The following is a 57,399-nucleotide window of genomic DNA, read 5'->3' on the forward strand; positions in this document are numbered from 1 at the left end:
TCCCGCAAGCGGGAGGGGGGAGTCCGAAATGACCACCGATACTGCCACCGCCACGCGCCCCACCGGCTCCTCTTTCGTCAACGTCGGCGAACGCACCAACGTCACCGGTTCCGCCGCGTTCAAGAAGCTGATCCTCGCCGGTGACTACGCCAAGGCGGTCGAAGTCGCGCGCCAGCAGGTCGAAAACGGCGCGCAGATCATCGACGTCAACATGGACGAAGGCCTGCTCGATGCGGTCCATGCCATGACGACCTTCCTCAAGCTGATCGCTGCCGAGCCCGATATCGCCCGCGTCCCGGTGATGATCGACAGCTCGAAGTGGGAGGTGATCGAGGCCGGGCTCAAGTGCGTTTCGGGCAAGCCTATCGTCAATTCGATCTCGATGAAGGAAGGCGAGGAAGCCTTCCTAGTGCACGCCCGCAAGTGCATGGACTATGGCGCCGCAGTTGTTGTCATGGCCTTCGACGAGAAGGGCCAGGCGGACACGAAACAGCGCAAGGTCGAGATCTGCGAGCGAGCATACAAGCTGCTGCTGGGCATCGGTTTCCCGGCGGAAGACATCATCTTCGATCCCAACGTGTTCGCCGTCGCCACCGGCATCGAGGAGCATGATCGCTACGCGCTCGATTTCATCGAAGCCGCGCGCGAGATCCGTGCCCGCTGCCCGCACGTCCACATCTCGGGCGGCCTCTCCAACCTCTCGTTTTCGTTCCGCGGCAACGAAACCGTCCGCCGCGCGATGCACTCGGTGTTCCTCTACCACGCGATCCCGGCGGGCATGGACATGGCCATCGTCAACGCGGGGCAGCTCGATATCTACGACCAGATCGACCCGGTTCTGCGCGAGGCCTGCGAGGACGTGCTCCTCATGCGCCATCCTGACGCAACCGAGCGTTTGATCACGCTGGCCGAGAGTTTCAAGGGCAAGGACGCTGTCGCCGAAAAGGCCGCCGAGGAATGGCGCGGCTGGGACGTCGTCCGCCGCCTCGAACACGCGCTCGTCAAGGGCATCGACCTCTATGTCGTCGAGGACACCGAGGAAGCCCGCGCGGAAATCTTCGCTCGCGGCGGCCGCCCGATCGAAGTGATCGAAGGCCCCCTGATGCAGGGCATGAACACGGTGGGAGACCTGTTCGGCTCGGGCAAGATGTTCCTGCCGCAGGTCGTCAAATCCGCGCGCGTGATGAAGAAGGCGGTCGCCCACCTCATCCCCTACATCGAGGCGGAAAAGCTGCCCGGCGCGCGCCCCAAGGGCCGCATGATCATGGCCACCGTCAAGGGCGACGTCCACGATATCGGCAAGAACATCGTCGGCGTCGTGCTCCAGTGCAACGGTTACGAAGTGATCGATCTCGGCGTCATGGTGCCGTGGTCGAAGATCCTCGAAGTGGCGAAGGCAGAGGATGTCGACATGATCGGCCTCTCCGGCCTCATCACCCCCTCGCTCGACGAAATGGTGACCGTGGCGGAGGAAATGCAGCGCGCCGGGTTCACCATTCCGCTGCTGATCGGCGGGGCGACCACCAGCAAGGTCCACACCGCGCTGCGCATCGATCCGGCCTATGAAGGCCCGGTCGTCCACGTCCTCGATGCCAGCCGCGCTGTCGGTGTCGCCAGCCAGTTGCTCTCCGATACCCAGCGCGACGGCTTCGTCGAAGCGACGGCGGGCGAATACCAGCACGTGCGCGATCTGCGTGCGGGCAAGGAGCCTTCCGTCCTCCTCAGCCTCGCCGATGCCCGCGCCAATGCCTATGCGCCGGACCTTTCGGAGAAGGCCCCGCCGCCCGAACAGCCCGGTCTCCACGTCTTCCCCGAATGGGATCTCGCGGATCTGGCCGAATGCATCGACTGGACCCCGTTCTTCCGCGCCTGGGAACTCGCCGGAAACTACCCGGCCATCCTTGATGACGAGATCGTCGGCGAAAGCGCGCGCAGCCTGTTCGCCGATGCGCAGGCGATGCTTAAAGCAATTATCGCCGAAAAGTGGTTCACCGCGAAAGGCGTTGCCGGGTTCTGGCCCTGCCACCGCGAGGAGGATGACGTCGTGCTCTACCTCCCTGAGGAAGAGCGCCACGTCCGCATTCCCTTCCTGCGCCAGCAGATCCGCAAGAGCCGCGACCGGAAGAACATGTGCCTTGCCGATTTTATCGATCCGCAGGGCGATTGGCTCGGCGGCTTCGCGGTGGGCATCCACGGGATCGAACCGCACCTCGAACGCTTCAAGGCCGCGCATGACGATTACAACGATATCCTGCTGAAGGCCCTCGCAGACCGCTTCGCCGAGGCTTATGCCGAACGCCTGCACCAGCATGTGCGCACCACGCTCTGGGCCTATGCGCCGGGCGAGCAACTCACCAACGAGGCCCTGATCCGCGAGCAGTATCGCGGCATCCGCCCAGCACCGGGCTATCCGGCCTGCCCGGACCACAGCCTCAAGCCGATCCTGTTCGATCTCCTCAAGGCGCAGGACAACGCCGGGATCACGCTGACCGAATCGCAGGCGATGCTCCCCACCGCCGCCGTCTCGGGCTTCTACTTCGCGCACCCGGAAAGCGAGTACTTCGGCGTCGCGCGGATCGGCCGCGATCAGGTGGAAGACTACGCGGTGCGCCGCGGTTTCGATCTGCCGACGACCGAGCGCTGGCTGCGACCCAATCTGGACTGAATTTGCATGACAGGGCTGGGGATCGGCGGTGCAAGGGCAGTGGCTCTTGCACCGCGGAGGCACTAAACAACCGCAAATGCCCGCCATGAGCACCTCCGAAATCTTCCTGATCGCACTGACGATCATCCTCGCCGTGCCCTATGCGTTCTGGCGCCTGCTGCGCACCGATCACTACGCCCCGCTCGTGGTGGTGCAGATCGTTGGCGGCATCATTCTCGGCCCCGGCGTGCTTGGCGCAGTATTCCCCGGTTACTACGCCTTCGTGTTCAACCCGCAGGTCATCGGCGCGCTCAATGGTGTCGCGTGGTGGGCGGTGATGATGTTCGTCTTTGCGGCGGGCCTCGAACTCGATCTCAGCGACGCGCTGGAAAACTGGCGCGAGACGGCGATCACCGCTGGCTGCGCGCTGCTGTTCCCGCTGCTGCTTGGTGCGGCTGCGGCGGCGATGCTGCTGCTGCAGCCCGGCTGGATCGGGCCGAAGGGCAACTATGGTCAGGCCGTACTCGGCATCGGCATGGCCTGCGCGGTCACCGCGCTGCCCATCCTCGTGCTGCTGATGGAAAAGCTGGAGATTTTTCGCACCCCCTTCGGCCAGCGCCTGCTGCGCTACGCCAGCCTCGATGATGTGCTGATCTGGGGCGTGCTGGCGCTGATCCTGCTCGATTGGGAGCGGGTTGGCCGGCAGGGGCTGTTCCTCGTGGGCTTCGCGGGGGCGGCATGGGCGGTGCGTCAACTCGTCGCGCGCATCGGCGAGAATGACCGCTGGTATGTCAGCCTCGTCTGGCTTTCCGCCTGCGGTTTCGCGGCAGACTGGTCGGGCCTTCACTTCATGGTCGGCGCGTTCCTCGCGGGCGCGGTGCTCGATGCGAAGTGGTTCTCGCGCGAAAGGCTCGATGGCTTCCGCAGCTTCCTCCTCCTCGCGGTCATGCCGGTGTTCTTCCTGTCTACCGGGCTGCGGACCAACTGGGGCGTCGGCGGGGCAGCCGTGTTCGGCGCGGCGGCGCTGTTTCTTGGCGCAACGGTCATCGGCAAGCTGGCCGGCGTTCAGGTTGCCGGCCGCATTCTCGGCTGGTCTAAGGGCGAAGCGGCTGTCATTGGCTGGATGCTCCAGACCAAGGCGCTCATCATGATAATCTTCGTCAACGTCTTGCTCGACAAGCAGATCATCACTGCGGAAACCTTCACCGCGATGCTGCTGATGGCCGTCGCCAGCACCATGTTGACCGTGCCCAATGTGCGCCCGCGCCTTGCAAGATTGGGCCTTGGGGCGGTGCAAGGGTGAGGGGCTGGCTCTGCCTCGTCGCCGCGTTGCTGTTCGTTCCGGGAACGGCGGTTCGCGCGCAGGCGCAGGGGATGCATTCCGTTACGGTTGCGGTCAATTTCGATCGCCAGTCGATCCGCCCCGCCGTGATCGAGGGAACCGCGGACGCCACCTCCGGTCGCCCCGTATCGACTGATGATCCGGTGCGGATTGCCTCGATCTCCAAGCTCGTCACCACGCTCGGCGTGCTGCGGCTGGTCGATGCCGGCGTGCTCGATCTCGATCGCGATGTGTCGGACTATCTCCACTGGCAACTGCGCCACCCGCAGTTCCCGGATCGGCCGATCACGCTGCGCCTCCTGCTTTCGCACCGCTCTGGCCTGACGGACGGTGCGGACTACATCATCCCGCTCGGCGAAACGATCCGCCAACGTCTCGCCGATCCGCGCGCGTGGGATGCGGCGCATGGGCCCGGCGAAGACTGGTTTCACTATACCAACCTCAATTTCCCGGTGGTCGCGTCGGTCATGGAAGCTGCCACCGGCGAACGGTTCGACCGCCTGATGCAGCGCATCGTGCTCAAACCGCTCGGGCTTTCCGCGTGCTACAACTGGTCCGGCTGCACCGGCGTCGCGGCGATGAGTGCGGTCGTGCTCTACCGTGCCGATGGCACCGTGGCGCGCGATGATCTGCGCGGAGCACTGCCCGCCTGTCCCGTTGTGGTGAAGGACGGTCAGCCCTGCAATCTCGATGACTACACGCCCGGCTGGAACGGCGCGCTGTTTTCGCCGCAGGGCGGCCTGCGCATTTCGATGAACGACCTCGCCCGCGTGGGCCAGATGCTCGCGCGCGGTGGACACGGGTTCCTCACGCCCGCCAGCTACGCCGCGCTCACCACGCCTGAATGGCGCTTCAACGGCCACAATGGCGTCGGCGAAAATGGCGATCCGGACGGTTTCTTCTGCGCCTATGGCCTCGGCCTCCAGCTGATCGGGAACCGCAGCGAGGGCTGCCACGATGATCCCTTCGGGGATGGCGTGCCCCGGATCGGCCATCCTGGCGAGGCCTATGCCTTGCGCTCGGGCCTCTGGCTCGATCCGAGGACAGGGCGAGGGGTTGCCTTCTTCACCACCGCGGTTCCCGATGATGCAGCGAAGGGCGCCAGTGCTTTCACCGCGGCTGAGGAAGGGGTGCTCGTGCGGGCGCGCCATCCCTAGGCGGCAGCCATGTCCTGTCCCGCTCGTGGTCGCTCTTCAGGGCCACCGGATGGCTGCTGGGTTCAATTGATCGGGGATAATCCGGCGCGGAGCCAATAGGGCTTTTCCTTAGGCGCCGCGATCTGCCATGGCATCGCCGTGAGCACGATCAGCCCTGAGACCCGTGAAGACGCACTCTCCGCGCTGGCCCGCGTGTTCGGCTTCGCGCGGTTCCGCGGGGTGCAGGATCAGGTTGTCAGCCGCGTCCTCGCGGGGCAATCTACGCTCGCCGTCATGCCCACCGGCGCCGGCAAATCGCTGACCTACCAGCTTCCCGCCGCGATGCTCCCCGGCACCTGCGTCGTCGTCTCCCCGCTCATCGCGCTGATGCACGATCAGCTTCGCGCCGCCAATGCCAATGGCCTTGCCGCTGCGGCGCTGACCAGTGTCGACATGGACCGGGAGCAGACGATCGAGCGCTTCCGCAATGGCCAGCTGGATCTGCTCTACATTGCGCCCGAACGCGCCAGCCAGCCGCATTTCCGCGAACTGCTGACCCGCGCGCCCATCGCGCTGTTCGCCATCGACGAGGCGCATTGCGTCTCTGAATGGGGCCACGATTTCCGGCCCGACTACCGCCTGCTGCGCCCGCTGCTCGATAGCTTCCCTGAGGTGCCCCGCCTTGCGCTCACCGCCACGGCAGACAGGCACACTCGCGCCGATATCCTCGCCCAGCTTGGCATTGCCGAAGATGGGCTGATCATCGCCGGGTTTGATCGGCCCAACATCCGCTACCGCATCACCCCGCGCGACAATGCGCTGCGCCAGCTGAAGGCGCTGCTGGCAGAGCAGCCCGGCCCCGGCATCGTCTATGCGCCCACGCGCAACGGTGTCGAAAAGCTCGCTGGGCAACTCGCCGAAGGGGGGCGCCGCGTCCTCCCCTATCACGCCGGCCTCCCGCCCGAAGTGCGCGCCGCCAATCAGGCTGCCTTCGTCGCAAGCGAGGACATGGTGATGGTGGCCACGGTCGCCTTCGGCATGGGCATCGACAAGCCCGATGTGCGCTTCGTTGCCCACGCGGGCCTGCCCAAGTCGATCGAGGGCTACTACCAGGAAACCGGCCGCGCCGGCCGGGATGGGGACGATGCGGTCGCCTTGATGCTCTGGGGCGCAGATGATTTCGCCCGCGCGCGCATGCGCATCAGCGAGGTCGAGGAGCACCGCCAGCCCAGCGAACGCGCGCGGCTCGATGCCCTCGCCAATCTTGTCGAAACGCCCACCTGCCGCCGGGCCGTGCTCTTGCGCCACTTTGGCGAGCACCCGCCCGAAACTTGCGGCAATTGCGACAATTGCCTCCACGCGCCGGGGGTGACGGACGCAACCCAACTGGCGCGCAAGCTGTTGTCTGCCGTCTACCGCACCGGGCAGATGTTCGGCCTCGGCTACCTCGAAAAGGTGCTCACCGGCGCGGCGGACGAGCGGGTGACGGATCGCGGGCACGACCAGCTTTCCGTCTTCGGGATCGTGCCGGGCGAAGAAGCAGCGCTCCTGCGGCCCGTCGCCCGTGCCCTGCAGGCCCGCGGCACGCTCATCACTAACGAGCACGGAGGCTTCATGCTCGGCGGCGATGCGCGTGCGCTGCTCAAGGGTGAGGGCCGCCTCGATCTCGTCGTCGCGCCCAAGGCCGAGCGCACCTCGCGCCGCCGCCGCGGGGCTGAGGGCGAGCCGAACCCCATCGGCGACCCGCTGTTCGAGGCTTTGCGCGGATTGCGCCGCGAACTCGCGCAGGAAGCCGGGGTGCCGCCCTACGTGATCTTCCACGATTCCGTGCTGCGCGACATGGCGGCGCGGCGGCCAGCGACGTTGCAGGATCTGGGCGCCATCGGCGGCGTCGGCGCGCGCAAGCTGGAGGCTTATGGGGATCGGTTCCTGCAGGAGATACGGGGGTATTGAGCCGGACTAGAACGGTATTCGCGCCCCATCCCAAGCATAGAGCCCGCCGCTGTCCGCCGGGGTCAGCCCACCCAGCACCCCCAGCAGCGCCTGTGCCGAAAACGTGGGCGTGAACAGCTTCCCCTCGGTCACCCCGCGCTGGAACGGGGCTGATAGCGCAGTGTCCACCGTCCCCGGATGCAGCGTCACGGCCACGGCCTGCGGGTGCGTCCGCGCCAGTTCGAGCGCGAGGTTCTTCACCACCATGTTGAGCGCGGCCTTGCTGGCACGGTAGGCGTGCCAGCCGCCCAGCCGATTGTCCGAGATCGAGCCGACCCGCGCCGATATCGCTGCGAACACTGCGCGGCCATCCCGCCGCAGCAAGGGCAGCGCGTGCTTGGCGATCAGCGCCGGGCCGATCGTATTCATCGCTAAGAGTTCCGCCATGCCTTCGCCGCTTAGCGCGCGGTACGATTTTTCGGGGCCTGTCCCATCCGCCCGCGTCAGCCTGCCGGTCGCGATCAGCACCATGTCGAGCGGTGCGCCGATCCTCGTGCAGGCCGCCGCGATGCTGCCTTCATCGGCCAGATCGAACGCGAAAGGCCGCATCTTGCCGCCGCTTGGAGCCTGCCCTCCGCGCGATCCGACGTGCACTTCGGCAACGTCGCCACGCGCGGCGAGCGCTTCTGCCAGCGCGCGGCCAATGCCGCCCGACGCGCCGAACACGGCGCAGCGCAGGAGGAGGAGGGGCTCGGCCATGTCCCGGCTTGGCCTTCCCGCCCGCTCCTGTCGAGCAGGCCCAAAAGGCAGATAGGCAGGCATGTGCTGTATTATCTTGCCAATACAGCTTGCGAACCGGCCCTTGGCACGCCACATTGTCGGTCCATACGCCCCACACGGGAATGAGACGTCACGCCATGGCCAGCAACTCGACCGACACCGTTTCCCCGATCACCCTGACCCCGCCCGATCCCGTGCCCGTGGTTGCACCCACGCAGGCTGCCGGCCTCGTGCCCGTCGCGGATGAGACCAAGTCCAAGCTCGAAGCCCGCGCCGAAGCCTTTGTGGCGGACCTTGTCGCGCAGGATGCGGCCAGCCCTGAATTCGGCAAGCGCGTCGATCAGCTGTCCAACATGGGCCGCAAGGAAATCGCGCAGGCGGCGGGCATGTCGAACCGTTTTCTCGATCGGCCGGTCCGCGCGATGGATAAGGATTCGGGCGTTGGCGCCGATCTTGCCGCGCTCCGCCGCACGGTGGAAGAGCTTGATCCCGGCCGTCAGGGCAAGCTTTCCGGCCCGCGCAAGATCCTCGGTATCATCCCCTTCGGCAACAAGCTGAAGACCTATTTCGACAGCTACCAATCCTCGCAGGGGCACATCAAGGCCATCCTCGACCGCCTCGCTTCGGGCAAGGACGAGCTGCTGATGGACAACGCCGCGATCGACGTGGAGCGCGGCAAGCTGTGGGAAGCGATGGGCAATCTCGAGCAGATGATCCACATCTCCAAGGTGCTCGATCAGAAGCTGGAAGATGCGGCGAACGATCTCGATCACACCGATCCCGCCAAGGCCAAGGCGATCCGCGAAACCGCGCTGTTCTACACCCGCCAGCGCACGCAGGATCTGCTGACGCAGATGGCCGTCACGGTGCAGGGCTACCTCGCGCTCGATCTGGTCAAGAAGAACAATGTCGAGCTGGTGAAGGGCGTCGACCGCGCGGGTACGACCACCGTCGCCGCGCTGCGCACCGCCGTCACTGTCGCGCAGGCGATGACCAACCAGCGCCTCGTCCTCTCGCAGATCACCGCGCTCAACACGACGACCGCGAACATCATCGATTCCACCGGAAAGCTGCTGCGCGAACAAACCGGCAAGATCCACGAGATGGCCGCCTCGTCCACGATCCCGCTCGAGACGCTGCAGCGCGCATTCCAGAACATCTACGAGACGATGGACACCATCGACACGTTCAAATTGAAGGCGCTCGACGCGATGAAGCAGACGGTCGACACGCTTTCGGGCGAGGTCGAGAAGTCCAAGGGTTACATCGCCCGCGCCGAGGGCCAGGCACAGGCCAAGCTGGAAGGCGGCGCGACTTCGCCGCTGCTGAGCCTCGAAGGCTGAGGCACCGATGGCAGAGAGCGCGAGCGACAGCAGCCGCATCCTTGCCGAAGCGCGCGCCAGCCTGCAGCGCCAGCAGGCGGGTGGGCGCCGGGTGGGCGGCAAATCCATCGGGCGGCGCTCGGCCGAACTGAAGCGGCTGCACATGGCACGCAAGGCCGCGCGCATGGCTTTCGCGGTGATGGGCATCCTGTTCACCGCGCTCGTCACCGGCCTCGTGATCGACGGCATCGGCTTCACCGGCATCATGGTCACGTTCTTCGCGATCGTCGCCGCGCTTGCGCTGCTCGGCACGTTTCCCCGCATGAAAGTGCCCGAACTGGGCATGCTCAACCGGGGCGATGTCCGCTCGATGGTCGCGCGCACCGAACTGTGGCTGGAAGCGCAGCGCCCCGCGCTGCCCGCGCCAGCGGTGAACCTGATCGACCAGATCGGCGTTCAGCTCGATGGCCTTGGCCTGCAACTCGAAGGCGTCGATCAGGCGGAACCCGCCGTCTCCGAAGTGCGCAAGCTGGTGGGTGAGCATCTTCCCGGCATGGTCGAAAGCTATCGCCGGATCCCCGCGAACCTGCGCCGCGAGGAGCGCGACGGACGCTCGGCCGATCAGCAGCTCACCGACGGCCTCGGCAAGATCAGCGCCGAGATCGACGCCGTAACCCGGCAGCTGGCGGCTGGTGATCTCGATGCCCTCGCCGTGCGCGGCCGGTTCCTCGATTACAAGTACGGGGACGGGCTGGAACAGTCCGCACCCCAATTGACCGCTCCGAAGACGGACGCCTGATGCGCATCTCTATCCCCCACACCCTCGGCAAGGATGAACTGCGCCGCCGCATCACCGCGCGGCTGGGGCAGGCGGAAGACAAGGCCAAGGGCATGCTCGGCAGCCTTGCCACGGTCGAAACCAGCTGGGCCGATGAGGATACGCTGAGCGTTGTTGTCAGCGCGATGGGCTATACGATCCCCTGCAGCGCGACGGTCACCGAGGCTTCGCTCGATTTCGAGGTCGAGATCCCCGCAGGCGCTGGCTTCGCACGGCGGATGATCGAAAGCGCGGTGCGCGAAAAGGGCGAGAAGCTGGTCGGATAGGCCAGCATCTCACGGCCTTCCAACTCCCGCTCATGCTGAGCTTGTCGAAGCATCAGACGCGGCTGTTGCTCCAGCACCCTTCGACAAGCTCAGGGTGAGCGGGTCTTGGAAACTGCTGCAAGGAGTGGCCGGAGTGGGGGTGGCCGGAGTGCGAATCCGGCGCGCCCTCAAGCCGCGAGGCTGTAAGGCTCGATCTCGCCCGCCAAATAAAGCTTCTTCGCCTTCGCGCGGCTCAGCTTGCCCGAGCTGGTGCGCGGCAGCGTGCGCGGGGGCACGAGTTCGATCACGCAATTCATGCCGGTGATCGCGCGCACCTTGTCGCGGATCGCGTCGCGCAGCTTCACGCGCTCTTCGGGGTCGGAAACGCGGCAGTGGACGAGGACCGCCGGGGTCTCCTCACCGCTCTCCGTCTCTACCGAGAAGGCAGCGATATCGCCCTGGTGGAAGCCGGGCAGCTGCTCGACCGCCCATTCGATATCCTGCGGCCAGTGGTTCTTGCCGTTGATGATGATCATGTCCTTCGCCCGGCCAACGATGAACAGGTAGCCCTCTTCGTTGAGGTAACCCATGTCGCCGGTATCGAGCCAGCCATCCACCATGCAGGCCTCGGTCGCTTCCGGATCGCGGAAGTAGGAATGCATGACCGAGGAGCCGCGGCACCACACCTTGCCGATGTGGTGGTGGGCAAGCGGCTCGCCATGTTCGCCGCGCACTTCCACTTCCATGCCGCGCACGGCCTTGCCGCAATTGACGATGGCGCGGTAGCGGGCCGGGCGCGAGAGATCGCGCGGCGTGCCGGAAAGGCGTTCTTCCTCGACCAGCTCGACGCGGATGCCTTCGCCCGGCGGCATCAGGGTCACCGCGAGGGTCGCTTCGGCAAGCCCGTAGCTCGGCAGGAACGCGCTCGCCTTGAAGCCGGCGTCGGCGAAGGCGTTGACGAAGCTCTGCATCACGTCGGGACGGATCATGTCCGCGCCGTTGCCTGCCACGCGCCAGCGCGAGAGGTCGAAGCGATCGGCAACGCTGCTCTGGCTCGAAATGCGGCGGGCGCAGATGTCGTAGCCAAAGGTCGGCGAATAGGAGAGCGAGGTGCCCTTGTTGCGGCTGATGAGGTCGAGCCACGCCAGCGGACGGCGGGCGAAGTCCTCGGTCTTCAGATAGTCGGCGGAAACCTGGTTGGCGATCAACGAGAGGAAGCAGCCGACGAGGCCCATATCATGGTACCACGGCAGCCAGCTGATCGCGCGGTCACCCGGCTGGAACTTCATGCCGGTCGAATGGCCCGCAAGGTTCGCCAGCAGCGCGCGGTGCGTGACCGCGACGCCGTGCGGAAAGCGGGTCGAGCCGCTGGAGTACTGAAGATAGGAAATCGCGTCCGGGTCGGGCGTTGGCAGCGCGGTATCGGCAGGTTCGGCTGCGGCGGCGAATTCCAGCCAGGTCAGCCCCTTGCAGCCGCAGCGCTCGGCAGCGGCGGCGCAAATCGCGGCGATCTCGTCGGGATAGATCAGCATCGCGGGATCGGAGCTGGTGATCTGCACCGCCAGCTGATCGATGTAGTTCTCCTTGCCGCCGAAGCTGGTCGGCAGCGGAAGCGGCACCGGCCAGGCGCCGGCATACATCGCGCCGCAGAACAGCGCGGCGAAATCGGGCCCGGTCTCTGCGATCAGGGCAATGCGGTCGCCCGCCTGCACACCCATCGCGAGCAGGCGGCGTGCGGCGACCAGCGCATCCGTGCGCAGCTCGGCGTAAGGATAAACGCGCGAGAGCGTGCCGCGTGCGTCGTGAAAGTTGAGGCCGCAGGGGCCTTCTGCGGCGAAATCGAGCGCCTCGCAGAAAGTTTCGAAATCGGCAAATCGACGCGGACGCCCATCATCGTTGGGCGTGGGAACCAGAGCGGCCTTGGTGGCGGCGTCCAGGACAGTCATGCGTTACCCCGTTTATTGGTCTGGTTGATTGCGTAAGGGGCCCAAACGGCCTGTTCTGTCCCCGCAGCAAAGTACGGGATGTTCCCATTTACGCGGGACTGTGGCACGAATGTGGCATGGCGCCACGAACGACTGACACCAGTTCCACACGCGCGCCGAGCCGAGCCGGCGGCGCGCGGCAAAAAGCCCTGCCGCCACCGCTCGACAAGGCTGCGCTTGATGCGCTGGCGCTGACTTATGTGGCGCGATTTGCGACCAGTTCGGGGCGGCTTTCCACCTATCTCAAGCGCAAGCTGCGCGAGCGCGGCTGGGCGGAGGAAACCCCGCCGGATGTTCCCGCAATCGTGGCGCGGATGGCGGAGCGTCGATATGTTGATGATGCCGCGTTCTCCGCTGCAAAGGGCGAAAGCCTTCGGCGCCGCGGCTATGGCGCGCGGCGGATCGACACCGCGCTCAACCACGACGGGATTGCCGAACCCTTGCGCGCCGCTGCGCGCGGCAGCGAAACCGAGCGCCGTCATGCCGTCATGGCTTTCGCGCGGCGCAAGCGGTTCTGGCCTTATTCAGGTGAACCCTGCCTTGATCCGGCGATGCGCCGCAAGCACCTCGCGGCCTACCTTCGCGCGGGGCACGGGCTTGACCACGTGCGCCGGGTGATGGAAGCGCGGGACCTTGATGACCTCGAAGAATGGGCTGACGAATATGCCGAAGACGATCTGGAATAGGGCCGCCAGCCTCGCGCTGCTGATCGCTGCGGTCGGCTGCTCGCCGCTCGGCGCAGGCTCGACGAGCGCGCAGGGTGCGGCCACCACGGCGCCTGCCGCTCAGCCCGCCATGCAGTCCGGGGTTCATCCGGTCTCCGGCCTCACCGTCGTGCCGCTCACGGTGACGACCGCCAATGGCCCCCATACGTTCAAGGTAGAAGTCGCCGCCAGCCCTGCCGAGCAGGAGCGCGGCCTCATGTTTCGCACCACGATGGGCGCGGACGAGGGGATGATCTTCCCGATGGACCCGCCCCGGCCCGCCGCGTTCTGGATGAAGAACACGGTGATCCCGCTCGACATCATCTTCGTCGGCGCGGACCACAAAGTGCTCAACATCGCGGCCAATGCCGTGCCTTATGATCTTTCGCCGCTCCCCTCGTTCGGCAATGCGGCAGGCGTGCTGGAACTCAATGGCGGGCGCGCGGCGCAGATCGGCCTGAAGCCCGGCGATACCGTTAGCTGGTAGGCTTTTTTGTCCGCTGCCGCCCTGTTTCGGCTAGGCCGAAACAGCGTCAAAAGGCAGCAGCACGACTTTCCCGCCCAGCCCGCCCTTGTCGATTCGCCGGTGCACATCGGCGGCTGCGGAGAGCGGCAGGCGGTCCGCCACGACCGGCTTGATGCGGCCTTCCTTCAGGCAGTTCAGCAGCTTGGCCATGTCCTCGGCGAACTGTGCAGGGTACGTCTTGCGCCGGTCGGTGATCGAGTACCACACCGCTCGCCGACCGCGCAGCAGCGGGCTCAGCAGGGACCACAGCTTGAGGCGGAGCAGGCCGAGCCCTGCCGCGATCAGGCTTTCCCCGCCCGTCGCCATCGTCTGCGAACCATAGCCGACCAGCACGCCGCCCTTCGCAAGCGCGGCGAACGAGCGCTTGAAATGTGCGCCGCCGATCGCATCGAACGCGGCGTCCACCCCGCGCCCGCCGGTTGCCTGCAACACGGCGGCGGTGAAATCGCCCGCGCGGTAGTCGATCGCCTGCGCGCCATAGCTTTCGACCACGCCCATGTTGGCGGCCGAGCAGGTGCCGATCGCCTGGAGCCCCATCGCGCGCGCCAGATCGAGCAGCGCCGTGCCCACCGATCCCGACGCACCGATGACGAGGATCGTCGCGCCAGACTGGATCGCGGCGGCGCGGGCCAGCATCTGGTACGCGGTCATGTAGGCAAGCGGCAGGCACACAGCCTCTGCCGGATCGATGCCCTTGGGCACCGGCACCAGCGAAGCGGCAGGCCGCAGCGCATATTGGGTGTAGCCGCCCACCACGCTCATGTCCGCCACCATGGTGCCCGGCGCCGGCTGCGTCACGCCTTCGCCCAGTTCGTCGACCGTGCCGACGAGGTCATAGCCCGGCGTGAACGGCAGCGGTCCCTTGAATTCGGGGTAGCGGCCCATGCGGATGAATGTGTCGGTAAAGCCCGTCCCTGCCGCGAGTACCTTCACGCGTACCTCGCCTGGCCCGGGCACCGGCAGCGCGTCCTCGGTCATCAGTTCCAGAACCTCTGGCCCGCCGAACCGGGCTATCCTGATATGCTCCCACGCCACGCGACCATCCTGTTGCAAGGGGCTATGGCGGCCAGAGTATGGAGGCAGGGCCGCAATGCAACCACTTATGCAGCGCGATCGTGCCGGAACGATGCATCCTGAGCTTGCCCAACCCCCCTCTCAGACGCTAAGCGCGCATGCCATGAGCATCCTCGGCAAGATCTTCACCTGGTGGGACGGCGCCACCTTCGGCACCATGGTTGACAGCGCACGCAACGGCGTGAAGGTCGGTCAGGACGCGCAGGGCAACACCTACTACCGCGCGCGCAAGCCCTATCCGAAGGGCCACCCCTTCGCCGGACGCGAGCGCCGCTGGGTGATCTACAACGGCGCCAATGATGCGAGCCGCGTGCCCGCCGAATGGCACGGCTGGCTCCACGGCAACTTCGACGGTACGCCGGAAAGCAACTTGCCGCCGCCGCGCATCTGGGAAGTGGAATTTACCCCCAACGCCACTGGCACTTCTGCCGCCTACCGCCCGCAGGGTGCACTTGAACGCGGCGGCAAGCGTGCGCGTGCGACGGGTGACTACGAAGCCTGGTCGCCCGAAGGCTGATGCGCTCCATCGCACCGCTGCTGCTTGCGGCCAGCCTGCTGGCCCTGTCTGCATGCGGCGGCAACAAGAACGCCGAAGCCCCGCCGCCGAGCGAGGCAACGCAAGGGGCGGGCCCGGCCGCGAATGCCTCGGGCGCGGTGGAAAGCGAGTTCGGAACGCCGGTCAAGGACCGCGTCGCCACGCTCGGCTTTCTCAACAAGCGCAACAACATCACCCAGATCGTTCAACTGAAAACCGGCGAATCGCGCCGCATCGGCAACGCGATCATCAAGCTCGCCACCTGCGAGCGCACCGCCCCGTGGGAGGATCCGCCAGAGACCGGAGCCTTCGTCCAGCTCTTCGTTGAAGAGCGCGCGACCACGCGCGAAAAGCTGGCGTGGCACAAGGTTTTCTCCGGCTGGCTGTTCAAGAACTCGCCCGCGCTCAATGTGGTCGAGCACCCGGTCTATGACGTGTGGGTCAAGGACTGCGCGATGAAGTTCCCCGGCGAGGAGGAAAGCCCCGCCGCCGCCGCATCGACAAGCAGCGCCGCAAAGCCGGTCGGCAAGCAGCCGGTCGCCCCCACGACGGCGGCGCCAGCCGGTGCCCCGGCAGACGATTCGCCGCCCGCCTGAAGGCCTGAACCCGGCCAAAGTGCGTCCTGCAGCAGATCGAGGTAGCGCGCCTGGGTGATTTCCACCGCGCCGAGCGAGGCAAGGTGCGGTGTGCTGAACTGGCAATCGAGCAGTTCCGCACCAGCCCGCCGCAAGGCCGCCACCAGCCACGCCAGCGCGACTTTCGAGGCATCGCTCGCCCGGCTGAACATGCTTTCGCCGCAGAACACCCGGTCGAACCCCACGCCATAGAGCCCGCCGACAAGCACTTCGGGCGCGTCAGGGCCATCCTGCCCCGGGATTTTCTGCCAGCACTCGATCGAATGCGCGTGCCCGTGGCGGTGCAGCTCGCGGTAGCTTTCGGCGATGCGCAGGCTGATCCAGCTGTCTTCGGCATCGACGCGCGGCGCAGCGCAGGCGTCGATCACCGCGTCGAACGCCTCGTTGCAGGTCACGCGGAACCGGCCGCGCCGCAAGGTTCGGGCAAGGCTGTGCGAAAGATGGAACCCGTCCAGCGGCAGAATCGCACGCATCCGCGGCTCGACCCAATAGACTTCGGGATCGTCGCGGCTGTCCGACATCGGGAAAATGCCGGCGCGATAGGCCTGCAGCAAAAGCTCGGGCGGAATGATCGAGGTGTCGTGTCGGGACATCTTCAGCGGAATGTTCTTTGGTTGCGCTGGCCGCGTCAACCCACTAAGGGCGCTTCTCCGGCACAGGAGTGTAGCTCAGCTGGTAGAGCATCGGTCTCCAAAACCGAGGGCCGGGGGTTCGAATCCCTCCACTCCTGCCACGTTCCAACAGGAACGTCGCGCCGTTTCCCCACTTTCATGAGTTTGCTGCGGGCGGTGCCGGATGCCATGGTGCGCCGGCAAGCCATTCCTCCTGCCGAAAGCCTTTCCCATGACCGTCAAAGCCTATGCCGCAGAGGCCGCCGACAAGCCGCTCGGGCCCTATGCCATCGAGCGCCGCGAGGCGGGGCCCAGCGATGTGGTGATCGAGATCGCCTTCTGCGGCGTCTGCCATTCCGATCTTCACACCGTGCGCAGCGAATGGGGCGGCACGCTCTATCCCTGCGTGCCGGGGCACGAGATCGTCGGCACGGTCAGCGCGGTCGGCAGCGCCGTCACGCGATTCGCGCCCGGTGACACGGTCGGCGTCGGCTGCATCGTCGATAGCTGCCGCACGTGTTCCGCCTGTGGCGAGGGGCTTGAGCAGTTTTGCGCCAGCGGGATGACCGGCACCTACAATTCGCCCACTCCTGATGCGCCGGGGCACACGCTCGGCGGCTATTCCGAGCGAATCGTCGTCGATCAGGCCTATGTGCTGGCTATTCGCCACCCCAAGGAGCAGCTCGCCGCCGTCGCGCCGCTGCTGTGTGCCGGGATCACCACATGGTCGCCGCTGCGCCACTGGCAGGCAGGGCCGGGCAAGCGTGTCGGTGTCGTCGGGATTGGCGGACTCGGCCACATGGCGGTCAAGCTCGCCCGCGCGCTGGGCGCTGAGGTGACCGCGTTCACCACCAATCCGGCCAAGGAAGCGGCGATCCGCGATCTGGGCGCACACCACGTCGTCGTGTCCACCGACAAGGGGGCAATGAAGGCCGCGCGCGAGAGCCTCGATCTCATCATCAACACCGTCTCGCACAGTCACGATCTCGATCCCTACCTGCTGACGCTGAAGCGCAACGGCACGATGGTCATGGTCGGCGGGCCGGAAAAGCCGCACCCGATGCCCACGTTGTTCCACTTCCTCACGCGGCGCCGCAGCCTTGCCGGCTCGCTGATCGGTGGCATCGCGGAGACCCAGGAAATGCTCGATTTCTGCGCCGAACACGGCGTGGTCTCCGACATCGAACTGATTCGCATGGAAGAGATTGAGGGCGCCTACCAGCGCATGCTGAAGAGCGACGTACGCTATCGCTTCGTGATCGATACCAGCACGATCTGATTTGCAGTACCCGCGACCTACCCCAACCCCGCTCATGCTGAGCTTGTCGAAGCATCATGCGCGGCGCCAGTTCCAGCACCCCCTTCGGCTGGCTGCCTGCAGCAGCCGCTCAGGACGTGCTTCGACAAGCTCAGGGTGAGCGGGTCAGGTGAGGCGTGATTGTGCCGCTCTTGCCAAGTTCCCGCCCAGCGCTTAAATGCCGTGCTTCTTCCGACATCGGAAACTTCACCTGCCCCTCCCGGACCTGTCCGGGGCGGCGATGAGGCCTAGCCGGAAGCCGTGAAGGCGCCCCTCCCGGCGCAAGCGAGAGCAGGAATACGTGATGGCAAAGCTGAGCCCCGGTGAATTCATCAACCAGGTCCGCGCCGAAGCGCGCAAGGTGATCTGGCCGACTCGCGCCGAGACGACCTCGACCGCGATCTTCGTCGGCATCATGATGCTCATCCTCGCGGTGTTCTTCCTCGGCATCGATTCGATTTTCAGCCTGGTCGTGCGTTCGCTGCTGTCGCTTGCCTGATGCTTGGCGCCTGAACGCGCATTCCCCGATTTTCCCAAGGATTTAACCCATGGCCCGCTGGTACATCATTCACGCCTATTCCGGCTTCGAGAACAAGGTGAAGGAAGCCATCCTCGCCGAAGCCGAACGCATCGGCCTTTCGCAGCTGGTCGAGGCGGTCGAGGTGCCCACCGAAACCGTGACCGAAGTGAAGCGCGGCAAGAAGGTTCAGGTCGAGCGCAAGTTCATGCCGGGCTACGTGCTCGCCAAGCTGGCGATGAACGACGATATCTACCACCTCGTCAAGAACACGCCCAAGGTCACCGGCTTCCTCGGCAACAACAACAAGCCGCAGCCGATTTCCGACAAGGAGGCCGCCCGCTACTTCGGCGCGCGTGAAGCCGCTGCCGCCGAGCCGCGCAAGCAGGTACTGGTCGATTACGAGATCGGCGATTCGGTCAAGGTCAACGCCGGCCCGTTCGCCTCGTTCAACGGCACCGTGGAAGAGCTCGATTTCGAGAAGCAGCGCGTCAAGGTCGCCGTCTCGATCTTCGGCCGTGCAACGCCGGTCGAACTCAGCTTCGAGGAAGTCGAACTGGTCAAGTAAGGGGGCGGGGGCGTTCGCCCCTGCTACCACCGCCTCTTTACCGCGAGCGTAACGAACCGCGCCGCGTTGTGCTGCCCCTTGGCTGACTTCAAAGCGAAGCCAGCCATCTCGAACAAGGACGCCGCGGCTCTTACGGCTTGATCCCGTAATGCGCGTAGAAGTGCCCCACATCCGGGAACACCGTCTTCGCCGCCTTTGACAGCGCCGCCGCCTTGGCCTTGTCACCCATGCGGTCTGCCACGATGCCGGCCATGAACAGCGATGCCGTCTGCTCAGGCTCCGCCGCCAGCGCGGCTTCGTAGTCGGCCATGGCTTCCTTGAGGCGGCCGGCGCGGAAGTGCACCAGCGCGCGGCTGTCCATGTACATCGCTGGATCGGAATCGAGTTCGATCGCCTTGTTGCAATCGGTCAGCGCTGTATCGAGCGCGGTGTTGCGCAGGGCCAGATACCAGCAGCGCGCATTGCGCAGCTTGGCTGAGGAACCACGCTTCTCCAGCGCTTCGTCGAGCATGGAAAGAGCCTCGTCATGCCGGTCGGCCTGCTCGAGCCGGTCGATCTTCTCGAGGAAATTCGAAAGCCCGTCGTCAGTCGCGATGTCGAGATCGGTGGGCAGCAGGTCCATCCCTTCGTCTACCTTGCCCGCCTCGATCAGTTCGTAGGAGAGCGTGCTGCGCGCGTCCGCATTGCCCTGTTCGAGGTCATAGGCCGCCTGCGCGTCGGCCAGCGAACCAGCGCGGTTGCCCACCTTGCTGCGCAGGTCCGAACGCTTGAGGTAGCGGTCTGCCGAAGCGTCCAGCGCAATCGCACGGGTATAATCCGCTTCGGCGGCGGCCCAGTTGAACAGCGTGCGTTCGAACCACGCGCGGTCGGTCAGGCGGCTGGCGTCGTCGGGCTTGTCGGCAATGCGCGTGTCGAAGATCGCGCGGGCCTTGGCGAGTGCCGGGCTGCTCTTGCGCCGCGCCACGTCGTCCCACCACTTGGGATAGGCTGGATCGAGCGAGAGCCGGGCCGTGCGCTCCATCGCGTCGGAAATGGCCTTGGCGGTGCTGCTCGCCTTGTCGGGCGCGATTTCGGCGCCGCTCTCGCGCGAAACGATCTCTTCCGAGAGCGTGCCCCCGGCAAGCGCAAGACGGCGCTGCCATGTCGCGGCGGGGAGGTCGAGGCCGCCCGGATCGCCGCCGCTCAGCGTCACGCCCTTGCCCGCATCGGGCAGGATCCACGCTGTGCGCAGCCGCGCATGCCACGGATCGCTGATCAGCGCGGGGATGGCCCGCCACGCCGCCCGGTCACGCGGGGCGTCATAAGTCACCTTCAGGCCGGGCGGCACGGCCAGCGCATAGTGCCCGTCGCGGTATTTCCAGTTGGGGTAGGCGATGCCGTCGAAGTCCAGCGTCCACACCGCCGCATCGGCATCCCACGCAGAGCGAGCCTTGCCGACGAAGGTGTCACCAACCCAGTTGGTCGCGGCCTTTTCGGCAAAGCTAGTCAGCTTCTCGTCGTAGTTCGGACCCGGATCGACCTTGTAGGACGCGGCATAAGTGCCGTTGTAGCGCAGTGTCAGGTGGTAGGGCGTTGCAAGGTGCGGCCCGGCGGTCATGTCATAAGTGAGGTCCGCGTCGATATCGGGCCGTGCATGCGCGCGCAGCGGCAGCGCCAAGAGCGCCGGCTTGCTGCCCTCGATGCTGCCGCCCATCGGCAGCACGGTGCCATAGCGCGGCACGTCGCGGATATCGGCAAGGCGCGAGCCGAGCATCGTGCCGTCGAGCCAGAAGTCCTCCTCGCCCACCTTGGCGTGGACGAAGACATGGTCGAACGCCAGCGCGGCGGGCACCATGTCCGGCACCGCATCGCCGCGCTTGCTGCTGGCCATCACCGGTTCGGCCTTGATTCCCAGCCGGTCGAGCACCGCCAGCAGCAGCAGCGTCTTCGCCTTGCAATCGCCATAGCGCTTGGACCAGGTATCGGCGGGCGCTTGCGGCACGTAGTTGCCGTTGCCCATCGCGATCAGTTCATAGCGCACTTCGTCCTGCACCAACCGCAGCGCATCCGCCATGCGGCGCACCGGATCGGGCGAGCGCGCGGCAATCGCATCCACCCGCGCGGCAAGGTCCGAACCCGGCGCAATGGTGTCCTTCACCGCGTAAAGCGGCGCCATCACCTTGGCGACGGAGGCCCAGTCCGGGAAGGTGGTGAATTGAAGCAAGGGCAGCGCCGCGAACCGGCTCGGCGCGTTCTTCGCCGCATCGGGAAGCTTCGCCACCGGCAGCGAAACCACGATTTCGGTCCATGTCGCGTCAACCGGCTTCGGCGTGGGTGTCAGCCCCGGCGCAAGCGATTTTACCGTCAGCGGGTTGGCTGTCCTCCACACCAGCCTCGCGCGGCCAAAGCCGACCTTGAGCGGCGCCGGCAGCAGCACAAGCCCATCCTGCACATGGCCCGCCAGCGCGCTGTCGCGTTCGGAAATGGTGAATACCATCCGCAGCACATCGCCGACCCTGAGGCCTTCGATATGCTTCACGGCGGTGAGTTGGCCATCGACCATCAGCCGCTCGAGCCCTGCCTCGCGGCGGATCACGGTGATGCCTTCGCCTTTGCCGAGCGCGTCGATCACCTGATCGCCGCGGATGATCTCCAGCTTGTGCAAGGTGAGATCGCCGTGGTCGGGCTGCCACGGCAGTGTCACCGTGCCCATCTGCAACAGCGCCTCGGGGCTTGAGGCCTGGCGCATGGTATCGATGTAGACGGTGGTGGTGTCGCCATCGACCTGCACCTGCTCGTCGAAGCGCACCGCGCTTTCGGCCTTCAGAACAGGCGGTGCCGGTGCCACCCACGCAGGGACGGGCGCGACGAGGACTTTGTCTCCGGCATGGGCCGAGGTGCTGGCGAGCGTGGAAAGTACGGCTGCGCCGAATAGCGTTTTGTGCAAGTGAGGCCCCGGACAAGCGGTTGGACCCGCAAGGGATAACCGAACACCGCCAAAGCGCAACGACTGGTCGCACCGATTTGGCCGCGCAGCTCCGACAGGCGCGCGCCGGATGCGCCCCATTGCCAAACCCGCCTGTCCCCGCTATGCGCGCCGACTTCCGGTGGGGTGTCACCCCGCCTGATTCCGTGCGGGAGGATGCCCGGCTCTGTGGGCCAGCATCTGTCTGACCGCTCACTCTGCGGGGCTGAAATGGCTCCAACAGGACGAAAGGAGGCCAATCGTGGCCAAGAAAATTGATGGTTACATCAAGCTGCAGGTTGCAGCTGGTGAAGCGAAGCCCTCGCCGCCGATCGGGCCCGCGCTTGGTCAGCGCGGTGTCAACATCATGGGTTTCTGCAAGGAATTCAACGCCGCTACGCAGGAAGTTGAAAAGGGCACCCCGCTGCCCACGATCATCACGGTCTATTCGGACAAGTCGTTCACTTTCGTGACGAAGACCCCGCCGGCCACCTTCCTCATTAAGAAGGTCCTCGGTCTCAAGTCCGGCTCGAAGGAGCCCGGCAAGATCTCGGCAGGCAAGATCACTCGTGCCCAGCTCGCTGAAGTCGCCGCGCTCAAGATGAAGGATCTGAACGCCAACGACGAAGACGCGGCAATCAAGATCATCGAAGGCTCGGCGCGCGCCATGGGCCTGCAGGTGGAGGGCTGATCCGATGAAGATGACCAAGAACAAGAAGTCCCTCGCGGAAAAGCTGGGCGACAACCAGAAGCTCTATGGCGTTGATGAGGCGATCCAGCTCCTGAAGGATCTGAAGCGCACCAAGTTCGACGAATCGCTCGAGGTTGCGCTCAACCTCGGCGTCGATCCGCGCCACGCTGACCAGATGGTCCGCGGCATGGTCACGCTGCCCTCGGGCACCGGCAAGGACGTCAAGGTCGCCGTGTTCGCGCGCGGTGACAAGGCTGAAGCCGCTCTGGCCGCTGGTGCTGACAAGGTTGGCGCCGAAGACCTGCTTGAGGACATGCAGAACGGCAACCTCGACTACGGCCGCGTGATCGCGACGCCCGACATGATGGGCATCGTCGGCCGCCTCGGCAAGGTGCTGGGCCCCAAGGGCCTGATGCCGAACCCGAAGCTTGGCACCGTCACCCCGAACGTTGCTGATGCGGTCAAGGCGGCGAAGGCCGGCCAGATCGAATTCCGCGTCGAAAAGGCCGGCATCATCCACGGCGGCATCGGCAAGATGAGCTTCTCGAACGAGGCGCTGCGCGCCAACTTCGATGCGTTCGTCGATGCGATCATCAAGGCGAAACCCGCTGGCGCCAAGGGCAAGTATTTGCGCAAGGTTGGCCTCTCCTCGTCGATGGGCCCCGGCCTCAAGGTCGACGTGGCGGAAGTCCACGGCGGCTGATCGCCAGCTTTGCTGCGAACCCAAAAGGGCTGGGAGGGGAAACCTTCCCGGCCTTTTTCGAATCAGCGCCCTGCGACGAGCGGCGACGTGTAACCCGGGTCATGCGCGAAAGGCAGCGGTGCGCCGGTCCGCAGCGCGTCCAGCACCGCCGCGAAATCAGTCTGCGCCCGCCAGCCTAGTTCCCGCTCCGCAAGGCCTGCGTCGTAGACCCGGCCGAGGCTTGGCGGCAGTTGCCAGCCGCGTGCGGCGAACAGGGCTTCGGTTTCGGGGAAGCGCTCCCGGATCAAGGCTGCGGCATCCGACTTGAGCGCCGCCGCGTCCTGACGGGCGAACGGCGTCGGCGCGCTGGCAATATAGAGCCCGAAGCCGAGTTGCGGCGCCTTCTCCAGCGCCGTGATGTGCGCGGCGGCGGCATCTTCGACTGTCAACCGGCGGTGCAGCAGTTCGATCGCCTTGAGGTTCTCGCCCGACGGCTGCTTGTGCGTATCGTCATCCTCCGGAAAGAACCGCGAGGTTCGCAGCACCACCGATGCCAGCCCGTGTTCGGCGGCATAGAGCCGGCACAGCCCCTCCGCCGCCAGCTTGGTCACACCATAGATGTTGCGCGGCGCCAGCGGTCCGGTCTGCTCGTTTAGCCACACCGCCTCCGCGGCCTTTTCCTGTCTGATCGCTTCGCTGATCATCAGCGAGGTTGTCGAGGTCATCACGAAGCGGTCGTGCCCAGCCGCCTTCGCAGCCTCCAGCAGGTTGAGTGTGCCGGTGACGTTGACGTCGACAAAGGCCTGCACCGGATAGCGGGCGATGTCCGGTTTGTGGAGCGCCGCCGTGTGGATCACCGCATCGATGCCTAGGCCCATCGCGCGATCGACCACGCTGCGGTCGGCCACGCTGCCCAGCACATGCGTTTCCGGCCCCGGCGCGAGATCGAGCCCTGTCACGGTGTGGCCCGCCGCGCGGAGGGCTGGAGCGAGGAAGCGGCCAAGCCAGCCCGAGGAGCCGGTGAGGAGTATGCGCATCAGCCTGCCCCTTTCGCGAGATTGGCGCGGGTATAGCATTCCGCCACAAAGCTGATCCCGCGCCCATCGGGCAGGCGCAGCACGGCCTTGTGCGAGAGCACCGTTCCTGCAGGGCACTCCGCTGCGCGGCCCCGCCGGCTTTCAAGTCGCTCGCGGTGGAAGCCAAGCGGGCGCACTACCGTGCCGAAGGGCGTTTGCGTGGTTTCGAGCGTGGTGTTCATCGCCGGGGTCAGCCGCGCCGGCACATACCAGTTCTTCGCATCGGACAGCACCGCGCTGCCGCAGCGCAGCCGCACATGGCGGAAGGTGAGCGGTTCCTCCGCTGCCACACCAAGCGTCGCCCGAATGGCAGGAGAAGCCGTTTCCTGCTCGCCGCGGTTGCTCTCGGCCACGATTTGAGCCGGCGCGGCAATGCCCCGTGCCGCGCACCATTGCTGCAAGGCAGCCGTGGCGCTGTCATTTGCCGCGAGCGTCGCTTCGAAACGGGAGAGCGTCGGCGCGCAGGCCGCCAGCGCCAGCAGCGCAGCGGCCCCGGCAGTCGCGCGGATAGTCAGATGCCCCCCGGCACCGCCTCGCGGCCCAGCGCAGCGAGGCCATCGATCAGCACTTGTGCCACGGCATCGAGCACCGTCTGATCGGTCGAGCGAATGACAAAGTTCGCGCCCACGCGCCCCTCACGGAAGAACGGATAGCTGCCGATCTGGCACCCCTCGTGCGTCTTCTCGGTCTCGCGCAGCAGATCGGCGATCTCGCTTTCTGCCACCCAGCAGCCAACGGTGGCGGAAAGCAGCGGTGCGCCGCCTTCCAACGTTCCGGTGAGGCCATCGAGCATCTGCGCGGTGATTCCTGGTACGCCCGCCATCAAGAACACGTTGCCCACCTGGATCCCCGGCGCACCCGACAGTCGGTTGGGGATGAGGTCCGCGCCTTCAGGCACGCGCGCCATGCGCAGCCGCGCCGGATTGATGCCGCCGCGCGTTTCGTAATAGCGGGTGAGCATGGCTTCGGCCTCAGGGTGGATCACCACCGGCACGCCCAGCGCCTCGGCCACGGCGTCGACGGTGATATCATCATGCGTCGGCCCGATCCCGCCCGTCGTGAACAGGTAGTCGTTGCGCGCCCGCAGTGCATTCACCGCCTCGATGATCGCCGCCATGTCATCCGGCACCACGCGCACTTCGCGCAGGCGGATGCCTTGCACCCCCAGCCACGTCGCCACTTGCGCAATGTTCTTGTCGTGCGTGCGGCCAGAGAGGATCTCATCGCCCACGACAATCAGTGCGGCGGTCCAGATACGGGATGTGTCGGTCATGCGCAGAGCGATAGCGCAAACCGGATTGCGTGCAATGGGGCTTTGATGCGGCTGGAAAGGAAAGCCCCCGCCTCTCTAGAGGAGGGGGTTGGGAGTGTAGGTTTTCGCCGCCTCACTCCGCCGGTTCGACTACCTCGCCAGCCGTCGCCGCAACCGCGCCCGTTGCCTTGCCGAAGTGCATGATCCCGTCGTCGAGCGGGCTTTCCTTCATGTACTTGCGGTCCCAGACATAGTCCTGGTTGAGCCGCCACGGCATGTCCTTCGCATTCTTCGGCTGGATCGATAGCCCGCGCTGGATGTAGCCGGAGGATAGGTCGAGCGGGGTGTCAGGCGTCAGCGTGCTTTCGTCGGTCAGCACCGGCGTCGCAATGTCTGCGCCCACCTTCTTCATGTGGTTGAGCAGGCGGCAGACGTAATCGGCGTCGATATCCGCGCGCAGAGTCCATGATGCGTTGAGGTAGCCGAACACCTGCGCGAGGTTGGGCAGGTTCGAATACATGCAGCCCTTGTAGTACCAGCGCTCGTTCATCCGCACTGGCTGGCCGTCCATGCCGAGCGCGATCTTGCCCGCCATGGCGAGGGCAAGGCCGGTGGCGGTGACGATCACGTCGCAATCGAGCCGCTTGCCCGACTTGAGCTGGATGCCCTTGGCATCGATCCGCTCGATATGGTCGGTGACAATGTCCGCCTTGCCCGCGTTCATGGCGTGGAACAGGTCGCCATCGGGCACGAGGCACAGGCGCTGTTCCCACGGGTTGTAGGGCGGGGTGAACGTGGCCGGATCGTACTTGGGGCCGAGCGCTTCCTGCAGCTTCTTGGTCAGGAAGTCCTTGACCTTCTGCGGCTCGTTCCGCGCCCGCTTGAACACGATGCTCTGCATCGTGACGTTCTTGAAGCGCGTGATCTTGTAGGCGAGCTTCTCGGGCAGGAACTTGCGCAGCGTGTTGGCGATGGCGTCGCGCGCGGGGCGGATGGCGTACCATGTCGGCGTGCGCTGGAGCATCGTTACGTGCGCTGCCTGCTTCGCCATCGCCGGGACGATGGTGACGGCCGTCGCGCCCGAGCCGATCACGACAACGCGCTTGCCGCTGTAGTCGTAGTCTTCCGGCCAGAACTGCGGGTGGATGATCTTGCCGGCAAAGTCCTCGCGGCCGGGGATCGCGGGATCATAGGGCGTGTCGTAATCGTAGTAACCCGAGCCAAGGTAGAGGAACCGCGCCGTGGTGCGGCTGCGCTGGCCGTCCTCGGCCTCGGTGGTGATTACCCACCATGCGTTCGCGCTTTCCCAGTTGGCCGAGACGACCTTGGTCTCGAAGCGGATGTGCTGGCGGATGCCGCGCTCATCGACGATGCGGTTGAGATACTCGAGGATCGAGGGCCCATCGGCGATCGACTTTTCGTGCTTCCACGGCTCGAAGATGAAACCGAGCGTATGCATGTCGCTGTCAGAGCGGACGCCGGGGTAGCGGAACAGATCCCAGGTGCCGCCAAGTTGCGGGCGGCGTTCGAACAGGGCGTAGCTGCGGTCGGGGCAGATCATCTGCATGTGCGCGGCCATGCCGATGCCGGAGAGGCCTGCGCCGATGATCGCGACGTCGATGTCCGGCTGCCCGCTGCGGCGCGTGCCCTCGAAACCCATGGTGTTCTCCCGTGTTATTGACATGCATGATAGCAGTCGGGGCCATGATTGCCAGTCTGTTTCAATGGGCGATTAAACGCAGGTGATTGCGCTTTCGGGTGCGCCGCGACAGAAGGAAGGCCATGCCGATCATCGCCGCGCGCCGTTATACCGAGGGGAAGCCCGAACCGGCCGATCTCGCCCTCACCGGCGACCCGGTGATCGAAGAGGCCCTGCCGCGCGGCTGCTTCGACTGGATTGGGCTGTGCGATCCGACTGCGGAGGAAATGGCGCGCGTGGGACGCCAGTTCGGGCTTCATCCGCTGGCGATCGAGGACGCGCTGAACCCGCGCCAGTTGCCCAAGGTCGATCTCTACGGCCAGCAGCTCTTTGTCGTGGCGCGGACCGCGATGATGGATCCGGGCGGCGATACGATCACGTACGGGCAGACGTCGATGTTCCTCGGCGCGCGGTTCATCGTCACGGTGCGGATGGGTTCTGCGCGCGCGCACGCGGATCTGCGCCGCGCGCTTGAGGCCGATACCGAGCACCTCGCCGAGGGAGCGGACTATGTGCTCCACGCCGTGCTTGATTTCATTGTCGATGGCTATCTGCCTATCGCCGACCAGTTCGAGGAAGTAGCGCACGCCATCGAGGAAGCCGCGATCGACCAGTTCCCCGATCCGATAACGATCCGCCGCATCTTCCGCCTGCGCCGCGAACTGCGCCGCTTCGAGCGGATCATCGGGCCGATGGAGGAACTCACCTTGCGCCTTGCCGAGGCGGACCTGCCAGTGATCGATCCTTCGGCGCGGATCTGGTTCCGCGACGTGCTTGACCACGTACGCCGGGCGATGGCGCGGATGCAGAGCCTCAAGGAAACGCTCGCGGCCACGGTCGAGACGGCGGGGCTGCTCGAGCAGCACCGGCAGGGCGTGATTACCCGCCAGCTTGCGGCGTGGGCAGCGATCCTTGCGGTGCCAACTGCGATTGCCGGCATTTACGGGATGAACTTTGACAACATCCCCGAACTGCACTGGCGCTGGGGCTATCCGATGGTCTGGGGCCTGATCGCCATGATCTGCGGTGGGCTCTTGTGGCGGTTTCGGCGAATCGGCTGGCTTTAGGCCGGCAGGCGCCAATCGATCGCCGCGGCGTCCTGTTCCTCCAGCCACGCATTTGCCTTGCTGAAATGCCGGCAGCCGAGGAAGCCGCGGTGTGCAGAGAGCGGGCTGGGGTGCGGGGCTTCGAGGATGAGGTGCGGGCCGGCGCTGGCTTCGCGGATCAGCGGGGCCTTGGCGCGGGCATGGCTGCCCCAGAGCAAGTAGGCACACGGTGTAGAGCGCTCCGTCACCGCGCGGATCGCCGCATCGGTGAACAGTTCCCAGCCCTTGCCCTGGTGCGACCCGGCTTGACCCGCTTCGACCGTCAGCACGGTGTTGAGGAGCAGGACACCGCCTCGGGCCCAGCTTTCGAGATGGCCATGCGCGGGGCGGGGCAGGCCTAGGTCCGCTTCCTGCTCCTTGAAGATATTGAGCAGGCTGGGCGGCACAGGCACACCGGGGCGCACCGAAAAGGACAGGCCATGCGCCTGTCCGGGGCCGTGATAGGGATCCTGCCCGAGGATGACGACCCGCACAGCAGGCAGCGGCGTGAGCTCCAGCGCGGCAAGGCGAGTCCCTGCGGGCGGATAGATCGTTTTGCCCGCAGCCTCCTCCGCCTTGAGAAAGCCGCCGAGCGTGCGCAGCGGGCGGCTGGCAAGGACAGGTTCGAGCGCCGCGCGCCAGGTTTCCGGGATGGAGCTGCTTGTCATGAAGCCGCAGCGTTAGCCCTCCAGCGGCGCGGCGGGAATACCGTTTGCATGGGCACGGCGCGGATTGCTAACGGGCAAGGCCAAGTTTCGAGGATACGCGCATGAAGATCGCAATGGTGGGTTCGGGCTATGTCGGGCTCGTTTCCGGTGCCTGCTTTGCTGATTTCGGCCACGATGTCGTTTGCATCGACAAGGACGCCAGCAAGATCGAGCGCCTGCAGGTCGGGATCATGCCGATCTACGAGCCGGGACTGGCCGAACTCGTCGCGACCAACGTCCGCAGCGGGCGCATGTCGTTTTCGACCGATCTGGCGGCGTCCATCGCCGGGGCGCAGGCCATCTTCATTGCAGTGGGCACGCCTTCGCGGCGCGGCGATGGCCATGCAGACTTGTCCTACGTCTATGCCGTTGCCCATGAGATCGCCGACAATCTGACCAGCCCCGCCGTGATCGTGACCAAGTCGACCGTGCCGGTCGGCACGGGCGACGAGGTCGAGCGGATCATCCGTGAACGCGCGCCGAACGTGCAGTTTGCGGTGGTTTCCAATCCCGAATTCCTGCGCGAGGGCGCTGCGATTGGCGATTTCAAGCGCCCTGACCGCATTGTCCTCGGTGCCGAGGGGGAATGGGAGCGCGGCGTGATGAGCGAAGTCTATCGCCCACTGTTCCTGAACAAGGCGCCGCTCCTGTTTACCGGCCGTCGCAGCTCGGAACTCATCAAGTATGCGGCGAATGCATTCCTTGCGACCAAGATCACCTTCATCAACGAGATGGCGGACTTGTGCGAAAAGGTCGGTGCCAACGTGCAGGACGTGGCGCGGGGCATCGGGCTCGACAACCGCATCGGTTCAAAGTTCCTCCACGCCGGTCCTGGCTATGGCGGCAGCTGCTTCCCCAAGGACACGCTCGCCTTGCTCAAGACCGCCGAGGACTATGCAAGCCCGGTGCGAATCGTCGAGGCGGTCGTTCGCGTCAACGACAGCCGCAAGCGCGCCATGGGCCGCAAGGTTATCGACGCGATTGCGGAAGCCGGGGTCGGCGATGGGCGCGGCCAGCGGATCGCGCTGCTCGGGTTGACGTTCAAGCCCAACACCGACGACATGCGCGACGCGCCGTCGATCGCGATCGTGCAGGCTCTGCTCGACTCCGGCGCGCAGATCGTGGCTTATGATCCGGAAGGCATGGAAGCGGCAGCTCCGCTGATGCCCGAAGTGACCATGGCCAAGAATGCCTACGAAGCCGTGACCGGGGCGGATGCCGTCGTTCTCGTGACCGAATGGGACGCGTTCCGCGGCATCGATCTTGAGCGGGTCGGCCGGTTGGTGAACAACCGCGTGCTGGTCGATCTGCGCAACGTCTACAACCCGGACGAGGTTCGTGCCGCCGGATGGCACTATAGCAGCGTCGGACGGAAGTAATGCGCCCTACCTGACCCATTCCGCCGCTTGCCGCCATCGTCCCGAAGGCCTAAGCGGAACGGATGGCTGTTTACCTTCATGAAGAAGACCTGCCCGAGGGCGTGCTTGCGCCGGGTCCGGTTGCTGTCGATACCGAAACCATGGGGCTGATCACCCCGCGTGACCGGCTCTGCCTGCTGCAGATTTCGGACGGTCACGGCGATGAGCACCTCGTGCGGTTCGCGGCTGGTAGCGACTATGCCGCGCCCAATCTGCGGGCCGTGCTGGCCGATCCGGCGCGGCTCAAGCTCTATCACTTCGCCCGTTTCGATCTCGCCGCGATCCACTATTACCTCAAGGTGATGGCAGCGCCGGTGTTCTGCACCAAGATCGCCTCGAAGCTGGTGCGCACCTACACCGATCGCCATGGCCTGAAGGAACTGGTGCGCGAACTGCTCGGCAAGGAGATTTCCAAGCAGCAGCAATCGAGCGACTGGGGCGCGCCGACGCTAAGTGACGCGCAGCAGGAATACGCAGCATCGGACGTGCGCTATCTTCACGCCATGCACGCGATCTTTATCGAGCGCCTGGCACGCGAAGGCCGGACCGAGATCGCGCAGGCCTGCTTCGATTTCCTGCCGACACGCGCGCTGCTCGACATCGCCGGGTGGGCGGATCGCGATATCTTCAGCCACGAGTGAGCCCGGGCGCGTGACAATCACCCGGAACCTGGCTGCATGACGGTCAAGGCCGACGATCTGCGCGGGCGGCGGCAGCGCTTTGCGGCGCCAGGCGGCTTCCACGATCGCATGGTGCGGCTGATCGCGGTGGGCATGCCCTCGCTGATCGGCGCGCTCCTCGCGGTTCTGGTGATCGCGCCGTTTTCGCCGCGCGGTGACATCAGTTTCCTGCTCGACCGCAACAAGGTGGCGATGGTGAGCGACCGGCTGCGCGTGGTGAGCGCGCTGTACCGCGGGCAGGACGATGCGGGGCGGAATTTCTCGGTCACTGCGGGCAGCGCGGTGCAGCATTCCGAAACGCGCGACGAAGTGGAGATGCGCGACATCACCGCGCGCGTCATGCTGAACGACGGGCCAGCCAGCCTGACGACCGGTGCGGGCCTGTACGACTTCGCCAAGCAGAAGATCGACGTGCCGACGCCGGTCAACTTCGAGACGTCCGACGGCTACCGAATGGTCACCGACGGTGCCGATATCGATATCGGCAAACGCCTTCTGGTCAGTCAGGGCCGGGCCGAGGGGCGCATTCCGGCTGGCACTTTCTCCGCCGACAGGATAAGCGCCGATCTCGAAGCGCGGACGATCACACTTGATGGCCACGCTCGCCTGACGATGGAACCCGGCAAGTTGAAGATGCCATGACCACGCTGCTTGAAGCTCTGAAAGCCAGCCGCCCGCTGCGTTCATTCGCGATCGGTTTTGCTGCATCTGCCGCGCTTGTCGCGGGCGCTCAGCATCTGGCTGCGCAGGCGATTGCGGCGCACAACAGCAAGGCGCCGGTCAACTATGCTGCAGACCGGATCGAGTTGCAGGACAAGCAAAACCGCGTCGTGCTTTCCGGCAACGTCGACATCACTCAGGCCGATCTGACGATGCGCGCCGCGCGTACGACGGTGGCCTACACGGACGCCGGCTCGCTGCAGATCCAGCGAATCGACGCGACCGGCGGCGTCATCGTGACGCGCGGCAACGAGCGTGCGAGCGGCGATGTCGCGGTCTATGATTTCGACCGCAAGATCATTACGATGGCCGGAAATGTGGCACTGCGTCGCGGCACGGACACGCTCAACGGCGGGCGGCTGGTGATCGATCTCAACACGGGCATCTCGAACATCGATGGCCGTTCGTCCGGCGGTGCGCTGTCTCCCTCTGGGACAGGCGGCGAGCCGGGCGCCACGCGCAGCGGCGGCCGGGTCAGCGGAAGCTTTTCGGTTCCAAAAAACTGAATTTGCACAGCGTTTAGATAGCGGCCGGTCGGCTGGGCATGGGCGCTTCCGACCCTGTCAATTGGCATCCATTACCTAAGTAGAGTTAGTTCCATTTTGCTTGCCATTGTGCAATGCAATATGCCACAAGACATATATCGGGCTGGTTCCGTGCTGCAGTTACCCGGCGACGGCGGACTGCGATCTGGGTGGAGATCGAAGCTATGGCCTTCAGGCAAAGTCGGCGAGTTCCCGCCCCAAATCGCAGTCTCGGCGACTGACGCCTGAGGTAGGCGTTCCAGGGGGTGGAGATCCGTGCATTCGTCATGATTTTGCAAAATCTTCCGGCGCATGTCGCACTGCGTCCGCAGGGATGCTCCCCGGCACTGCCACACGAAATGCGCCGCAGATTGGCGCGCGCGACTGGTTCTCTTGCGTGATGCGCGAGGGGCGGATTTTTCGGAGTAGTTTCGCATGATCAAGGTTGGAATCATCGGGTACGGCAAGATGGGTCGGCTGCGGCACGACCGGATCGAGGCCTCCGGACGCGGCGTTGTTGTTGCGGTCCACGATCCCTTCGCCCAGCCGACCGACCTGCCCGACAGCATCAGGCTTTATGACGACTGGGAAGAGCTCGTTGCCGATCCCGAGATCGATGTCGTCTTCATCGCCACCGCCAACGTTTACAACAAGCCGGTCACCATCGCGGCGATGCGTGCCGGCAAGGCCGTGTTCTGCGAGAAGCCGCCGGCACTCACCGGGCAGGACGTGCGCGATATCCGCGACGTCGAACGCCAGACCAAGGCCAAGCTGATGTATGGCTTCAACCACCGTCATCACGGCGCGGTGAAGCACATGCGCGGGTTGGTCGACAGCGGCCAATATGGCCGTGTGCTGTGGATGCGTGGCCGCTACGGCAAGTCGGTCGATTCCGACTTCCTCAAGGGTTGGCGCGCGGACAAGGGCCTTTCGGGCGGCGGCATCCTGATCGATCAGGGCATCCACATGCTCGACTTGTTCCTCCACCTCGGCGGCGGGTTCGACGAAGTGCAGGCGATGGTCTCCAGCGTCTATTGGCATCAGCCCGGCATCGAGGACAACGTCTTCGCGCAGATGCGCAACAAGAAGACCGGCCTCGTCGCCTCGCTCCATTCGACGATGACCCAGTGGCGCCACCTGTTCAGTCTCGAAGTGTTCATGGAGCGGGGCTACATGGTCCTCAACGGGCTCAAGACCTCGAGCAACTCCTATGGTCAGGAGGAGCTGGTCGTCGCGACCAACCGCTCGAAGGCCCCGGCAGCGCACTGGGAAGACGAGGAGCGCTTCGTCTACGAGATCGATACCTCGTGGGATGAGGAAATGCGCATTTTCTTTGATGCCGTGGAGAAGGGCCTGCCGATCACGGCGGGCAGCTCCGCCCATGCGCTCGAAGTGATGGAACTGATTGACCGCATCTACGAGAACGAGCGCCTCGATTCCGAGCTGCTCTATACCGACCTCAACGCCAAGCTGGCCTGATTCGCGGCTCTGCCGCATTGCGCCGAATACCGGAAGGAGTGACCACCATGAGCAAAGAGTTCCTTGACGCCTATTTCGAGGACTATCGTCGGCTTGCCTTCCCGGCTGAGGTCTACCCGCTGATCGAGCAGTACCGCGATCTCGCCGGGCGCGTGCGCGATGCCGGCGGCAAGCAGATGTTCGCGGGCAACGGCGCCAGCGCCTCGGCCGCCGAGCACGGTGCGGTTGACTTTACCAAGCAGGGCAAGGTCCGTTCGATGACCTTCCATGATCCCAACCTGATCACCTGCTTCGCCAACGATTTCGGCTACGACCACTGGATGGCCAAGGCGATCGAGCATCACTGCAAGCCCGAAGACGCCGTCGTGCTGATTTCGGTTTCCGGAACCTCGCCGTCGGTGGTCAACGCCGCTCGCTTTGCCCGCGATGCCGGCCTGCCGGTGGTGAGCTTTACCGGCCGCGATCCCAACAACCCGCTCAAGCAGCTCTCGGACCTCGCGTTCCACGTGCCGAGCGATGCCTACAACCTCGTCGAGTGCGTGCACTGCATCTGGATCACGGCGACGATCGACCTGATGATCGGCAGCCCGGTCTACGAAACGCGCGCCTACGAACTCTGATCCAAGGGAATGACCGGAAACACTGCGCGCGTGACGCCAGGGGATCTCCTTGCCCTGCGGGCCGGGCGCGCGCGCCGCGTGCTTGGCCCCGCCGAACTGCCGACTGACCCGGCTGCCGCCTACACGCTGGCAGCCGAGACAGTCGCAGGGGCGGGGCGGCCCGTGGCCGCGTGGAAGCTCGGCGCCACCACGGCGGGCACGCGCGCAACGTTTGCGACCGATACGATCTATTTCGGCGCCTTGTACGGCGAGGAAATCTGGGTCGCGGGGGAGAGCCCGGCACACATGCCCCCCCCGGTGTTCCGGGCCGAGGCGGAAATCGCTTTCCGGCTCGCCATCGATATTGCCGCCGCCGATGCAGTCCGGATCGCTGCGAACACGCCGTCCGAGGCGCTGTTCGATGCGTGGACCCCTGCGCTGGAGGCGCCTTATTCCTGCATCATCAACATTCCGGAAGCAGGGTTGACGGCACTCCTGTCAGACCGCTGCGCGGCTGGCGCGCTGTTTCTCGGCGCGCCGCGACCCGACGTGCGGGACCCTGACATCGACAGCGAGATCGCGATCCTGATCGATGGCGCGGTGGCCGCAGCGGCAACCGCTTCCAAGGCGCTGCTGATGAGCCCGAGCGAAGCGGCGCGCGGGTTCATCATCGAAGCTGGACGCCAGGGCGTTTCGCTCGGGCGCGGGCAGTGGATTTCGACCGGCGGCATCACACCCTGCATCGACCTGCCGAGCGACGGCACGCCGATCAGCCTGTCCTTCACGGGCGAGACGGTCTTTACACTCGACCTTCTGCCGGTGCCGCCAGAGGCAGGTAAGCCCGCATGAACCCGACCCTTGCCCGTCTGACCGCGCATGTCGCGGAAGCCGCCGCCATGGCATCGGGCGCGCGTCCGCAGGCCATCGAGCAGAAGAGCCTGCACGATTTCGTGACCGACATGGATCGGCGGCTCGAAGATCACCTGCGCGGTGTGCTTGAGCCGCTGTTCGGCGTTCCCGTACTGGGCGAGGAAAGCATCGCCGAGGATGAGATCCTGCCCCCGCGCGCGGTGGTGGTCGATCCGCTCGACGGAACCAGCAACTGGATCGCGGGCCTTCCATTCGCGGCCGTGTCGGTCGCCTATATCGAGAATGGTGAGAGCCTGCTGGGGGCAGTCGTCGCCATCGGTTCGGGCACTGTCTATGCCGCCGAAGCCGGGAAGGGCGCATGGCGCGACGGAGAGCGGCTCGCGCTGGCGGGCACGGCGCCGCAGTCGCTGATGGGGCTCTCCACCGGGTTGCTCGATGTGCTTGATGGCAGCGACGGCTTCCGGGCCATGCGCCGCTTCGGCAAGCTGCGCAATTTCGGGTCGCAGGCCCTGCAGCTTTGCGCGGTGGCGCAAGGCGCGCTCGCGCTCAATGCCTCGATCGAGGCGCGCCTGTGGGATGACGCCGCTGGCCGCCTGATCGCGAGCGAGGCGGGGGCGGTCTACCGCGCGATGGTCGACGGTGCCGATGCTGCCCGCCCGGCCGCCAAGCAGCGCTGCCTTGCCGTGCATCCCGCAATCGCGGATGAAGTCGCCGCGATCCTCACACCTTTCCTACGATCCAGCCGGAGCTAACAGCCGATGGGCAAGACTATCGCCATGATCCCCGCCCGCATGGGCTCGCAGCGCCTCGCCAAGAAGAACCTGCGCGAACTGCAGGGCGTGCCGCTCATCGTGCGGGCGATCCGCAAGTGCCATGAGGCCGGCTGCTTCGACGAGATCTGGGTCAATTCCGAGAACGCCGAATTCGGCCCCATCGCCGAGGCGGAGAACGCCCGGTTCCACCAGCGTCCCGAAGAGCTTGGCAACAATAACGCCACGTCTGAGGACTTCGTCACCGAGTTCTTCAAGGTGCACGATTGCGAACGGCTGGTGCAGGTCCACTCGATTGCCCCGCTGCTGACCGCCGCCGAAGTCCGCGATTTCGTGGCGGCATGGCAGGGCAGCACGCACGACGTGATGCTTTCGTGCATCGAGGACCAGATCGAAGTCGCCTTCAAGGGCGTCCCGGTCAACTTCACCTTCGCCGAGAAGACCAACAGCCAGGACCTGACCCCGGTGCAGCGCATCACCTGGTCGATCACCGGCTGGACCCGCGAGACGTTCCTCGCCGCCAAGGCCGCCGGCCAGACCGCGACTTATGCGGGCTCGGTGGGCTTCTTCGCCGTCAGCGGCATCTCGGGCCATGTGATCAAGACCCAGACCGATCTCGACGTGGCCGAAGCGCTGCTCGCTGCGGCGCAAGGGTGAGGCCGGACTGATGACCAAGCGTATTCTCGTCTCCAACATCATGATGCTCAACGAGCGCCCCCGCTTCGAGGCGGAAATCCGCGCGCGCGGCTGGGAGCCGGTGTTTCCTGACGTCGACCAGTTCCTCAGCGAGGAAGCCTGCCTCGGCTTTGCTGGCCAATTCGATGGCTGGCTCGCGGGCGACGACCGCATCACCCGGGCTGTGCTCGAAGCGCACCTCCCGCGGCTCAAGGGCATCGCCAAGTGGGGCACCGGGCTCGACAGTATCGATCTCGCCGCCGCCGCCGAACTCGGCATTCCGGTCAAGAACAGCCCAGCGGCGTTCTCCGAAGCCGTCGCCGAAGTGGCGATCGGTTACATGCTGATGCTCACCCGCTCGCTGCTGGCGATCGATCAGGGCGTCCGCGCCGGCGAATGGCCCAAGCCGCGCGGGCTCGGCCTGTTCGGCCGCACGCTCGGCCTGATCGGCTATGGCGCGATCGGCCAGGGCATTGCCCGCCGCGCGCGGGGCTGCGGCATGACGATCATCGCGCATGATCCGCCGCTCGCGGCGGCGCGTCCCGACATGGAAGGCGTCACCTTTATGGACGTCGACGCGTTGATGGCTGAGGCCGACGTCGTTGCGCTTGCCTGCAACCTGACGGCCGAGAACCGCCATATCATCAATGCTGCGCGGCTGGCGCTGATGAAGCCGGAGGCCATCGTGGTCAATGTCGGTCGCGGGCCGCTGGTCGACGAGCCAGCGCTGATTGCCGCCTTGCAGGCCGGGCAGATCGCCGGCGCCGGTCTCGACGTGTTCGAGGAAGAACCGCTGCCGATGACCAGCCCGCTGCGCAGCCTGCCGAACGTGGTGCTGGGCAGCCACAACGCCAACAACCTGCATTCTGCGGTTGAGCATGTTCATGCCAACACGTTGGCGAATCTCGACGGAATTCTGGCCGATTGAGATGCGTGGGGCAGTCATCTCTGGGCTGGCTGCGATGGTCTGGCCAGACAGGCAACGGCGGGTCAACTTTACCAACCCGCTGAATGGCCGGCGCTGGCTGAGCCTGCTCGCCCCCGATCCGCGCCACGGCATCCGCTTTCACCCGAGCCTCGCGCTCGACCGGCGAGAGCTTGGCTTCAGCTTTCGCTCCAATGCGCTTGGCCTGCGCGGTCCTGCCGCGCCGGACGCGCCGCAAGTGCTGCTCGGCACCTCCTTCGCAATGGGGCTGTCGGTCGACAACGGCGACAACTGGTACGAACGGTTGCTCGAGCCAGGGCACTGGTTCAACGCAGCGATGCCGGTGGGTCCGCTCAACCAGATCCGCCTGCTGGAAGATGTCTACACCGGCAGCGGGGATGCGCTCCTCTATCTCTATCACCCCAATCTCTGGAAAACTGCGCAGGGCTATCTCGCGGCAGACCGGGAAGGGCGCGACATCTTCAGCGTGATGCGCTGGAAGGCTGACCGCGCCAGTACCTTGAAGCTCATCCCGCGCTGGCTCGCCAAGGAAGCCGCCAAAGTGAGTTCGGGCCTGTCGCATTACGCCAGGATCGATGGCGAGCCGTGGTACTTCAACGCGGGCTACTGCCATCTCGACCTGGCGAAGAACAAGGCGCTGTTCGACACGGTCGCTGGCCATCTCGACCAACTTTTCGCGCGATTCAAAAAAGTTGTCGTGCTGCGCGTTCCTATCAAGGAAGAGCTTGCAGCCGACCGTGGGTTCTCGCCTAAGCTGACCGCACTGGGGCAGGGCTACGACTGCTTCTGGGATGCTTTCCAGGCTCGTCTGGCCCCAAACGTCGAAGCGCATGTCCTCCCGCGCAGTGCTTTCGAGTTCTCCGATTTCCTGCCCTACGATACGCATTGGAGCGCGCGCGGCAACGCGACGTTCTGTCGCCTTGCGGCACCGCTGCTGCGCGGGGCTGGGCTCACCGGGATCATGGAGTGTGACTGACCGGAGCGAGCCGGCTTCTGGCGCCGGCAAAGGGCTTGATGAGTCCGAGGCGAAAGGCCTCGTTCGCAACATGAGCTGGTCGACGCTTGGCACTGCCGCGCGCATTCTGATCGCAGGTGGCGCGCTTGCACTGGTGAGCCGTCAGGTCACTACCGCCGAGATGGGGCTCTACGGGATCGGCTGGGCTGGCGCATCGCTCGGCTATACGATCAGCTTGAACGGCGCAGCGCAATCGATCATCGCCGTGCCGAACATGGAGCGCGGTCATGTGGGGGCCGCACAGTTCCTGTCATTGCTGATCGGACTTATCACCGCGGCAATCCTGATCGCAGTGTCGCCGTTTGCGGCGCAGTTCTATCATTCCGCCGACGTGGGCCATGCCGTGTGGGTGGGGGCGCTGTTCGTGCCACTGATGTGCCTTGGCGCCGTAGACGTGGCACAGGCGCAGAAGGCGTTGCAGTTCTCCAAGCTCGCATTTGTGCAGACCGCCGCCGTGGTGCTCGCGGCAGTGACGTCGCTGGCCCTTGCCTATGCAGGTCAGGGCCTGATTGCACTGTTCGCGCTGCAGGGCCTGATCGGCTTCTACGTTTTCGTCGTTTCCCGCTTCGTGGGCCTGTCCATGGGGCTGCACCGCTTTGGCTGGCGGCATCTGACGGACATCTTGTCCGTGGGCTTGCACCTGTCGTTGGGGAGCCTGACGGGGGCGCTGTGGCTCAACATGCCGCAGCTGCTTATCGGCACGGTCGCTACGGTGGATGTGGTGGGCCTCTACGTCTTCTGTTCGCGCATCGTGCAACTGGTCTTCACGCAGCTATCGGGGATGATCAACAACGTGATCTATCCCACGTTCGCGCGGTTGCGTAACGATCCGGCGCAAGTAGGCGCCAGCTTCCTGCAGACGGTGCGCTTCACTTACTTCTGCCTCAATCTGCCCCTGCTGATGCTGGCCGCCGCGCCGACCGCCTTTCTGGTGGTCTATGGCGGGGCCAAGTGGGCATCGGGAAGTACCGTGCTGCTCTACTTGGCACTTGCGCAAATGGTCGTGGCGCTGGGTGCGAACGTGTTTCCCACCTTTTCCGCAATGGGGCGGCCGAGCGTCGCGTGGCGCTGGAACCTGTTCATCACGCTGGTCCAGGGCCTCGGCATCATAGTCGCCGCACCCTATGGCATTGTCGCTATCGTGCAGGCACTGGCACTCACTGCGTGGGTCATGCCGCTGGCGGTCTGGTGGCTTTCGAAGGTAACCCTGTTTCGGATGCGCGATTATGCGCGCAATATGGCGCCGATCGTGCTGGCGCTGGTGCCAGCCATCCTGGCCGGTCATCTGGTCGAAGCTGCACTGCGCTTGCCAGCGTTGATCGTATTGGCAGTCGCGGCCGCCACCGCCATGGTGATCTACGCAAGTTTTACGCTCCTGATGGATGCGAGCCTTCGGCGGAATTTGCTGGACATTGTCCGCAAGCGCCGCCTGCGCACTGGAGCGGTCAATCCGGCTCCGGAAGAGGCTGGCAACCGATCAGGGGATCCGCTTTCCCGCGAGGGCGGGGAAGTCGCACAATGATCAAGGAGACCCGTCGATGAATTTTGAGCAGATGCGCTTCATGGCCAGCTACTATGCCAAGGCGCTGCCGATGATGAAGATCCTCGGCCCCCTCAACGGCCGGATCAATCCGTTCTACAAGCGCGATCGCGCACGGCGTTGGGAACAGTTGCGCAAGTCGCTGGCCGGGCACGACAACTGGCTGGTGGTCGGCAATGGTCCTTCGCTGCGGCTGGAGGATCTCGAGGCGCTCAGCGGCATTCCGGCCGTCGCCTCGAACAAGATCAATCTGCTCTACTCACGCACGACCTGGCGGCCGCGGCTCTATACGATCGGCGACTCCTTGTTGATGCACAAGCTGCCGGCCGAGCACTACGAAGACTTCGATCAGGTTCTGCTACCCGATGCCTATCATTTCATGTGCCATGCGCGCCGCAAGTTGACCTGGCACTTCCTGCGCGATCACGCCGGTGCAGCCGCTTATGTCACGGGCAATGAACCGCTCGATCCCTCGACCGGCTTCTTCGCCGGGTACACGATCACCGTTCCCAATATCTTGCTGGCGATCTGGGCCGGCGCCAAACGCGTTTACGTGATCGGTGTAGATCACTCGTACAAGCGCGAGGCTGCCGCGATCGGCAAGCATTCCAGCCATGCGGGCGGCGCGGACCACTTCGATCCGAACTACCGCAAGCCCGGCGAAATCGTGAACACCGCGCCGATTGACGGCATGGAGCAGGGGTATCAGTATGCCAGGCAGATTGCGGACAAGCACGGGGTCGAAGTGATCAACATCTCGCGCAAAACCGCACTGACCGCGTTCAAGCTGGGTACGGTCGAGGAAGCGCTCGAAACGATCCGCACCGGCGAGGCGCGGTAGTCAGCTCACGGGGGCTCAACAAGCGAGGTCAATTGCATGAATGCGCAAACGCTGCGGATGCCGGTGCGGAACGCGCAAATGGCGCGTGCGGGGACACACTACAGGCCTGACCCCATGACGCTTTGGGTCCTCGCGATCATGGCGGTCTTCACGATTTCGACGCCTGCGGTTGAGGTGCTCGGGCTGCCGCGTATCACCGTGGTCTCGGCGGGTTTCACGCTCTACATGCTCTTCCGGATTCGGGGTCGTTTGAACCCCGATCTCATGTGTTTTGTGTTCGCCTATGTGGCGGCCTTCGTGCCATCGACCATTGCGGCATCTTTCGCAGGTGATGTGCGCATAGTTTCAGTTGCTCAAGGAGTGGTTGGGCTGGTTACGTTAATGGTGATCGGCACCTATTTTTTAAATTGGTTGAGATTTACTCCACAAAAGAAGATTGCATTTCAGTTTCGGTTGCTGGTGCGGTTTTTCCTCGCACTCACGATTATTGAAATCGCTTTCTTTCAGTATTTTGTCAATATTCGTACGTACTTATACCGAAATTCCGATGCCCTAGCCGACGTCGGCTCGCTCTTGTCGCGCGAACTGACCGTCTATGGTGGACGTCCGTCGGGTTTGTTTTCCGAACCATCGCACTTTGCACGGTATATCGGTCTGATGATGATCGCCTATATCAGCGCGACGAAACGTTCTGTCCCCTCGCTCTGGGCATCAGGCGCATTTATGCTTGCGACACGATCAGTGTCGTTCTTCTTCGCCATCCCCGCGATGTTCATCGAAGCGCGCCAGGCAGCGTTAGCCGATACTGCAGCCGGAACGGGCAAAAGACGGAAATCTCCGATCCCCCTCCGGATCGTGGGTGTGGGGATTGTCGCCTCGCTGGCGTTGGCGGGGATCTACTATACTCAGTCAGATCGCATCAATGCCGCGCTCGGAACGGGGAGCAATTCTGCGGTAACCGGCGATAACAGTCTCAATGAGCGTATCGTGTTGCCGGCTGGCTATTTCGTGGATGGACCCAAGTCGCTGTTGATCGGCCTTGGCCCCACCCCTCAGGACGAGATGCAGGAATACACGCTTTTCGCGACGCGCTCGGCTTATCATTCGAGGCTCAGTTCTGACTACAAATCGGCTGTTTCGGCGACGATCTTCACGCTTGGTGGTATGGGTTACACGGGCATTGCCATCATGCTCGTCATCATGTTTCAGTTGCGGGGGAGGTTTGGGGTCGGATTGGTCTTTGCCTATTTCATCTCAAACACGTTCAGTTCTGGCTACCATTCGGCAACATCGCTTGTGCCAAGTGGCCTGTTGTTATCGATCTTGATTTTTCAGAAAGGCAACGTTGCGGTTCGGCGCCGCATGCCTAGGCAGGCGGTCCGATGATTCCGGTTCATTTGATCCAGCAAGCGGCGCACTGGTTCTCCGAAAAACTGGAAACTGAAGCACAACCAACTCCAATCTCTGGCCTGCCATCAGCGCACCTTGATTTGCTGAGAGGCCTTGCTGCTGTTGCGGTTCTCTTTGGTCATTGGCGGCCTTTCTGGTGGCCTCACTATGCCAATGGCGACATTGGCGTGCTGGGGCGGCTGGGATATTTTGTAACTGGATTTCCGCATGAGGCGGTGATCATGTTTTTTGTGCTCTCAGGCTTCCTCGTCGGTGGGAGCGTATTCCGTTCCGCAAGCTCCTGGAGCTGGAAAAAGTATTTGATTGTACGCTTGAGCCGCCTTCTTACAGTTTTACTTCCAGCTCTACTAATCGGTGCGATATTTGATATCATTGGAATTTATGTGATAAAATCTCCAATATATCATGGGCAGTCGGTTTCTATATACTGGGAGGTGGGGCAGCGCTTGGGTTTTGGAACACTAGCCTGCAATATATTGTTCTTGCAGACTATCGCTTGTGAACCATTTGGATCAAATGGCGCTCTATGGTCGCTCGCAAATGAATTTTGGTACTATATTATGTTCCCGATGATTGTATTGTCTTTATCCAATAAATCATCAGTCCAACTTAGGTTAATGTATATATTTATTGTCGTAATACTGTTATTTATTGTTGGCGAGAGTATATCGATCCTATTTTTGGTTTGGATTATGGGCGCGCTTATTTATATTTTGCCCGATATTCATTGTTCCTCATCAAAGACCGTGGCTATCCAGATTTTTTCATTAGGTATAGCTCTTTCATGCGCGCTTATGAGCCGCTTCATGAAAAATACTCCGTCTGATATTTTGTTTGGTGTAGCTTTTACGTTTTTTGTTTGGAGTCTTTGTCAGTACAAGGCTCAAGCACCGAAATTTTATCAAGAGATATCATCAAGGCTATCTTCATTTTCGTATACGATGTATTTGTTTCATCTTCCGGTGCTTGCGTTCATCGCTGCGATTTTGACGGAATACACCTCATTTGGGGCTTCCGTCAGTGGACTACTGTCCCTGTTTGCTGTGATCATTTTTTGTTTGCTGGCCTATCGATCATTTGAGGCTCAAACGCCTCTGGTCAGGCGAACTCTTTTCAACGTGTTTCGGTGAACCGCGCTAGACTTACAACCGTATGAGCTTGTCTCGAAGCTTAAATAGTTGAGTCATCAAGAGCGGCGAGCTGAGGTGTCCGGTCTGGGCAATCAAGGGAACGAGAATGAAGCCATCTCAGTCTCAATATCGACCGCAACTGGACGGCCTTCGTGCCATCTGTATCATTTTCACTGTTATTCACCATCTGCCCGGCTCACCGGGTTGGATCAACGGTCGTATGGGAGTCGATATGTTCTTCGCCCTGAGCGGGTGGCTGATCACATCGCTCCTGCTCGAGGAGGTGGCCAAGGACGGCAGTGCCAATTTAGGGGCGTTCTACATTCGACGTGTGACGCGAATAGCTCCGATGTATTATGTCACAATGGTGCTTTATATCATTCTTTCGCTGGCCCAGTTGATCGTCAAAAAGGACGGTGAGAACTGGCATCAGATGCTGAATGCCTTGCCGTGGATTGCGACATTTAACAGCGAATACAGAACGGTTGGTGCCGGTGATATCTTTGGGCATGCATGGACACTTGGCGTTGAAGAGAAATTCTATGTCATTTGGCCAATAATTTTCGTCGTTTTCAGAGCGAAGACGGTATCAGCTTTCATATTGTCGTGCGCTGTTGCGTTCTTCCTGACATATCTGGCTGGCTTTGATCCTGGGCCGATCCGGGGTTACCTCGGGCTCGGCTTTGGAGCCGCATTAGCAATCCTTGCTGCCCAACGGCACGCCGTGATCTCTCTGCTGCGCAGGCCAGTCGTCGCTGTCGTCAGCGTGGTTTGCATAGCCGGGTTTCACGCCGCATCCATCGTTCACCCCGCTACCGCGTGGCACGTCCTGACCTCATTCAGCACAGCATTTCTCGTTGCCTGCCTATGGTATTGCGACAGTTCCTGGGTTGCCCGCGGCCTGTCATGGGCGCCGATGGCGTTTGTCGGGAGACTGACTTTTGGCATCTACCTGTTGCACGTTTTGGTCATGAACGTGCTGTTGAAGGGCGGCATGGCAAAGTTTGGCCAGTCGCTCGATTGGCCGATCGCATTCATAGTCGTATACGGAGCGTCGATCCCGGTTGCTTACGCCTTCTATCGGGTCGTCGAGCGGCCTTGCATCAATTTCGGTCGGAGACTCGCCTTGACACGGTTCGCGCGGGCGGAGGGTGCCGGTTCCCCGGGCTGACGGTGTCAGTGCAGGTTGGTATAAAAGGGGGCAGGGCCGGTTTTTGTAGAGCTTCAGCCCGCCTTGGCCGCCTTCGCTGCATCGTATTCGTGGATCAGTTCCACGGTGTTGACGATGTTTGCGCGGCTCGAGGCGCCGAACAGGATCGATTCGACATAGGGCTCGTTCACTACCCATTCGATCGCCTCACGCGGGCGGATGCCACCCGAAGCCAGCACCGACATCGCGATCACGCGGGCGGGGTAAGCAGTGGTTGCTGCGCGGTAGCCCTCGATCCCGCCCGACATGCGGAAGGCGATCTTGTTCACGTTGGCGCAGACGATCGGATTCTCGATTCCTGCCTCGTGCAGCATCGGCAGCAGCTTGGGCAGGTTCATGGTGATGAAGCCGGCTTCGGCGTTATAGCGCTTCTTGCAGTGCTCGGAGAAGATGCGGAAAGCATCGACCACGCCGAGGCCCTGAACGAGATCGGTCACGACGTTCTGAAGGAAGATCACCGGCGTCGAAAGGCCCCGGAACATCTTCATCTCGGCGTCGACCAGCAGGGTCATCATGCCTTCGATATCGCGGTTGAGCACGGCCATGCCGCCGCGCATCATCGCGTCGACAATGCCCTCCTTGGGCAGGAACTTGCGCAGCGCGTCGAAGTAGCCAAGCTCGGTTACCGCATTCGCATACTTGTGCGCGTAGGGCATGCCCGGATAGAACGTGAAGCCATCCCAAGCGGCAGGATCGGCGCGGACGCGGTCGGCGATCTTCTCGATCGTGTCGTGCGTCGTGCACATGAAGCCGCCTGCGCCGGCATGAAGCGCATGCTGCAGAACCTCGACAATGTTATCGATGTCCTGAAAGCGCATGGCCTGCTGCCGCGCCTTCTCCTCCGACATGTGGTTGATGCCGAAGAACTGGTTATCACCAAACAGAATGCGTTCCATCTCTGGGTCCTCAGGAGGGGGCGCGGACGCTGGCCAGGAAGCCTCGCACCCCAGAAAGCAGTTCGGGCGAAGCCTGATCCGAAATGGCCGTGTCCATTCCGAGCGGGTTGGCGAGCAGGCCGGTCATCTCGCGGTGCATGTCCTCCACCGAATCGACCACGCGCAGCCCGGACAGATGTCCGAAGCGCTCGACGGTGTGGATCTGGTGGTCGGTCGTATGCTCGCCCCACTCCTGGTGGCGCGGCAACATCAGGGTCTGCTTGCGCTCTTCAAGGGCCTGCAGGATCGAGCCCATGCCTGCATGCGCAACGAAAAGATCGCATGTGCGCAGCCGCTCGCGGTACTCGGTCATCGGCATCATGCGCGTGAATGGCGCGTGGCGCGGCTCGTATTCGGTTCCGCCGATCTGGATGTAGACCGCCTCGTCCGGATTATCCCGCGCCCATTCATCCACGCCGCGGACAAATCGCTCAAACGGCAGCATCGAACCGACCGAGGCGAAGATCACAGCACTGCTCCCCAACACGGGATCTCTTCGGCTGCGGCGACTTCAGGCCACTGCGCGATCGCCGTCGTGGCGAGGCGCTTGGCGACTTTGCCCGACGAGGACATTTCCTCGGCCTGCGCGATCGAATCGATCCACAAGCTCTTGGTGCCCATCATCCGTCCGAGCAGGAGGAATGCCAGCATCGGTGCGGAGCCCGTGGTCACGATGGCATGCGGCCGCTCGCGCAGCATGATCCCGGCCGCCTTGACCATGACTTTGCCGAAAGCGAGCTTGTCGAAGCGCGAAGCATCGGGAACCGTGTAGTACCGGGCGCCGGGGACCGCCGACGTGTAATTCTCGAACATCGAGACATACGCGACATCCCAGCCCTCGAAAGCAGGGCGCAGGCGAAGCAGTTCGATCCAGTGGCCTCCGCCCGACGCAATCGCGAGCAGGCGCTTTTTCGGGGTGCCGGCCACAGCTCAGCGTCCCAGGATGCGCCCGACGAGGCCCGATTTGCGCGGCGCAATCTCGGTTGCACCGAAGTTGCCGACCGCGCCGCCGTCAGCCGCGACCGCGCGAATCATCTCGATCGTCGCATCGGTTTCCGCCGCGCTCTGGAAAGTGTTCTCTCGCGGCGCCGTGCCGGTCATGATCGCGTTGCCGAATGCTTCGAGCTGTGCGCTGTATTCCTCGCCGCGCAGGTAGAAGCTCACCGGGGGCGTGAGGTCGGTAATGTAGTTGACGGTCCAGCCGGTCTTGTAGCCTTCGGGGATCGGCGCAGTGCCGGTCAGGAATACCTGGATTTCCTGCCGGTCGGCATAAATCCGCCCGGCCGTGCCCCATACCGTGATCCGCGTGGTCATCTTGCGGACCGAGGGATCGGACCAGTTGACCGAAAGCTGCCCGGTTGCACCGCCGGCAAAACCGAGCGAGGCATAAACCTCGTCGTCCACCTCGGCCGAGAAGCCGCTCTTGAGCATCGCGCCCGAACAGGCGGCGGGTTCGCCGAAGAACCAGTTCATCAGGTTGAGCGGGTGAGCCGCATAATCGTAAAGGCAGCCGCCGCCGCCGCCGGCCTTGCCGCGCCAGGTCGGCTTCGATGGCTTGAGCACCACCGGTCCGTAAGCTTCGCCCTGCACGTGGCTGACCGTGCCGATCGCGCCAGCGGCAAGCAGTCGGCGCATCTCGCCGAACGTGCCGATGAAGCGGTTGTGGTAGCCGACTTGAGTCACAAGCCCCTTGGCTTCGGCGGCGATGCCAAGCTCGCGCGAGACGGCGGACGACAGCGTCAGCGGCTTCTCGCAGAAGACATGCAAACCCTTGTCGATGGCCTTGCGCGCCATCCACTCGTGCGTGGTGGTCGGCGTGGCGATGATCACCGCCTGCAGACCGGGCGTTTCGAGCAGCTTGTCGAAATCGGCAATGAACGGGATGCGGGTGTACTTCTCGAGTACGCCGCCGACGATCTCCGAGGTGTCGCACATGGCGATGACGTTGAAATGATCGAGTGCGTTGGCAATGGCAAGGTGGGACAGGCCCATCTTCCCGAGCCCGACTACAGCAACGTTGACTGCCATTCGTTCCCCCACCTCAGGAGCGCTGATCCCGGCACGATTGTGCGGTGCAAGATCGTCCGTTGGCAAGTGCGAAAAAAACTGCCGATGGACCGATCGGAGGACTGTTTATCCAAATGCCTACGAGAGGCAACCCCAAAACGGAAGTATTTCATAACCCGCTGAAAATACAACTGAAGGCGCTCCGCAGTGTCGTTTGCACACTTGTGGATTGCTGCAGTCTCGTGTGGCCGATCAGGCCGTATGCCGCAGTGCGATGTTGTCGACGAAAAGTTGGCTGGGGGCCAGTCTGGTCGAACTGCCGCAAGCGTGTGAAAGTCGAGGCCCTACTTCGTTGCGGCTGGCGGTGATCCAGGATCCCGCAGCCCGATCGCGGGGAGCATGCCGGGAAGCCAAACCAGGTTCTTGTGATCGAAGAACTCGAACGAGTTGGTATAGGAATAGTAGCACTGCGGCACGCCGAGCTGCGTAAAGGCCTTGTGTATGTCTCGCACGTACGCAGCCCGCTGGGGCAATGGTGCGGTATCATAGGCGCCGGATTCGCCGAGGAGCGGTATCTTTCCGCTTCTCTTGATATAGGCGCGGACCTTTTCGACGTCGGCGGCCAGCTGCTGTGCATCGCCCGGCATCTTCGCCCTGCGTTCCGCTTCACTCTGCACGCCATAGACCCGGCCAAGCGGAGGAACTTTGCCCTTGCCCCACGTGGCGCCCTGATGGGTGAAAAAGTACGGATAGTAGTAGTGGAACGTCGGCCAGACGTAGGGATCGTTCGGCAAGGCCAGCGTGGCCAGCGATTCCACCCGGCTGGAGCGGTCCCCCCCGATTATGACCGGACGATCACGCGAAACCTTGCGCACCTCGGCGAGCGATGGCGCCAGCGCGGCAAGCAGGTTGTCGTTGGTGTAGGGCAGCTGCGGCTCGTTCATCAGTTCGAACCAGAGATGTTTGGAACTCTTTGCAGCGTACTGGCGGGCAAGTTGCTTCCATACGTCCCTCATCCACGCCCTGCTAGCGGGGCTGCCAGCATCCGGGTCGTGCAGGAAGAAGTTCTGATTGACGAGAATGACGTTGAGGCCTTGTGCCAGTGCAGCATCCAGCATGTCGGAGACGCGTGCGAGCCACTTCGGATCGATGGTGTGCGGCGGCTTGGGATCGCTCGCCGATCGCCAGTTCACTTGCAGGCGTATTGTGGTGAAACCGGCCGCACGAATGTTCGCCATGTCCCCTGCATCAAGCCGCTTGCCGGGGCTCTCGCCGCCGAGGCTCGGGGCGAAGTTGCTCACATTGATGCACATGCCGACAGGCAGGCTGGCTGGCGGTGACTTCGCCATGGCCGGCTCTTCGAGCGCGGCCCACAGACTGCTTTCGTCACCGGAAGACTGCGTTGACAGATTGGCGCAGGAGGCTGCAACGAAAGCGCAGGAGAGCGCAGCGGCACTCCCGAATGAAAAAAGGTGGTTGCGGACGTATGTCGCAATGCGTCCCGCCACAAAGCGTGTGGTCGGATCATGACCAGGCATCGCCTAAGCTCCATCTCGATTGCAGGGCTGCCAGGCCCAATCGTCCCGCGGATAGCTAAGCACCGGAGCAGGATGCTTGCAAGCCCGCCGCAGCAAAGTGTGCAGGCGCAGCAAAATCTGCGGGTCCCTGCACCTGATCCGCTGCCATGGCAGCGGATCAGGTGCGTGTTGGGCATGCTCTGCAACACTAACGCCTGATAGGCTGAAGCAGATCAGAAACCGTAGTCATCACCAAGGGCCACGACATGCAATGTCGGTCTGAGTTGCACCGAAATCGCCGGATCCGCGATTGGTGCTCCGAATGACCCGACGGAACTGGCACTATCGACGTATATCGCGAGCTGTGTTGCCGATGGCACATCCACCACCTTGAAGGTGCCGTTGAGCGAAGCGTTCACCGAACCGCTGATCGCCACCACGTCACCGGTGTTGAATCCGTGTGCAGCTGCGAAATTGACGAAGCCAAGGTTGGTGTTGTTGGACCCGCCGTTGCGTCCAGTCAGATAGCTCGAGGTGCCGATAACAGCGGACGGTGCCGCCTCGGCCGTGCCGCACTTGAAGTACAGCCGCGCGCCGGCATTGCGCAGCTTGCCCGCTTCGTTGGCGTGCAGTCCCGGCTCGACAACAGCTGTCTTGTTGCTGAGAGCCGTCAATGCCGAGGTTCCCGAAGATGAAACGAGGTTTGTCGCGCCGCTCTCGTTCCAGACCCCGGCGGTAGCGGTCGTGATCGCCTTGGACGGCGACAGGTAGGCGACCTTGCCGACCCGGTACTGCCCCTTGTTTGACGTATACATGTCCTGCGCCGTGGTGACCGTAAGATCGGCGTCGAACCGGAAGCTGACGGTCTGTTCCGGGATAAGGTTGCCGAGCCTGACGAGGCCGGAGTAGTTCGCCGGGAAGCTCAACTGCCCGGTGGGATAGAACCCGCCGTCGCGGCCGCATTGCCAGTTGCCGATCTCCAGCTTGGTCTGGTTGGACGAGGCGTCGCGCACCAGGAACGCCACGGACGCATTCACGATGTTCTTGCTCGTGTGCAGATTGTCGATCCGCCAGATTCCGCGATTGCCGCCCAGCCCGGTGGAGGCCGTGCTGCGGGGGGTGAACAGGCCGCAGCTGGTCGTGATGTCCGAGGATAGCATCGTGCAATAGACCACCTGCACGACATCGATCTGAAGCGATTGCACGGCGCCAGCGATAAGCCCCGTACCGTCGGTCTTCAGCCGGCACGCCTCGAAATGCACCGAGCCCAGCACGACATTGTCAGCGCCGATGTACCAGGCGTCACCGGTAAAGTTGAAGTGCTCGATATTGGTGATCCCGTGCTTGTCCCCGTTGCGGAAAGTTTCGTGGATTGCCGAGACGAGCGTGAGCGGCGGGCTGGATATATCCGCGAAGGCGGTGGTGCAGGTCACGTAACGATTGACGAAGCTATCCTGTGTGCCGCTTCCGCGGTCCACCCAGCCCCAGCGGCTCGGATTCTCGATGAAGACCTGGCCCCAGGTATTCGAGAATCGTACCGGATTGGTGCCAAGATCGCTCGCGTTGACCAGCTTGTTGGGCGCCACCGCCACCCGCTTGCCGATCGCCGCCGCTGAAGGCATGGGATCGCGCAAAGTCAGGACGTCAGTCGCAACGCCCACGATCCGCGTGGTGTGATAGCCGCCTGCATCAAGCGCGATCTGCACGTACATCCCGGGCAGCCACGGGTAGGCCGCGTTCAGATCGGTCTGTGCGTTTGCAACCTTGACGGTGGTTGCAGCAGCGGCAGCGGCGAGCGCGAGAGAGCTGTTGATCGCGCCGGGGAAGAAGACGCCGACTGCCCCTTGGTACGTGTGCAGATAGGGCACCGACGACATGTACAGGCCGCTGCCCTGGCCGGGGTTCACCGTGCAGAGCAGGCACACCGCGCCATAGTTCGTCGAAGGCTGGGCATTCATGAACGACAGCCTGGGGAAGCGCCATTCCGAGCGCGTTCCATAGAACGTCATCACCGGAATGTTGTCGGTCCGCTGGATGATCTCGGCGCCAACTTCCGCACGCACTCCGCTCGTGGATGCCGCGACCGCATCGCCGTTCCAGTGGATTGTCCTGGTCGTCCCGTACTTGCCCGGCGGCATCACCCGCCAGCATAGCTCGCCCGCCCACGCGTTCAGCGCGTCGGCATTGTCGGTCCCCGGTGCTGCGGGTGAGACGTAGTCGGCTTTTGCCCCGAAGTGGAAGGGGGTGAGGCGCTGGGTTACGGGGAATGTGAGCAGCCGTGCATCTGCCGGGGCGAAGATGGCGTCGGTGTCGTTGGCGCGAAAACCCTTCGCGAAATTGAGCGCAAAGCCATTCGCCGAAAGCGTCGCCCCGCCCATGAACTCGATCATCACCGCAAACGTCGTGACCGTGCCGGTCGCCACCCACGCGAGGCCGTTGACGATGACCCTGGACTTGCCGGCGGCGACAGCCTGAGCGCAGGCCAGTTCGACCCCGCCATGTGCCGTTGCGAATACGGCATCGCGGTATCCATTGCCGAGATCACCAAGCGTGCCGCCGTTCGGCAGGGAGACGAGGCTTGCTCCCTTGCCGGGGGCTGAAGACGCGAGGTCAGCGACTTTTGCGGAAGTGAGCCGCGCGAAAGCATCAACGCTCATCGTTTCAGCTCCCAGCCCGGATCATGACGGTTGCACCGGCACCCTGTCGTGCCTTGAGATAGCAACTGCCGGGCAGTCGATAGCGGCCTGCGGCGGCTATCGTGGCGAGCGAGAGGCCGCCGCGGTCCCACGCATTGCAATCATTGAAGGTGACCCCATCAAAGCTGTCCTGAAAGACGTAGGCGGTCGTCGGCGTTCCGATGATCTGGATTTCGATGTCTGGATAGACCCGGCCATTGAACGTCGCCGTCGGCGTCCAGGTGGCAGGCATCAGCATTGGCTGGGTGGTTACTTCCGCGAAGGTGTCGTCACCGATGTCGACGAGCCGCTTTTGCAGGCTCCCTACGGTGGTGAAAGTAAAGTCTGGCATGCGTTGCTCCGAGCAAAAGGGGCGCGCTTCGGGGCGGTGGTTCCGGCTGCATCGGAAATGTCCGGCACAGAGGAGAATCACCATCCCTGCCAATGGGTGTTCCAAATGAATTCCAACATATCAACATAAATCACCAAATAGGTTCGTTGCGGGCTGAGCTTGCTCGTGAAGCCAGCTTCGGAGTTGGTCGGGGAATCCGGTTCAAATGGTCCGGGGAACAGGCAAGGTTGGCTGCGGAAGTGGAAAGCGTCGGGCGGAGCGCACGTTCTCTTCGCCGATCTTGGACGCGGCGCCGCAACCGGGGTTGAAACCTGTTGCATCAGCTTGGGAACGGACTTGCGGGCCGGGACATGACCCAGCCAGGCCAGTCGCAACGGCCGCGCGTTAACGGCTTAGCGAGAGAGCCACGTCGTCGAGGTGGATCGGCGCACCGGGCGCCAGCCAGAAGATCAACTGTCGGACCTGGCATTGGTTGTCGATCACGAATTGCTGCCGCCAGGTGTCCGATTTCCCGGCGACCGGCTCGCCAACCTGCGCCTTGCTGAAGTCGGCATTGCAGGCGAGCGAAACCTGAAGCGCACGCGCTTGCGCAGAGTTTGTATCCGGCGTCCTCCAGGACAATTGGTAGCGGCCGGGCTTCAGCACCACGATCTGCTGCACGATCGGCAAGCTGACCGTACCGGTGACTTCGAGCGCAAGACTGCGCTGGCCGCCATCCCCTGCGATCGTGATCTCTGCGTCACCTCGATTCGAAAGCTGCCAATCGAACGCTGTCGACTTCTGCAAGGTGTCGATATGATCAAAGCCACCATCGTAGAGCAGTGCGCCAGAAGTTTCGCAATTGAGTTGCCAAACCGACTGGGCCTCTTGGATCATCCCAAGATTGATCAGGCGCTGCGTAATGAATTCGGAAGTTGGGCAGTCCCACACTCCCTTTCCGGTCCGGCGCATCAGGTCAATCCGCTGCAAGACCTGATCAGCCGGGAGTTCACTGACTGTCGTGACCATCGTACGCGCCCAGACCGGTGCAAGCTTCAGGCGTTCGGCAAGCGCGCTCCGGCCTGCCTCGCTGGCGGCAACGGCGGCAAGCAGGCGATCGCGATTCTCATCGGAAGGCGCCTGCCGCAGCAACGCATCAAGTCGCTCGGCGGCAACTTTGTAATCCTGGTCCTGGAGTGCCTGATCGAGCCAGTAGATCTGCGTCATCCCATCGCGCCAGCCCAACTGCCCTGAAACACTGAAGGCTTTGTGTGCTTCCGCGGTGTGCTGGGAATAGAGCTGGGCTTGCCCGAGGATCGAAACAGCCTGCGCGGAGATCGGATCGGAGGCCACCGCCCTGCGTGCATACGCGATGGCGTGGGCCGGGCCTTGACGAACGAAGGTGAGCATCGCGCGCGCTCGTGCCGCGCCGGTGTCGTATGGCCAACCGACGAAGCTGGGGGAGTTCGGAAACTCCCGGCTCTGCCGATCGGTGCCACTGAGCAAGGCGGCAACGGCCATGACCAGCATGGACACGACCAGGGCCCCCTTGCGGACTCGCCCGGCGACACTCGTGGCGCGCGGTTCCGACATGCGTCAGTTGTCCGAAGTGTTGCTGTATTGGTAGTAGTTGTAGCCGTAGTACTCCGAGTACCGGTTCCCCGAATCCGACGGATCGAACTTGGTGAGTACGCCGCCAAGTACATTTGTGCGCATGCTGCGCAAGCGGCGGAGCGACGCCTTGAGCGAGCCGCGGCGACTGCGATCGGACTGGATGACAATGACCACGCCGTCCACCAGTGCTGCCATGAGCGGCGAGTCGGCAAGCCCGAGCACCGGTGGACTGTCGAGCAGAACCATGTCGAAGCGCGCCGTGAGTTCCTCGAGCAGCTGGAGCATGTTGCTCGAGCTGAGCAACTCGGTGGGGCTCGGCGGGATCGGGCCCGAGGTAATGACCTTGAGTGTTTCGACGTCGGTATCGCGAAGAGCCTCGTCCACCGTGCTCTGGTTGGTCAGGATGCTGGATACGCCGCGACTGTTTTCCGCATTCAGCATGGGAATGGCGCGATGCAGTGCGGGGCGCCGCAAGTCGAGATCGAGCAGCACCACGTTGCGCCCAAGCCGCGCGATGCCACGGGCGATCGCGATGCTCGTCGTCGACTTGCCTTCCGAAGGCTGCGAGCTCGTGACCAGCATGGTCTTGGGCAGGCCGGAAGGTGTCGAGTAGAGCAGCGCACTGCGCAGCGAGTTGTACCCTTCGCTGACGGGGGACTTGGGATCCTCCATCGCAACTTCCAGCTCGCTGTCATGGACCAGCGGGATAACCCCGAGGAGCGGCATCTGGAGCTTGCTCTCCACGTCCTCGGGGACCTTGACCGAGTCATCGAGCTGCGTGCGCAGGTAGATGAATGCCGCAGCCGAACCAAAGCCAACCACCAATGCGATCAGCAGGTTGCGCAGCAGATTTGGCGAACTGGGACGGATCGGCGCGATGGCCGGGTCGATGATCGCGATGTTGCTGGCGCTGATGCCGGCGGCGGCATTGAGTTCCTTGTAGCGCTGCAGCAGGCCCTCATAGACAGTGCGGTTGGTGTCCGCTTCACGCTCAAGAAGACGGTACTGGACGAGTTGGTCCTGCTCCGCGAGCGACGAGCCCTTCAGGTCCGCAACCTGTTGCGACAGGCTGCGTTCGGCATCGAGAGCGGCATCGTATTGCTGCTTGACCGATGCCTTGATGCTGCGGGCTACCGACTGGATCTGTGCATCGATCACGCCGACCTGAGCCTTGAGCTGCTGGACGACCGGGTAATCCTCAAGGTGGTTGGCGCGCTGCTTCTCGAGCTCGGCCATTTGCTGCGCGCGCTGAGCAAGCAATTGTGAGATGGCCGGATTGGCAAGAACGTCAGGTGAGCTGAGCAGATTGCCGCTGGAAATCAGCTTCCAACGGCCCTCGGCGGCGATCCTGGCGGCTTGCGCCTGGTTCGCTGCCGCATTGACCTGAAGCAGGCTGGTCGTGGTCACCGAATTGCCGAGACGGCCGGATTGGCTGGCGCCTGACGCGGTAGAGTCACGATCGCGAATGAGGCCTTCTTCTCGCGCATAGGCGTTGAGCTCGCGTTCAGAACGTTCGAGCTTGGCGCGAGCCTCCGAAAGCTGGCCGGAAATGAATTCGCGCGCATAAGCCGAACTGTCGAACCGGCGCTGGAGATTGGTCTGGATGAACTCGGCGGCGAACGCGTTGGCGATCTGGGCGGCGAGTTCGGGCTGGGTGCTGTTGAAGCTGACCGTCGCAAGGCGGGTGTTCCGCGGCAGGTCTACGTCGCGCGAATCCTCGATTGTCCGGATCGTCAGATCCTCGAGTTCGGCACGGGTAAGATCGCCGGTGGGCTGGCGCACGCCCATCGCGTCGTAGAACTTGGCGTTGCCGACCAGTCGCAGCTTTTGCGCAACACGCTCGGCCAGTGCACGGCTTTTCAGGATGTCGACCTGCGTCTGCAGAAATCTCTCGGTGTCGTTCGCAGCGACGACCGGGTCCTGCATCGTGTCGTCCTGCTTGCCGAAGATCTGCGCCGATTGGTCGTTGATCTGCAGCGTTGTCGCGGCCGTGTAGCGCGGCGTCTGCAGCATCGTGACGACGACGGCCAAAGCGAACGTGACCGATACGATCACGCTGATAACGATGAGATTGGCCCGGATGATCGCAATGATCTCGCGAATGTCGAACGCCGGTTCGCCATCCACGTATTGATGGGGATAGCCATAGCCGCCATTGGTCGCGAGCTGTTCAGGAACGAGGTTGAGGTCGGCCTGGTCGGAGACTGGGGTGATCTGTTGCACGATACCGCCGGGTTTAAAGTCGAGTGAAGACGTTGAAGATCGGCGCGGCCTGGAGGAGGTCGCGGTAGATCGATTTCGCCTGCGAGAAGCCTACGACGACTACGTCGCCGCCAAGAATCTGGGGATCGGGATCCTGGCCGGCACGAATGCGGCCGAGGTCGAACCTTGCTGCCATGCGCGTGTTGTTGACGGTCCGGAAGACAACGACCTCATCCAGTTTTGCGATGCGCGTCGGGCTTTGCGCCAGTGCGATCGCGCCGAGCAAGGTAGTCTGGCTGTCGACCGGATAGGTCCCGGCCTTCAGCACCTGGCCTTCGACGGTAACAGTCTGTCCGGGCTGCTCGATGACGTTGAGGGTCACTTCCGGGTTGCGCAGGTAGCGAGTGCCCAACTTGGTCGCGATCAGCGTCGAGGCCTGGGCGGGGGTCAGCGTCGCGATATGCACCGGGCCAGCCAGCGGGACCTGGATAAATCCGGCGTCATCCACTGGAAGCTTTTCAAACGTCAGGTCTGGCTCGCCGAAAACCATCAGCGACACCACGTCGCCCGGCGCGATGAGGTACTCGGAGGGTGTGACTGCCTTGTCGATCGGGGGAATGATCGCATAGGCTGCATCCTTTGCGGGAAGCGCGCCATAGAGCCCCGACGAACACGCCGAGAGACTTGCACTGACCAGCAGCAGGGAAATGGCCGCGGATTTCTTCACAACTACATAAGCCCCTTGGCGAGAAAGAGATCGATACATTCGAAACGATGCCAGCATACTTGGCCCGGCGCAACATCGGATGAAAGCGCGAGAATCCTATACATCACTGCCGACCACGCTGCGGTGCAGCGGGATTGAGCAGCATTGCTACCGCAACTGCAGCAAGAGCTGCAAGCGACATGCTGCGCATGGGGTAGTCGACGATGGCGTGAAGCGCCTCGATCAGGAGGAAGCCGATGGCAAACAACACCTGCGCGCGCCGGGAAGCTGAAGCATCGGATTTGCTGACCGAAATGACCGCTGTGACCACGAGATACGCAACAACCAACAGGATCAGCCCAAGCACGATCGCGCCGGGCAGGCCGGCTTCGAGCAGCCATTCCAGCCAGTCATTATGCGCACGAACAGGCAGGGTCGTATCGACGACCTCAAGCCGCTCCGCCGCCTCGAGCATCGGCACGATCGTTCCAATTCCGCTCCCATAGGGCCAGACCTGACCGATCGCATACCACGTGTCGGCCCAGAGATCCCAGCGCGCTTCGTGCATCAGCGAAAAGCGCCCGATGACCTTCTGTACCGACTGGAGTTGCAGCAGCAGTCCACCACTGATCACCACAACGCCGATGGTTCCGGCAAGACCATAGAGCACGGCAGCCCGCTTGCGCAGCATTGGCCAGAGCATGAGGCCAACGAAGAGCAAGGCAATCGACGAAAGGGCGATGCCGGTCCTGGACCCG

The 57,399-nt window shown here is 63.7% G+C and carries 53 protein-coding genes, 1 tRNA gene and 1 pseudogene (1 of these 55 only partly in view); 34 read left to right on the forward strand and 21 right to left on the reverse strand.

What is annotated here, in order from left to right:
- Window positions 1-28: 28 nt before the first annotated feature.
- From metH to recQ, 4 genes are all read left to right on the forward strand, one after another.
- On the forward strand, window positions 29-2,665 hold the full coding sequence (metH, locus tag NSE01_RS07340) for a methionine synthase (RefSeq protein ID WP_147158960.1): 2,637 nt from the start codon (window positions 29-31) through the stop codon (window positions 2,663-2,665).
- Window positions 2,666-2,750: 85 nt separating this feature from the next.
- Entirely contained in the window at window positions 2,751-3,947 is a 1,197-nt protein-coding gene (locus NSE01_RS07345; RefSeq protein ID WP_147158961.1) for a cation:proton antiporter, read from the forward strand.
- Window positions 3,944-5,143, forward strand: a complete 1,200-nt coding sequence (locus NSE01_RS07350; RefSeq protein ID WP_246135082.1) for a serine hydrolase domain-containing protein — start codon at window positions 3,944-3,946, stop codon at window positions 5,141-5,143. The genes NSE01_RS07345 and NSE01_RS07350 overlap by 4 nt, the downstream gene beginning before the upstream one ends.
- Window positions 5,144-5,281: 138 nt before the next feature.
- Complete coding sequence (gene recQ / locus NSE01_RS07355; RefSeq protein WP_246135083.1) at window positions 5,282-7,075, forward strand: DNA helicase RecQ; 1,794 nt, start codon at window positions 5,282-5,284, stop codon at window positions 7,073-7,075.
- Window positions 7,076-7,081: 6 nt separating this feature from the next.
- Here recQ and NSE01_RS07360 read toward each other — a convergent pair whose 3' ends face one another.
- The gene (locus tag NSE01_RS07360; RefSeq protein ID WP_174812011.1) at window positions 7,082-7,813 is read right to left on the reverse strand and encodes an SDR family oxidoreductase; all 732 of its coding nucleotides are present in this window, start codon (window positions 7,811-7,813) and stop codon (window positions 7,082-7,084) included.
- 158 nt (window positions 7,814-7,971) lie between these two features.
- On the opposite strand from NSE01_RS07360, the gene NSE01_RS07365 reads away from it, so the two are divergent.
- The 3 genes from NSE01_RS07365 to NSE01_RS07375 are packed head-to-tail and all read left to right on the forward strand — an operon-like array spanning window position 7,972 to window position 10,260.
- Entirely contained in the window at window positions 7,972-9,177 is a 1,206-nt protein-coding gene (locus NSE01_RS07365; RefSeq protein WP_147158962.1) for a toxic anion resistance protein, read from the forward strand.
- A 7-nt stretch (window positions 9,178-9,184) separates the two neighbouring features.
- On the forward strand, window positions 9,185-9,955 hold the full coding sequence (locus NSE01_RS07370) for a hypothetical protein (protein WP_147158963.1): 771 nt from the start codon (window positions 9,185-9,187) through the stop codon (window positions 9,953-9,955).
- Window positions 9,955-10,260, forward strand: coding sequence for a polyhydroxyalkanoic acid system family protein (locus NSE01_RS07375; protein ID WP_147158964.1), 306 nt, complete (start codon window positions 9,955-9,957; stop codon window positions 10,258-10,260). The genes NSE01_RS07370 and NSE01_RS07375 overlap by 1 nt, the downstream gene beginning before the upstream one ends.
- Before the next feature lie 167 nt (window positions 10,261-10,427).
- On the opposite strand, the gene NSE01_RS07380 is transcribed toward NSE01_RS07375, so the two are convergent.
- A complete protein-coding gene (locus NSE01_RS07380) occupies window positions 10,428-12,185 on the reverse strand; it encodes a fatty acyl-AMP ligase (protein ID WP_147158965.1) in 1,758 nt (585 codons plus the stop codon).
- Between the two features lie 116 nt (window positions 12,186-12,301).
- On the opposite strand from NSE01_RS07380, the gene NSE01_RS07385 reads away from it, so the two are divergent.
- Complete coding sequence (locus tag NSE01_RS07385; protein ID WP_147158966.1) at window positions 12,302-12,910, forward strand: regulatory protein RecX; 609 nt, start codon at window positions 12,302-12,304, stop codon at window positions 12,908-12,910.
- The gene (locus NSE01_RS07390) at window positions 12,888-13,415 is read left to right on the forward strand and encodes a DUF192 domain-containing protein (protein ID WP_147158967.1); all 528 of its coding nucleotides are present in this window, start codon (window positions 12,888-12,890) and stop codon (window positions 13,413-13,415) included. The genes NSE01_RS07385 and NSE01_RS07390 overlap by 23 nt, the downstream gene beginning before the upstream one ends.
- 30 nt (window positions 13,416-13,445) lie before the next feature.
- Here NSE01_RS07390 and NSE01_RS07395 read toward each other — a convergent pair whose 3' ends face one another.
- Window positions 13,446-14,489, reverse strand: coding sequence for a medium chain dehydrogenase/reductase family protein (locus tag NSE01_RS07395; protein ID WP_147158968.1), 1,044 nt, complete (start codon window positions 14,487-14,489; stop codon window positions 13,446-13,448).
- Window positions 14,490-14,631: 142 nt separating this feature from the next.
- On the opposite strand from NSE01_RS07395, the gene NSE01_RS07400 reads away from it, so the two are divergent.
- Both NSE01_RS07400 and NSE01_RS07405 read left to right on the forward strand, forming a co-directional pair.
- Window positions 14,632-15,045 carry an NADH:ubiquinone oxidoreductase subunit NDUFA12 gene (locus tag NSE01_RS07400; RefSeq protein WP_147158969.1) on the forward strand — a complete coding sequence of 138 codons (414 nt, stop codon included), beginning with the start codon at window positions 14,632-14,634 and terminating at the stop codon, window positions 15,043-15,045.
- A pseudogene (locus tag NSE01_RS07405) lies at window positions 15,045-15,455 on the forward strand (DUF2155 domain-containing protein); the annotation flags it as partial. The gene NSE01_RS07400 and the pseudogene NSE01_RS07405, both read left to right, overlap by 1 nt.
- A gap of 35 nt (window positions 15,456-15,490) precedes the next feature.
- Here the strand turns inward: NSE01_RS07405 and aat are convergent.
- A complete protein-coding gene (gene aat, locus NSE01_RS07410) occupies window positions 15,491-16,291 on the reverse strand; it encodes a leucyl/phenylalanyl-tRNA--protein transferase (protein WP_170233781.1) in 801 nt (266 codons plus the stop codon).
- Between the two features lie 64 nt (window positions 16,292-16,355).
- Here aat and NSE01_RS07415 point away from each other — a divergent pair.
- From NSE01_RS07415 to nusG, 4 genes are all read left to right on the forward strand, one after another.
- A tRNA-Trp gene (locus tag NSE01_RS07415) sits at window positions 16,356-16,431 on the forward strand.
- A 110-nt stretch (window positions 16,432-16,541) separates the two neighbouring features.
- Window positions 16,542-17,588, forward strand: a complete 1,047-nt coding sequence (locus NSE01_RS07420; protein ID WP_147158970.1) for an NAD(P)-dependent alcohol dehydrogenase — start codon at window positions 16,542-16,544, stop codon at window positions 17,586-17,588.
- Between the two features lie 322 nt (window positions 17,589-17,910).
- Entirely contained in the window at window positions 17,911-18,105 is a 195-nt protein-coding gene (gene secE, locus NSE01_RS07425) for a preprotein translocase subunit SecE (RefSeq protein WP_147158971.1), read from the forward strand.
- Window positions 18,106-18,154: 49 nt separating this feature from the next.
- Window positions 18,155-18,691 carry a transcription termination/antitermination protein NusG gene (nusG, locus tag NSE01_RS07430; RefSeq protein ID WP_147158972.1) on the forward strand — a complete coding sequence of 179 codons (537 nt, stop codon included), beginning with the start codon at window positions 18,155-18,157 and terminating at the stop codon, window positions 18,689-18,691.
- 130 nt (window positions 18,692-18,821) lie between these two features.
- On the opposite strand, the gene NSE01_RS07435 is transcribed toward nusG, so the two are convergent.
- The gene (locus NSE01_RS07435) at window positions 18,822-21,617 is read right to left on the reverse strand and encodes a DUF3857 domain-containing protein (protein ID WP_170233782.1); all 2,796 of its coding nucleotides are present in this window, start codon (window positions 21,615-21,617) and stop codon (window positions 18,822-18,824) included.
- 280 nt (window positions 21,618-21,897) lie between these two features.
- On the opposite strand from NSE01_RS07435, the gene rplK reads away from it, so the two are divergent.
- A complete protein-coding gene (gene rplK / locus NSE01_RS07440; protein ID WP_067906229.1) occupies window positions 21,898-22,326 on the forward strand; it encodes a 50S ribosomal protein L11 in 429 nt (142 codons plus the stop codon).
- A gap of 4 nt (window positions 22,327-22,330) precedes the next feature.
- Window positions 22,331-23,029: a 50S ribosomal protein L1 gene (rplA, locus tag NSE01_RS07445; protein ID WP_147158974.1), complete on the forward strand. Its 699-nt coding sequence runs from the start codon at window positions 22,331-22,333 to the stop codon at window positions 23,027-23,029.
- 62 nt (window positions 23,030-23,091) lie between these two features.
- Here the strand turns inward: rplA and NSE01_RS07450 are convergent, their stop codons facing one another.
- The 4 genes from NSE01_RS07450 to NSE01_RS07465 all read right to left on the reverse strand — a co-directional run bounded on the left by NSE01_RS07450 (window position 23,092) and on the right by NSE01_RS07465 (window position 26,996).
- Window positions 23,092-24,045, reverse strand: coding sequence for an NAD-dependent epimerase/dehydratase family protein (locus tag NSE01_RS07450; protein ID WP_147158975.1), 954 nt, complete (start codon window positions 24,043-24,045; stop codon window positions 23,092-23,094).
- Window positions 24,045-24,437: a hypothetical protein gene (locus NSE01_RS07455; RefSeq protein WP_147158976.1), complete on the reverse strand. Its 393-nt coding sequence runs from the start codon at window positions 24,435-24,437 to the stop codon at window positions 24,045-24,047. The genes NSE01_RS07450 and NSE01_RS07455 overlap by 1 nt, the downstream gene beginning before the upstream one ends.
- Window positions 24,438-24,595: 158 nt before the next feature.
- A complete protein-coding gene (locus NSE01_RS07460) occupies window positions 24,596-25,357 on the reverse strand; it encodes a competence/damage-inducible protein A (RefSeq protein WP_147158977.1) in 762 nt (253 codons plus the stop codon).
- Between the two features lie 112 nt (window positions 25,358-25,469).
- Complete coding sequence (locus NSE01_RS07465; protein WP_147158978.1) at window positions 25,470-26,996, reverse strand: flavin-containing monooxygenase; 1,527 nt, start codon at window positions 26,994-26,996, stop codon at window positions 25,470-25,472.
- Window positions 26,997-27,118: 122 nt separating this feature from the next.
- On the opposite strand from NSE01_RS07465, the gene NSE01_RS07470 reads away from it, so the two are divergent.
- On the forward strand, window positions 27,119-28,102 hold the full coding sequence (locus NSE01_RS07470) for a magnesium and cobalt transport protein CorA (RefSeq protein ID WP_147158979.1): 984 nt from the start codon (window positions 27,119-27,121) through the stop codon (window positions 28,100-28,102).
- Here the strand turns inward: NSE01_RS07470 and ung are convergent.
- A complete protein-coding gene (gene ung / locus NSE01_RS07475; RefSeq protein WP_147158980.1) occupies window positions 28,099-28,788 on the reverse strand; it encodes a uracil-DNA glycosylase in 690 nt (229 codons plus the stop codon). The genes NSE01_RS07470 and ung overlap by 4 nt on opposite strands.
- Window positions 28,789-28,889: 101 nt before the next feature.
- Here ung and NSE01_RS07480 point away from each other — a divergent pair, with 101 nt between their 5' ends.
- From NSE01_RS07480 to NSE01_RS07550, 16 genes are all read left to right on the forward strand, one after another.
- Complete coding sequence (locus NSE01_RS07480) at window positions 28,890-30,206, forward strand: UDP-glucose dehydrogenase family protein (protein WP_147158981.1); 1,317 nt, start codon at window positions 28,890-28,892, stop codon at window positions 30,204-30,206.
- 62 nt (window positions 30,207-30,268) lie between these two features.
- Entirely contained in the window at window positions 30,269-30,886 is a 618-nt protein-coding gene (locus tag NSE01_RS07485) for a ribonuclease D (RefSeq protein ID WP_147158982.1), read from the forward strand.
- A gap of 36 nt (window positions 30,887-30,922) precedes the next feature.
- Window positions 30,923-31,567, forward strand: a complete 645-nt coding sequence (locus NSE01_RS07490) for an LPS export ABC transporter periplasmic protein LptC (protein ID WP_147158983.1) — start codon at window positions 30,923-30,925, stop codon at window positions 31,565-31,567.
- Complete coding sequence (locus NSE01_RS07495; RefSeq protein ID WP_147158984.1) at window positions 31,564-32,151, forward strand: LptA/OstA family protein; 588 nt, start codon at window positions 31,564-31,566, stop codon at window positions 32,149-32,151. The genes NSE01_RS07490 and NSE01_RS07495 overlap by 4 nt, the downstream gene beginning before the upstream one ends.
- A 453-nt stretch (window positions 32,152-32,604) precedes the next feature.
- Window positions 32,605-33,648, forward strand: a complete 1,044-nt coding sequence (locus tag NSE01_RS07500; RefSeq protein WP_147158985.1) for a Gfo/Idh/MocA family protein — start codon at window positions 32,605-32,607, stop codon at window positions 33,646-33,648.
- 47 nt (window positions 33,649-33,695) lie between these two features.
- Window positions 33,696-34,268 carry an SIS domain-containing protein gene (locus tag NSE01_RS07505; protein ID WP_147158986.1) on the forward strand — a complete coding sequence of 191 codons (573 nt, stop codon included), beginning with the start codon at window positions 33,696-33,698 and terminating at the stop codon, window positions 34,266-34,268.
- 9 nt (window positions 34,269-34,277) lie between these two features.
- Window positions 34,278-35,096 (forward strand): hypothetical protein, encoded by an 819-nt coding sequence (locus NSE01_RS07510; RefSeq protein WP_147158987.1) that lies wholly within the window; start codon window positions 34,278-34,280, stop codon window positions 35,094-35,096.
- On the forward strand, window positions 35,093-35,869 hold the full coding sequence (locus NSE01_RS07515) for an inositol monophosphatase family protein (protein ID WP_147158988.1): 777 nt from the start codon (window positions 35,093-35,095) through the stop codon (window positions 35,867-35,869). Before NSE01_RS07510 ends, NSE01_RS07515 begins: the two co-directional genes overlap by 4 nt.
- Window positions 35,870-35,875: 6 nt before the next feature.
- Entirely contained in the window at window positions 35,876-36,544 is a 669-nt protein-coding gene (locus tag NSE01_RS07520; protein WP_147158989.1) for an acylneuraminate cytidylyltransferase family protein, read from the forward strand.
- Window positions 36,545-36,554: 10 nt separating this feature from the next.
- Entirely contained in the window at window positions 36,555-37,490 is a 936-nt protein-coding gene (locus NSE01_RS07525; protein ID WP_147158990.1) for a phosphoglycerate dehydrogenase, read from the forward strand.
- Window position 37,491: 1 nt separating this feature from the next.
- Window positions 37,492-38,484 (forward strand): alginate O-acetyltransferase AlgX-related protein, encoded by a 993-nt coding sequence (locus NSE01_RS21255; protein ID WP_170233783.1) that lies wholly within the window; start codon window positions 37,492-37,494, stop codon window positions 38,482-38,484.
- Window positions 38,477-40,045, forward strand: a complete 1,569-nt coding sequence (locus tag NSE01_RS07530; protein ID WP_170233784.1) for an oligosaccharide flippase family protein — start codon at window positions 38,477-38,479, stop codon at window positions 40,043-40,045. Before NSE01_RS21255 ends, NSE01_RS07530 begins: the two co-directional genes overlap by 8 nt.
- Before the next feature lie 16 nt (window positions 40,046-40,061).
- A complete protein-coding gene (locus tag NSE01_RS07535; RefSeq protein WP_147158992.1) occupies window positions 40,062-40,904 on the forward strand; it encodes a motility associated factor glycosyltransferase family protein in 843 nt (280 codons plus the stop codon).
- A 114-nt stretch (window positions 40,905-41,018) separates the two neighbouring features.
- Window positions 41,019-42,290, forward strand: coding sequence for a hypothetical protein (locus tag NSE01_RS07540; RefSeq protein WP_147158993.1), 1,272 nt, complete (start codon window positions 41,019-41,021; stop codon window positions 42,288-42,290).
- Window positions 42,287-43,444: an acyltransferase family protein gene (locus NSE01_RS07545; RefSeq protein WP_147158994.1), complete on the forward strand. Its 1,158-nt coding sequence runs from the start codon at window positions 42,287-42,289 to the stop codon at window positions 43,442-43,444. The genes NSE01_RS07540 and NSE01_RS07545 overlap by 4 nt, the downstream gene beginning before the upstream one ends.
- 106 nt (window positions 43,445-43,550) lie before the next feature.
- Complete coding sequence (locus tag NSE01_RS07550) at window positions 43,551-44,615, forward strand: acyltransferase family protein (RefSeq protein WP_147158995.1); 1,065 nt, start codon at window positions 43,551-43,553, stop codon at window positions 44,613-44,615.
- A 53-nt stretch (window positions 44,616-44,668) separates the two neighbouring features.
- On the opposite strand, the gene NSE01_RS07555 is transcribed toward NSE01_RS07550, so the two are convergent.
- The 11 genes from NSE01_RS07555 to NSE01_RS07605 form a co-directional block, all read right to left on the reverse strand.
- Window positions 44,669-45,550 (reverse strand): hypothetical protein, encoded by an 882-nt coding sequence (locus NSE01_RS07555; RefSeq protein WP_147158996.1) that lies wholly within the window; start codon window positions 45,548-45,550, stop codon window positions 44,669-44,671.
- 10 nt (window positions 45,551-45,560) lie between these two features.
- Complete coding sequence (locus NSE01_RS07560) at window positions 45,561-46,058, reverse strand: glycosyltransferase (RefSeq protein WP_147158997.1); 498 nt, start codon at window positions 46,056-46,058, stop codon at window positions 45,561-45,563.
- A complete protein-coding gene (locus NSE01_RS07565) occupies window positions 46,055-46,516 on the reverse strand; it encodes a glycosyltransferase family protein (RefSeq protein WP_147158998.1) in 462 nt (153 codons plus the stop codon). The genes NSE01_RS07560 and NSE01_RS07565 overlap by 4 nt, the downstream gene beginning before the upstream one ends.
- Before the next feature lie 3 nt (window positions 46,517-46,519).
- Window positions 46,520-47,617, reverse strand: a complete 1,098-nt coding sequence (locus NSE01_RS07570) for a Gfo/Idh/MocA family protein (protein WP_147158999.1) — start codon at window positions 47,615-47,617, stop codon at window positions 46,520-46,522.
- 323 nt (window positions 47,618-47,940) lie between these two features.
- Window positions 47,941-48,945, reverse strand: coding sequence for a glycoside hydrolase family 5 protein (locus NSE01_RS07575; RefSeq protein WP_170233785.1), 1,005 nt, complete (start codon window positions 48,943-48,945; stop codon window positions 47,941-47,943).
- A 401-nt stretch (window positions 48,946-49,346) separates the two neighbouring features.
- Window positions 49,347-51,770 (reverse strand): hypothetical protein, encoded by a 2,424-nt coding sequence (locus NSE01_RS07580; RefSeq protein WP_147159001.1) that lies wholly within the window; start codon window positions 51,768-51,770, stop codon window positions 49,347-49,349.
- Between the two features lie 4 nt (window positions 51,771-51,774).
- Window positions 51,775-52,140 carry a hypothetical protein gene (locus NSE01_RS07585; RefSeq protein WP_147159002.1) on the reverse strand — a complete coding sequence of 122 codons (366 nt, stop codon included), beginning with the start codon at window positions 52,138-52,140 and terminating at the stop codon, window positions 51,775-51,777.
- Between the two features lie 384 nt (window positions 52,141-52,524).
- Window positions 52,525-53,712, reverse strand: a complete 1,188-nt coding sequence (locus NSE01_RS07590) for a tetratricopeptide repeat protein (RefSeq protein WP_147159003.1) — start codon at window positions 53,710-53,712, stop codon at window positions 52,525-52,527.
- Window positions 53,713-53,715: 3 nt separating this feature from the next.
- Complete coding sequence (locus NSE01_RS07595; protein WP_246135084.1) at window positions 53,716-55,956, reverse strand: GumC family protein; 2,241 nt, start codon at window positions 55,954-55,956, stop codon at window positions 53,716-53,718.
- 13 nt (window positions 55,957-55,969) lie between these two features.
- The gene (locus tag NSE01_RS07600; RefSeq protein WP_246135085.1) at window positions 55,970-56,662 is read right to left on the reverse strand and encodes a polysaccharide biosynthesis/export family protein; all 693 of its coding nucleotides are present in this window, start codon (window positions 56,660-56,662) and stop codon (window positions 55,970-55,972) included.
- Window positions 56,663-56,765: 103 nt separating this feature from the next.
- Window positions 56,766-57,399: the end of an O-antigen ligase family protein gene (locus tag NSE01_RS07605; RefSeq protein ID WP_147159004.1), read on the reverse strand. It continues 815 nt past the right edge of the window; only the last 634 of its 1,449 coding nucleotides appear in the window; its start codon lies beyond the right edge, outside the window; it ends in the stop codon at window positions 56,766-56,768.

The sequence above is a fragment of the Novosphingobium sediminis genome (genome assembly GCF_007991615.1).
GTDB lineage: Bacteria > Pseudomonadota > Alphaproteobacteria > Sphingomonadales > Sphingomonadaceae > Novosphingobium > Novosphingobium sediminis.

Coding starts and splice junctions, on each gene's coding strand:
- NSE01_RS07360 (WP_174812011.1), bottom strand. CDS start 7,813: ATGGCCGAGCCCCTCCTCCTCCTGCGCTGCGCCGTGTTCGGCGCGTCG.
- aat (WP_170233781.1), bottom strand. CDS start 16,291: ATGTCCCGACACGACACCTCGATCATTCCGCCCGAGCTTTTGCTGCAG.
- NSE01_RS07385 (WP_147158966.1), top strand. CDS start 12,302: ATGGCGCCACGAACGACTGACACCAGTTCCACACGCGCGCCGAGCCGA.
- NSE01_RS07585 (WP_147159002.1), bottom strand. CDS start 52,140: ATGCCAGACTTTACTTTCACCACCGTAGGGAGCCTGCAAAAGCGGCTC.
- NSE01_RS07505 (WP_147158986.1), top strand. CDS start 33,696: ATGAGCAAAGAGTTCCTTGACGCCTATTTCGAGGACTATCGTCGGCTT.
- NSE01_RS07450 (WP_147158975.1), bottom strand. CDS start 24,045: ATGCGCATACTCCTCACCGGCTCCTCGGGCTGGCTTGGCCGCTTCCTC.
- NSE01_RS21255 (WP_170233783.1), top strand. CDS start 37,492: ATGCGTGGGGCAGTCATCTCTGGGCTGGCTGCGATGGTCTGGCCAGAC.
- rplA (WP_147158974.1), top strand. CDS start 22,331: ATGAAGATGACCAAGAACAAGAAGTCCCTCGCGGAAAAGCTGGGCGAC.
- NSE01_RS07365 (WP_147158962.1), top strand. CDS start 7,972: ATGGCCAGCAACTCGACCGACACCGTTTCCCCGATCACCCTGACCCCG.
- nusG (WP_147158972.1), top strand. CDS start 18,155: ATGGCCCGCTGGTACATCATTCACGCCTATTCCGGCTTCGAGAACAAG.
- NSE01_RS07420 (WP_147158970.1), top strand. CDS start 16,542: ATGACCGTCAAAGCCTATGCCGCAGAGGCCGCCGACAAGCCGCTCGGG.
- metH (WP_147158960.1), top strand. CDS start 29: ATGACCACCGATACTGCCACCGCCACGCGCCCCACCGGCTCCTCTTTC.
- NSE01_RS07535 (WP_147158992.1), top strand. CDS start 40,062: ATGAATTTTGAGCAGATGCGCTTCATGGCCAGCTACTATGCCAAGGCG.
- NSE01_RS07490 (WP_147158983.1), top strand. CDS start 30,923: ATGACGGTCAAGGCCGACGATCTGCGCGGGCGGCGGCAGCGCTTTGCG.
- NSE01_RS07380 (WP_147158965.1), bottom strand. CDS start 12,185: ATGACTGTCCTGGACGCCGCCACCAAGGCCGCTCTGGTTCCCACGCCC.
- NSE01_RS07345 (WP_147158961.1), top strand. CDS start 2,751: ATGAGCACCTCCGAAATCTTCCTGATCGCACTGACGATCATCCTCGCC.
- NSE01_RS07460 (WP_147158977.1), bottom strand. CDS start 25,357: ATGACCGACACATCCCGTATCTGGACCGCCGCACTGATTGTCGTGGGC.
- NSE01_RS07375 (WP_147158964.1), top strand. CDS start 9,955: ATGCGCATCTCTATCCCCCACACCCTCGGCAAGGATGAACTGCGCCGC.
- NSE01_RS07580 (WP_147159001.1), bottom strand. CDS start 51,770: ATGAGCGTTGATGCTTTCGCGCGGCTCACTTCCGCAAAAGTCGCTGAC.
- NSE01_RS07500 (WP_147158985.1), top strand. CDS start 32,605: ATGATCAAGGTTGGAATCATCGGGTACGGCAAGATGGGTCGGCTGCGG.
- NSE01_RS07570 (WP_147158999.1), bottom strand. CDS start 47,617: ATGGCAGTCAACGTTGCTGTAGTCGGGCTCGGGAAGATGGGCCTGTCC.
- NSE01_RS07525 (WP_147158990.1), top strand. CDS start 36,555: ATGACCAAGCGTATTCTCGTCTCCAACATCATGATGCTCAACGAGCGC.
- NSE01_RS07590 (WP_147159003.1), bottom strand. CDS start 53,712: ATGTCGGAACCGCGCGCCACGAGTGTCGCCGGGCGAGTCCGCAAGGGG.
- NSE01_RS07390 (WP_147158967.1), top strand. CDS start 12,888: ATGCCGAAGACGATCTGGAATAGGGCCGCCAGCCTCGCGCTGCTGATC.
- NSE01_RS07370 (WP_147158963.1), top strand. CDS start 9,185: ATGGCAGAGAGCGCGAGCGACAGCAGCCGCATCCTTGCCGAAGCGCGC.
- NSE01_RS07485 (WP_147158982.1), top strand. CDS start 30,269: ATGGCTGTTTACCTTCATGAAGAAGACCTGCCCGAGGGCGTGCTTGCG.
- NSE01_RS07400 (WP_147158969.1), top strand. CDS start 14,632: ATGAGCATCCTCGGCAAGATCTTCACCTGGTGGGACGGCGCCACCTTC.
- NSE01_RS07515 (WP_147158988.1), top strand. CDS start 35,093: ATGAACCCGACCCTTGCCCGTCTGACCGCGCATGTCGCGGAAGCCGCC.
- NSE01_RS07545 (WP_147158994.1), top strand. CDS start 42,287: ATGATTCCGGTTCATTTGATCCAGCAAGCGGCGCACTGGTTCTCCGAA.
- NSE01_RS07555 (WP_147158996.1), bottom strand. CDS start 45,550: ATGGAACGCATTCTGTTTGGTGATAACCAGTTCTTCGGCATCAACCAC.
- NSE01_RS07550 (WP_147158995.1), top strand. CDS start 43,551: ATGAAGCCATCTCAGTCTCAATATCGACCGCAACTGGACGGCCTTCGT.
- ung (WP_147158980.1), bottom strand. CDS start 28,788: ATGACAAGCAGCTCCATCCCGGAAACCTGGCGCGCGGCGCTCGAACCT.
- NSE01_RS07465 (WP_147158978.1), bottom strand. CDS start 26,996: ATGGGTTTCGAGGGCACGCGCCGCAGCGGGCAGCCGGACATCGACGTC.
- secE (WP_147158971.1), top strand. CDS start 17,911: ATGGCAAAGCTGAGCCCCGGTGAATTCATCAACCAGGTCCGCGCCGAA.
- NSE01_RS07520 (WP_147158989.1), top strand. CDS start 35,876: ATGGGCAAGACTATCGCCATGATCCCCGCCCGCATGGGCTCGCAGCGC.
- NSE01_RS07495 (WP_147158984.1), top strand. CDS start 31,564: ATGACCACGCTGCTTGAAGCTCTGAAAGCCAGCCGCCCGCTGCGTTCA.
- NSE01_RS07480 (WP_147158981.1), top strand. CDS start 28,890: ATGAAGATCGCAATGGTGGGTTCGGGCTATGTCGGGCTCGTTTCCGGT.
- NSE01_RS07510 (WP_147158987.1), top strand. CDS start 34,278: ATGACCGGAAACACTGCGCGCGTGACGCCAGGGGATCTCCTTGCCCTG.
- NSE01_RS07540 (WP_147158993.1), top strand. CDS start 41,019: ATGACGCTTTGGGTCCTCGCGATCATGGCGGTCTTCACGATTTCGACG.
- NSE01_RS07575 (WP_170233785.1), bottom strand. CDS start 48,945: ATGGCGAAGTCACCGCCAGCCAGCCTGCCTGTCGGCATGTGCATCAAT.
- NSE01_RS07470 (WP_147158979.1), top strand. CDS start 27,119: ATGCCGATCATCGCCGCGCGCCGTTATACCGAGGGGAAGCCCGAACCG.